This window comes from Clostridium sp. DL1XJH146, from assembly GCF_054819755.1.
In genome coordinates this window covers 1-57,671 of sequence record NZ_JBTVVN010000024.1, presented here as the reverse complement: position 1 = coordinate 57,671, position 57,671 = coordinate 1, and the positions used below count along the sequence as shown (strand labels likewise).

The 57,671-nt window shown below is 29.9% G+C and carries 45 protein-coding genes (1 of these 45 running past the window's edge); 10 read left to right on the top strand and 35 right to left on the bottom strand.

The window, feature by feature from the left end; genetic code table 11:
- The 8 genes from ACVHXK_RS12240 to ACVHXK_RS12205 form a co-directional block, all read right to left on the bottom strand.
- Positions 1-569: the beginning of an MFS transporter gene (locus ACVHXK_RS12240; RefSeq protein ID WP_461206686.1), read on the bottom strand. Its footprint begins 619 nt before the window's first position; only the first 569 of its 1,188 coding nucleotides appear in the window; it begins with the start codon at positions 567-569; its stop codon lies off the left edge, out of view.
- Between the two features lie 22 nt (positions 570-591).
- Positions 592-1,560: a permease gene (locus ACVHXK_RS12235; protein ID WP_461206685.1), complete on the bottom strand. Its 969-nt coding sequence runs from the start codon at positions 1,558-1,560 to the stop codon at positions 592-594.
- A 21-nt stretch (positions 1,561-1,581) separates the two neighbouring features.
- Complete coding sequence (locus ACVHXK_RS12230) at positions 1,582-1,950, bottom strand: ArsR/SmtB family transcription factor (RefSeq protein ID WP_461206684.1); 369 nt, start codon at positions 1,948-1,950, stop codon at positions 1,582-1,584.
- Between the two features lie 196 nt (positions 1,951-2,146).
- Positions 2,147-4,267 (bottom strand): HAMP domain-containing sensor histidine kinase, encoded by a 2,121-nt coding sequence (locus tag ACVHXK_RS12225; RefSeq protein ID WP_461206683.1) that lies wholly within the window; start codon positions 4,265-4,267, stop codon positions 2,147-2,149.
- Complete coding sequence (locus ACVHXK_RS12220; protein ID WP_461206682.1) at positions 4,242-4,928, bottom strand: response regulator transcription factor; 687 nt, start codon at positions 4,926-4,928, stop codon at positions 4,242-4,244. The genes ACVHXK_RS12225 and ACVHXK_RS12220 overlap by 26 nt, the downstream gene beginning before the upstream one ends.
- A gap of 329 nt (positions 4,929-5,257) precedes the next feature.
- Positions 5,258-7,570, bottom strand: coding sequence for an endo-1,4-beta-xylanase (locus tag ACVHXK_RS12215; RefSeq protein ID WP_461206681.1), 2,313 nt, complete (start codon positions 7,568-7,570; stop codon positions 5,258-5,260).
- A 216-nt stretch (positions 7,571-7,786) separates the two neighbouring features.
- On the bottom strand, positions 7,787-8,584 hold the full coding sequence (locus ACVHXK_RS12210; protein ID WP_461206680.1) for a Cof-type HAD-IIB family hydrolase: 798 nt from the start codon (positions 8,582-8,584) through the stop codon (positions 7,787-7,789).
- Between the two features lie 41 nt (positions 8,585-8,625).
- Positions 8,626-9,447 (bottom strand): nitroreductase family protein, encoded by an 822-nt coding sequence (locus ACVHXK_RS12205; RefSeq protein WP_461206679.1) that lies wholly within the window; start codon positions 9,445-9,447, stop codon positions 8,626-8,628.
- 316 nt (positions 9,448-9,763) lie between these two features.
- On the opposite strand from ACVHXK_RS12205, the gene ACVHXK_RS12200 reads away from it, so the two are divergent.
- Positions 9,764-9,892 (top strand): hypothetical protein, encoded by a 129-nt coding sequence (locus ACVHXK_RS12200; protein WP_461206678.1) that lies wholly within the window; start codon positions 9,764-9,766, stop codon positions 9,890-9,892.
- 398 nt (positions 9,893-10,290) lie between these two features.
- Here ACVHXK_RS12200 and ACVHXK_RS12195 read toward each other — a convergent pair whose 3' ends face one another.
- The 7 genes from ACVHXK_RS12195 to ACVHXK_RS12165 form a co-directional block, all read right to left on the bottom strand.
- The gene (locus tag ACVHXK_RS12195) at positions 10,291-10,731 is read right to left on the bottom strand and encodes a sigma-70 family RNA polymerase sigma factor (RefSeq protein ID WP_461206677.1); all 441 of its coding nucleotides are present in this window, start codon (positions 10,729-10,731) and stop codon (positions 10,291-10,293) included.
- Positions 10,732-10,896: 165 nt separating this feature from the next.
- A complete protein-coding gene (locus ACVHXK_RS12190) occupies positions 10,897-11,616 on the bottom strand; it encodes a LytR/AlgR family response regulator transcription factor (protein WP_461206676.1) in 720 nt (239 codons plus the stop codon).
- Positions 11,617-11,630: 14 nt separating this feature from the next.
- The gene (locus ACVHXK_RS12185) at positions 11,631-12,941 is read right to left on the bottom strand and encodes a sensor histidine kinase (RefSeq protein ID WP_461206675.1); all 1,311 of its coding nucleotides are present in this window, start codon (positions 12,939-12,941) and stop codon (positions 11,631-11,633) included.
- A gap of 265 nt (positions 12,942-13,206) precedes the next feature.
- On the bottom strand, positions 13,207-13,548 hold the full coding sequence (locus tag ACVHXK_RS12180) for a hydrogenase maturation nickel metallochaperone HypA/HybF (RefSeq protein ID WP_461206674.1): 342 nt from the start codon (positions 13,546-13,548) through the stop codon (positions 13,207-13,209).
- 71 nt (positions 13,549-13,619) lie between these two features.
- Complete coding sequence (locus tag ACVHXK_RS12175) at positions 13,620-16,295, bottom strand: FAD-dependent oxidoreductase (RefSeq protein ID WP_461206673.1); 2,676 nt, start codon at positions 16,293-16,295, stop codon at positions 13,620-13,622.
- 26 nt (positions 16,296-16,321) lie between these two features.
- On the bottom strand, positions 16,322-16,993 hold the full coding sequence (gene hypB, locus ACVHXK_RS12170) for a hydrogenase nickel incorporation protein HypB (RefSeq protein ID WP_461206672.1): 672 nt from the start codon (positions 16,991-16,993) through the stop codon (positions 16,322-16,324).
- Positions 16,994-17,201: 208 nt separating this feature from the next.
- Positions 17,202-18,545: an APC family permease gene (locus ACVHXK_RS12165; RefSeq protein WP_461206671.1), complete on the bottom strand. Its 1,344-nt coding sequence runs from the start codon at positions 18,543-18,545 to the stop codon at positions 17,202-17,204.
- Positions 18,546-19,068: 523 nt separating this feature from the next.
- Between ACVHXK_RS12165 and ACVHXK_RS12160 the strand changes: the two genes are divergently transcribed.
- From ACVHXK_RS12160 to ACVHXK_RS12150, 3 genes are read left to right on the top strand one after another with little or no spacing between them, the layout of a single operon-like run.
- Positions 19,069-19,815 (top strand): AzlC family ABC transporter permease, encoded by a 747-nt coding sequence (locus tag ACVHXK_RS12160; protein ID WP_461206670.1) that lies wholly within the window; start codon positions 19,069-19,071, stop codon positions 19,813-19,815.
- Positions 19,808-20,116: an AzlD domain-containing protein gene (locus tag ACVHXK_RS12155; protein WP_461206669.1), complete on the top strand. Its 309-nt coding sequence runs from the start codon at positions 19,808-19,810 to the stop codon at positions 20,114-20,116. The genes ACVHXK_RS12160 and ACVHXK_RS12155 overlap by 8 nt, the downstream gene beginning before the upstream one ends.
- A 24-nt stretch (positions 20,117-20,140) precedes the next feature.
- Positions 20,141-20,980, top strand: coding sequence for a TrmB family transcriptional regulator (locus tag ACVHXK_RS12150; protein ID WP_461206668.1), 840 nt, complete (start codon positions 20,141-20,143; stop codon positions 20,978-20,980).
- A 322-nt stretch (positions 20,981-21,302) separates the two neighbouring features.
- Here ACVHXK_RS12150 and ACVHXK_RS12145 read toward each other — a convergent pair whose 3' ends face one another.
- Positions 21,303-22,079, bottom strand: coding sequence for a J domain-containing protein (locus tag ACVHXK_RS12145; protein WP_461206667.1), 777 nt, complete (start codon positions 22,077-22,079; stop codon positions 21,303-21,305).
- Between the two features lie 259 nt (positions 22,080-22,338).
- Between ACVHXK_RS12145 and ACVHXK_RS12140 the strand changes: the two genes are divergently transcribed.
- Positions 22,339-22,590: a kinase to dihydroxyacetone kinase gene (locus tag ACVHXK_RS12140; RefSeq protein WP_461206666.1), complete on the top strand. Its 252-nt coding sequence runs from the start codon at positions 22,339-22,341 to the stop codon at positions 22,588-22,590.
- 123 nt (positions 22,591-22,713) lie between these two features.
- Here ACVHXK_RS12140 and gloA read toward each other — a convergent pair whose 3' ends face one another.
- From gloA to ACVHXK_RS12120, 4 genes are all read right to left on the bottom strand, one after another.
- Positions 22,714-23,094: a lactoylglutathione lyase gene (gloA, locus tag ACVHXK_RS12135; RefSeq protein WP_461206665.1), complete on the bottom strand. Its 381-nt coding sequence runs from the start codon at positions 23,092-23,094 to the stop codon at positions 22,714-22,716.
- Positions 23,095-23,110: 16 nt separating this feature from the next.
- Positions 23,111-23,449, bottom strand: a complete 339-nt coding sequence (locus tag ACVHXK_RS12130) for a DsrE family protein (RefSeq protein WP_461206664.1) — start codon at positions 23,447-23,449, stop codon at positions 23,111-23,113.
- A gap of 79 nt (positions 23,450-23,528) precedes the next feature.
- Positions 23,529-24,155 (bottom strand): DsbA family oxidoreductase, encoded by a 627-nt coding sequence (locus ACVHXK_RS12125; RefSeq protein WP_461206663.1) that lies wholly within the window; start codon positions 24,153-24,155, stop codon positions 23,529-23,531.
- 326 nt (positions 24,156-24,481) lie between these two features.
- Positions 24,482-25,645, bottom strand: coding sequence for a pyridoxal phosphate-dependent aminotransferase (locus ACVHXK_RS12120; protein WP_461206662.1), 1,164 nt, complete (start codon positions 25,643-25,645; stop codon positions 24,482-24,484).
- Between the two features lie 330 nt (positions 25,646-25,975).
- Here ACVHXK_RS12120 and ACVHXK_RS12115 point away from each other — a divergent pair, with 330 nt between their 5' ends.
- The 3 genes from ACVHXK_RS12115 (at position 25,976) to ACVHXK_RS12105 (ending at position 29,069) form a co-directional block, all read left to right on the top strand.
- Positions 25,976-26,968: an NAD(P)-dependent oxidoreductase gene (locus ACVHXK_RS12115; protein ID WP_461206661.1), complete on the top strand. Its 993-nt coding sequence runs from the start codon at positions 25,976-25,978 to the stop codon at positions 26,966-26,968.
- Positions 26,969-27,136: 168 nt separating this feature from the next.
- The gene (locus tag ACVHXK_RS12110) at positions 27,137-28,366 is read left to right on the top strand and encodes a carbohydrate-binding domain-containing protein (protein WP_461206660.1); all 1,230 of its coding nucleotides are present in this window, start codon (positions 27,137-27,139) and stop codon (positions 28,364-28,366) included.
- A 301-nt stretch (positions 28,367-28,667) separates the two neighbouring features.
- Positions 28,668-29,069: a hypothetical protein gene (locus ACVHXK_RS12105; RefSeq protein ID WP_461206659.1), complete on the top strand. Its 402-nt coding sequence runs from the start codon at positions 28,668-28,670 to the stop codon at positions 29,067-29,069.
- Between the two features lie 74 nt (positions 29,070-29,143).
- Here ACVHXK_RS12105 and ACVHXK_RS12100 read toward each other — a convergent pair whose 3' ends face one another.
- From ACVHXK_RS12100 to ACVHXK_RS12085, 4 genes are read right to left on the bottom strand one after another with little or no spacing between them, the layout of a single operon-like run.
- Positions 29,144-29,545 (bottom strand): cupin domain-containing protein, encoded by a 402-nt coding sequence (locus tag ACVHXK_RS12100; RefSeq protein WP_461206658.1) that lies wholly within the window; start codon positions 29,543-29,545, stop codon positions 29,144-29,146.
- 16 nt (positions 29,546-29,561) lie between these two features.
- The gene (locus ACVHXK_RS12095; RefSeq protein ID WP_461206657.1) at positions 29,562-32,285 is read right to left on the bottom strand and encodes a GH36-type glycosyl hydrolase domain-containing protein; all 2,724 of its coding nucleotides are present in this window, start codon (positions 32,283-32,285) and stop codon (positions 29,562-29,564) included.
- A 15-nt stretch (positions 32,286-32,300) separates the two neighbouring features.
- A complete protein-coding gene (locus ACVHXK_RS12090) occupies positions 32,301-33,320 on the bottom strand; it encodes a LacI family DNA-binding transcriptional regulator (protein WP_461206656.1) in 1,020 nt (339 codons plus the stop codon).
- 22 nt (positions 33,321-33,342) lie between these two features.
- A complete protein-coding gene (locus ACVHXK_RS12085; protein WP_461206655.1) occupies positions 33,343-36,480 on the bottom strand; it encodes a hypothetical protein in 3,138 nt (1,045 codons plus the stop codon).
- Positions 36,481-37,179: 699 nt separating this feature from the next.
- Here ACVHXK_RS12085 and ACVHXK_RS12080 point away from each other — a divergent pair.
- A complete protein-coding gene (locus ACVHXK_RS12080; protein WP_461206654.1) occupies positions 37,180-38,238 on the top strand; it encodes a DUF3048 domain-containing protein in 1,059 nt (352 codons plus the stop codon).
- Between the two features lie 352 nt (positions 38,239-38,590).
- Here the strand turns inward: ACVHXK_RS12080 and ACVHXK_RS12075 are convergent, their stop codons facing one another.
- From ACVHXK_RS12075 to ACVHXK_RS12045, 7 genes are all read right to left on the bottom strand, one after another.
- Complete coding sequence (locus tag ACVHXK_RS12075) at positions 38,591-39,748, bottom strand: lamin tail domain-containing protein (RefSeq protein WP_461206653.1); 1,158 nt, start codon at positions 39,746-39,748, stop codon at positions 38,591-38,593.
- 209 nt (positions 39,749-39,957) lie between these two features.
- Positions 39,958-40,365, bottom strand: coding sequence for a bacteriohemerythrin (locus ACVHXK_RS12070; protein WP_461206652.1), 408 nt, complete (start codon positions 40,363-40,365; stop codon positions 39,958-39,960).
- Positions 40,366-40,697: 332 nt separating this feature from the next.
- Positions 40,698-43,067: a glycoside hydrolase family 31 protein gene (locus ACVHXK_RS12065; protein WP_461206651.1), complete on the bottom strand. Its 2,370-nt coding sequence runs from the start codon at positions 43,065-43,067 to the stop codon at positions 40,698-40,700.
- Between the two features lie 86 nt (positions 43,068-43,153).
- Positions 43,154-45,085, bottom strand: a complete 1,932-nt coding sequence (locus ACVHXK_RS12060) for a glycoside hydrolase family 31 protein (RefSeq protein WP_461206650.1) — start codon at positions 45,083-45,085, stop codon at positions 43,154-43,156.
- Positions 45,086-45,221: 136 nt separating this feature from the next.
- Positions 45,222-46,838, bottom strand: a complete 1,617-nt coding sequence (locus tag ACVHXK_RS12055) for a type 2 periplasmic-binding domain-containing protein (RefSeq protein WP_461206649.1) — start codon at positions 46,836-46,838, stop codon at positions 45,222-45,224.
- Positions 46,839-46,902: 64 nt separating this feature from the next.
- Positions 46,903-47,790 (bottom strand): carbohydrate ABC transporter permease, encoded by an 888-nt coding sequence (locus ACVHXK_RS12050; protein WP_461206648.1) that lies wholly within the window; start codon positions 47,788-47,790, stop codon positions 46,903-46,905.
- Between the two features lie 15 nt (positions 47,791-47,805).
- Positions 47,806-48,738, bottom strand: a complete 933-nt coding sequence (locus tag ACVHXK_RS12045) for an ABC transporter permease (RefSeq protein ID WP_461206647.1) — start codon at positions 48,736-48,738, stop codon at positions 47,806-47,808.
- Positions 48,739-48,969: 231 nt separating this feature from the next.
- Here ACVHXK_RS12045 and ACVHXK_RS12040 point away from each other — a divergent pair, with 231 nt between their 5' ends.
- On the top strand, positions 48,970-49,974 hold the full coding sequence (locus ACVHXK_RS12040; RefSeq protein WP_461206646.1) for a LacI family DNA-binding transcriptional regulator: 1,005 nt from the start codon (positions 48,970-48,972) through the stop codon (positions 49,972-49,974).
- A 198-nt stretch (positions 49,975-50,172) separates the two neighbouring features.
- Here ACVHXK_RS12040 and ACVHXK_RS12035 read toward each other — a convergent pair whose 3' ends face one another.
- From ACVHXK_RS12035 to ACVHXK_RS12020, 4 genes are all read right to left on the bottom strand, one after another.
- Positions 50,173-51,843, bottom strand: coding sequence for a glycoside hydrolase family 13 protein (locus ACVHXK_RS12035; RefSeq protein WP_461206645.1), 1,671 nt, complete (start codon positions 51,841-51,843; stop codon positions 50,173-50,175).
- 1,002 nt (positions 51,844-52,845) lie between these two features.
- Entirely contained in the window at positions 52,846-55,275 is a 2,430-nt protein-coding gene (locus ACVHXK_RS12030) for a tetratricopeptide repeat protein (RefSeq protein ID WP_461206644.1), read from the bottom strand.
- A 10-nt stretch (positions 55,276-55,285) separates the two neighbouring features.
- On the bottom strand, positions 55,286-56,398 hold the full coding sequence (locus ACVHXK_RS12025) for a hypothetical protein (protein WP_461206643.1): 1,113 nt from the start codon (positions 56,396-56,398) through the stop codon (positions 55,286-55,288).
- Between the two features lie 442 nt (positions 56,399-56,840).
- A complete protein-coding gene (locus tag ACVHXK_RS12020; RefSeq protein ID WP_461206642.1) occupies positions 56,841-57,551 on the bottom strand; it encodes an exonuclease/endonuclease/phosphatase family protein in 711 nt (236 codons plus the stop codon).
- Positions 57,552-57,671: the final 120 nt, after the last annotated feature.

Sequence of the window (57,671 nt, the reverse complement as noted above, 5' to 3'; positions counted from 1 at the left end):
TTCTGTACCACAGGTTTATCTCTTTCCAATGTTTTAAACATAACTATAGCAAGTATCAATTCTCCAACTCCGTAAAACAGGTATACTAAACGCCATGATCCTAAATAAGCTAGCGCCCCTCCAATAGCAGAAGCTGTTGCACCTCCTAGAAACATTAAGCCCATTACTTTTCCAAGAGCCTTTTGTCTATTTTCATTATCAAAACTTTCACCAACCAAAGCCATTGTAACCGGGAATATACCGGCTCCAAAAGCACCATTCATGGCTCTAAAAAATATCAATGATGGCAAATTAAATGCTGTAGCACCTAACATACTAAATATAGCCGTTCCTATTGCAGCAATATTAATAACTTTGACTTTCCCAAATCTATCCGATAATGGTCCAAATAACAAAGTAAAAATACCAAAAGACAACATATATGCAGTGACTGAAATAGCCGCAGTACTTATTGTGAGATTTAACTCATTTGAGATATTAATTAGCAAAGGTGCTGCAGCATAGTTATCTCCATTAGCCAAAAAAGCCATTAATCCTAATACCAATAACATTTTATTTTTATTCTTCATTTGCCTAAAACTCCCTCTTATTCTAAATTAATAAATGCGCAATGGCATTAAATAAATAACCTACCAATATAATAGCAACACCCGTTATTGCAACGAAAACTCCTATTAATTTAGGTTTAATAACTTTTTTAAGAAGTATCATTTCAGGTAGTGATAAAGCTGTTGTCGCCATCATAAATGCAAGTGCTGTTCCAATACCAACTCCTTTATTAATCAATGCTTCTGCAATTGGTATAGTACCTAAAGCATTTGAATAAAGTGGTACTCCAAAAACAACTGCAATAATAACTGCAAATGGATTATCAGGTCCTGCATACTTGGCCAATAATGGTGCAGGTGCCCACCCGTGGATTAAAGCTCCAAGTCCAATACCAATCAATAAATATATCCAAACTCTTTTAATAATATCTTTCACATTATCAATGGCAAAACTAACTCTTTCTTTATGCGTTAATTTTTCAATCTCTATTTCACCTGATTTAATTTGGTAAACATATTCTTCAACTTGATTTTCCATTTTTAATGTATCAATAAATATTCCACCAACAACTCCAACTACTACACCTGTAACTACATATACTAATGCGATTTTCCATCCAAATGAAGCAAGTAGAATTGCAAAGGCAGCTTCATTTACTATTGGCGAAGTAATTAGGAAAGAAAATGTTACCCCTAAAGGAATACCAGCTTCAACAAATCCAATAAATATAGGTACAGATGAACAAGAACAGAAAGGTGTAACTATACCAAGTAATGATGCCATTATATTTCCTTTTACTCCACTAAACCTCTCAAGAATTTTCTTTGTCCTCTCTGGCGGAAAATAACTTCTAATATATGATATAAGAAAAATCATAATTCCTAAAAGAATAATTATTTTTATAGTATCAAAAAAGAAAAAATGAACACTTGAACCTAACCGAGTTTCCACTGATACCTTAAATACCCCTTCAACAAATACTTTTACTAAATAATCTAACCATCCAAACACTTAAAACATCCCCTTCATTATTTAATCTACATTTAATCTATATTTTTTATCAATATTGCATTTACTTGAATATATTTCTTTATCAACTAATCTTTCGCTATCTATTTTTAGTTGTGGATATTTTTCAATATTATCTACAATATTCTTAATCAAATTTACAAGTGATTCGTCTTCAATTTTAAGTGAATAAAAAACAAATTGCTCCTTCCTTTTACCAATAACAAATCCTTTATCTCTAAGTTTTGCTAAATGCTTAGAGATTTTAGGTTGCGAAAGTTCTAAAACTCCACACATTTCACATACACATAATTCTTCTTGTGCTAATAACGAAACAATTCTAAACCTCGTTTCATCAGACACTATTTTAAAGAAATCTATAAGTCTATCCATGATTTTCTCCTCCCACTCAATTAATCGCAATACTTATATACCCATATGAGTATATAAGTATTGTATTATTTTGATTTTCTATTGTCAACATAAAATTAAAAAAATACCTATATATTAGATATTTTTTATATTATCCAATATATAAGTATCTCTTTTCTTTTTCTATAACCTTAGTTTCAAGGATTTATTTATTTACTCATTTAGGCATTTCAATAATTGCCTTAAACAAGTCACCATCTATCTCTATTTTAAAGTTCCCCTTTTGAATATCTACTAAGCTTTTTGCAATAGATAATCCAAGTCCACTTCCTTCACTGCTTCTAGATTCATCTCCTCTTTTAAATCTTTCCATAAGTTCATCAGAAGAAATATTTAATTCATATGCTGACATATTTTTAATGGTTATGCAAACTTTATTCTGTAATTCCTCAATATCAATATAAACTCTGGAACCTTTTAGCGCATATTTAAATATATTGTTTAATAAATTATCTAAGGCTCTCCAAAATAAATTCCCATCGGCCATTATAAAAACTTTATTTTGAGGATGATTTATCTTAAAGATTAATCCTGCATCCAAAATTTTATCATTAATTTCTCCGAGGCCCTGAGTTATTAATGAAACTATATCTATTTTCTCTAAGTTTACTGGTATATTTCCACTAGATGCTTTAGCAGCCTGAAACAAATCATCTGTTAATACTTTTAATCTTTGAGATTTTTGTTCTAATATTTCTATATATTCTTCACGCTTTGAGCTATCCACTTCATTCTTTAATAAATCTACATAAGTAATAATTGAAGTAAGTGGAGTCCTTATATCATGAGATACATTGGTAATTAATTCAGTTTTTAATCTCTGACTTTTAACCTCATTATCCACTGCTTGCTTCAATCCATTTCCTATATCGTTTATATCCATAGCTAGCGCTCTAAGTTCCCCTTTACCATCAGTCTCTATATTATAATTTAAGTCTCCAGCCTTTATTTTTTCTACACCCTCTTTTAATGCCTTAAACTTCTTAACTTGTTTAAATGCCAACCATACACCAACACCAATAGTTACTGGAAACATAAAGAAAGTTGCAACTACTAACAAAGGATATACTATTGCAATTACAACAATCTTTACACCTATACTTCCACTATCATAGACACTTTTTATAAAACTAAAAAATTTATGAAAAATCGTAAAAATTAATGTATGTTTTAGAAAAGTTCTATTTTTAAGATGCTTAATCATGGAAATAATGCATATAAACTCCAACGCAACTGCAATTAAAGTTATTGGGATAAAAATCGTGTACATATTCCAATTCCACTGATAAACAAAAATTTCACCAATAGAATCATAAATTTCACTCATAATTGCAGCCCAAACTCCTACAATTGCAATACAGATTCCTATATTAATATCACTATATAATTTATCAAATCTATTTAAATGTACCTCTTTGTCCCTAAAACTCTTCCTGCCTATTATTAATGCTAAATAAATAAATAATAATAGAAACCCCAAAAAAAATGCACCAATTTGATATAGGTTGTTAGTAACAATTTCTTTATTTTCTTTCCATTCTTTTATATGTGAATCCAAATATTCCTCAGTAAATCCTATATATATTTTCCACTCTGATTTATCACTAATAATCCCGTCATAGTCATCAAGTAGCAACAAATTATAATTATTGTTATATCCTATTTCCTCTGGAAACAGTGTTTTCTCATTTTCATCAATAATTATATAAGAAGGAAACTCTCTAAAATAATTATCTGAGTAATATAAAGTGTTAGGACTATTTGTTATCTCATTTTTCCCATTACTAGCATAATAGATGATTCCTTCATAGGTTTTTAAGTTTTGCAGAACATTATTGTACTCTCTTAAATCCTCCTGTATTAACTCTTCTTTGATTTCTGTAAGCTTATCCTTATATACTTCCTCAAATTCTTCATAATTTTCCTCTTCAGTCAAATTAGGATTATAGAACTTAGAATTATACTGAAACTCTTCATATAAATTGTATTCTCTACTTTCAGGAGAATCTTTATCAATACTTTCTCCAGCTAAAATATTCTCTTCACTTTTATATTTTGAAATTATACTGTTCAAGTCTGATTTAATTTCTCTACTATCATTACTGTATTCATCACCACTATAATAACTATCTTCGAAAACAATATCAAATTCACCATCTTGATTTTTTGCTACTTTAAAAAACATTGCCATCGCAGTAGTTAAACAAGTAATCATAATTATAAAAACAATAATCTTTGTTATTATAGAATGACTAAAGTTTTTCAACTTTGTATCCAATTCCCCACACCACCTTTAAATATTTTGGCTCTTTCGGATTTATCTCAATCTTTTCTCTTATCTTTCTTATATGCACCGCCACTGTATTTTCTGGATTAAAGCTAGTTTCTTTCCAAACCTTTTCATAAATCTCATCTATGGAATACACCTTACCAGCATTTGCAGTCAAAAGTGTTAATATCTTGTATTGAACTGGTGTAAGTTGAACCTCTTCCCCATCTACAGTTATAATCTTACTTTCATCATCTATTACAAGACCACCTGTTTTATAAACATTCTTTTTTAGTTCTAGACTACCTAAAGTTGTATATCTTCTTAATTGAGATTTAACCCTTGCTATTAATTCTAAAGGACTAAAGGGCTTGGATACGTAATCATCGGCACCCATATTTAATCCCATTATTTTATCTGTATCTTCAATTTTTGCGGAGAGCATAATTACTGGTATATTATTTTTCTCTCTTATCTTCATGACAGTTATAAGTCCATTCATTTTTGGCATCATAACGTCCATTATTATTAAATGTATTTCATTTTTTTCAATTATATCTAAAGCTTCCATTCCATCATAGACCTTAAGTACTTTATAACCTTCATTACTCAAATAAATTCCTATAGCTTTCACAATTTCCTTATCATCATCACAAACTAGTATATTCACACGTATCCCCCCTGCATTTCCAATTATTCATATTATATCACGCCCTTTACCAATTGATTAAATTTCTAATTATAAGATTTCGTAATGGATATCCTATAAATCACTTTAAATACATAATATCAATCAACTCTTAATATCTTCTCAACTAAAATCTTAAGATTTTCTTAATGTTTTCTTCTACAACACTGCGTGTCTAAGACTCTTCCTGAAAGAATCGTGGGTATTTTTCCATTCTTCATTTCTTGTTTCATAATAAAAAAGGACTTCCTATGAAATAAAAAAGAACCTCATTATATTGAGGTTCCCTTTAATGCATTAAATAATTGATATTATTGAATCTCCATTTCGCCTCTTATATCAAAATCCAGAGAAAATTTACCGTTAAATGGCGATAAAACATGATTTATTTCAACTTCTTCATCAGCATCAATAAGCAAAATATTAAACGGATGAATACTTCCAGCTGTTAACCCTTCTTCAATAGATTTTTTACTTTCTTCATTAATATTATTTAAATCAATAAGAAATTCAAAAAACTCTCCGTCTTCGCTCCAATTAGTAGTAATTACTATACCATTTTTTTCTATCTTTTCATCTTTACCAACAGATGATATAAACTCAATATCAACACCATTAATATTAGTATTAAAAAGAATCCCATCAGAATTTAAGTTATCATCTGAAACAATAGTTACATCATCTGTTCTTTCAACTTGTCCATATATACTATTTCCAGAATGACCAATTCTAAAACTTCCAAATATATCATCTTTCTCCATAGGAGCTCCTTTTTTCAAATCTTGATTTAAATCATATGAAAAAGGATATGCCACACTTTCAGTCCATTCAAAATCACCATTTTCTCCATTTATTTCAGGAAATACTAAAGTTTCTGCTATATTTATTGGTGGAATAACCTTCTCAAAATTTACTGGTCTTGGTGTGTCTCCTTCAAAAAATAACAATCCTAAATCTTTCCCTTTATAGCTATTATTTAAACCTGTAATTGGATATAATTGGTATTTTCTTCCCGCACTTGCACTATCAGTATCAGCCATTGCTATATTAAATCCCATAGTAAGACCTGTCATATCCTCTTCTGGTAATTTAATCATAAATTCTAAAATAGTACCATCTTCATTCCATACAGCTGCCCTATCATCTGAAGATTTTCCTTCAAAATCAGTTCCCACTACAGTTCTCAATTGTTCAAAATAATCATCATACTCTACAAATACTTCCACATTATCATTTTTATAAGTTTCCCCTTTTACTGAAGTAACAGTTATGTTATCAATTCTATTTACCTTACCATATAGATTCCCATCTTTATAAAGCAAAGTAAAATCACCCCATGAATCCAAAGTATTCTTAGGTGTCCTCTGATCAATACCATCTAATTGATTATATGCAAGATTATAAGTTACCCCTGAATCCCACTCTCCATCTTTAACATTTCCATCAATTACAGGTATATTATCTGCTTTTTTTGCTATGAAAGGAGACATCCATACTCGGTCCGAAGTATCTAACATAGCTTCATATGGTAACTCTACTTTACCTGCTGTAAGTGCTTCTCCTAAAGAATAGAAAGCTTTTTTTGCATTATAATTTTCATCAAATATAAGCCCTGCTCCTCTATCTCCAAAAAATCCAGGAATCCAAGAATATTTATCAGTAAAACCCCAAAGAGTATATGATGTAATAGCATCAAAATGAATTGCCATCTCCATTAAATCTCTATATATTTTACCTTGGTTCGCTAACATTTTTTCATCAGGAGTGCCTGCCATTCGCACATCAATTTCTGTAAAATCAATATCGATTCCCAAATCTATAAATCTCTGTAAATTAGTATAGACGCTTGTCATATCTAAAGGTTGTTCCATGTCAATATGAAACTGAAATCCTGCACCATCAATAGGAACGTCTTTATCTAATAATTCTTTTATTAAATTGTAATATGCATCAGCTTTAGGGCCACCCTCTTCTACCAAATAATCATTAATAAAAAGTTTAGCATCTGGGTCAGCTTCATGAGCCCATTTAATGGCATATTCAATATATTCTGGACCAATAACCTTATACCACATAGTTTCTCTGTAATGGTTATTTTCTAATGCTTCGTTAACAACATCCCAAGCATAAACTTTACCTTTATAATGCCCAACAACAGTTTTTATGTGATCCTCTAATATTTCTAAAAGTTCTTCTCTTGTCCATTCCTCACTAGTTAACCAATCAGGATTTTCAATATGCCAAACAAGGGCATGTCCTCTTACATCCATATCATTTTCCATTGCAAAATCTACTATCTGATCTGCTTCTTCAAAAGAATATGTATCTTTATCTGGATGAATAAATCCCCATTTCATCCTATTTTCAGGCGTTACCACTGAAAATTGATCCTTAAGAACTGATGCATAGTCATCTTCTAATAGATACGAAGGTTCTATAGCCGCACCAATTTTCAAATTGTATTCTTTTGCTAACTCCCCTAATTGATAATTTTCCTCATTGCTTTCGCTTAATTCACTGTTAACCTTTTCATTTTTCTCGCTACTACCGTTCTCCTTAACCGGTTGAGAACAACCGCTAAAAAAAAACATACACACTACAACAATACATACAACACGTTTCATAAAAACACCTCCAAAAAAATTATAAGTTCACATTACACAGTCATAGATACTTTTCATTGGTCAGATCAAAACAATGTACAATTAAGGATGATTTTCTTCTCTTTAGTAGTAAATCTTTAATCGAATAAAAGATACTGCAAAGAACAAAAAAAATCATCCTCCTTTCCACTCTAGTTTTAGTTTAACACTAACACATAAAGATTTCACTCAATATTTCTATTGTTTTATAAACTTGTCCAAAATATGTGCCACTCCATCTTCATCATTGGTCATAGTAATATAATCTGCCACTGCTTTAACTTCTTTTGGAGCATTTGCCATAGCTACACCCATCCCTACATATTCAATCATTGACAAATCATTAAATCCATCACCAATAGCTATCATCTCTTCTTTCTTAATGCCTAAATGTTCCCCTAATTTTTTAACTGCAATTCCCTTTGAAACTTCCTTATGAAAAAATTCTAAGAAGAATGGTTTAGAAGTACAAAAGTTAACTTTCCCACCAAGTTCATCCCTCAAGAAACTTTGATAATTATCCATTTTTTCAACATCGTCATACCATATAATCTTAGTGATGCCTTTTTGGATTATTTCTTCTTCATTTTGGATTAAAATTGGTTTAACATTTGACAACTTTTCGTAATCATTAACTCTTTCATTTAACTTGTTTACATATAATTTATTATCAGCCCATACAATCATAGTAGTATTAAATTTTCTACCTAATTTTAATATTTCTCTTGCATCCTCTTGCAAAAGACCCTGCTCATATAATATTTCTTTTGATTTTCCCATTACAATCATTGCACCATTATAAGTTATATAAGGTAGGTCTAAACCTAATTGGGAATCATATAGTTCTACCCCCTGTATAGCTCTGCCTGTACAAATTGTAAATATAATTCCCTTTTCTACAGCTTTTTTAATTGAAGCAACATTTTTCTCTGATATTGTTCCCTTAGTATTTATTAATGTCCCATCCATATCTACTGCCACTAATTTAAATTTCATGCTACCCCTCACTTGTAATTTATTTTCACTTTACTTCTAATTTATTTCCAACTTATATCTGCTTCTTTTCTTGGTACTGTCCTTTTATAATTTACATCAGGATATCCTATTACCATGCAAGTAACTATTTCTTTACCTTCCTCAACATCAAGCAGCTCATTGATCTTTTTATTACTCTTTGCAGCCCTTACTAAAAAACCACTAAAAAAAGTTCCAAGTCCTAGAGCATTAGTCATTAACTCCATATTAGAAGAAGCTAAAGCTCCATTTACAGCTGAGCTAGCTGTAACCATTATAACCACTGGTGCATTAAAAAATAATTTATCATTTTTTTCAGGGTTTTCTCTATATTCTCTGCCCATGTTTATCCACATATTAGCATATCTTTTCACCTTCATCGTTTCAGGTGTTAGATTTACTAGCATCTGTTCTCCGATACTCTTTAAGCTATCAAATGTTAACTCTTTTAATTCCTCTAATTTTTCTTTTACCACAATATAAGATACGTCTTGCATATTACTTCCTGTCTGAGTAAATCTTCCAGCCTCTATTATTTGAGAAAGTTTTTCTTTTTCTACTTCTCTATTTTTAAATTGTCTAATAGTTCTTCTAAATTTTATAAAATTTAATAAGTTTTCTGCCCCAATTTCAAACTTTTCTTTATCATACTCTACTACATCTTCCATATTGTATTCATCTGTTGTTATTGCATCAACAGGGCACACTGCGATACAATGTCCACATTTAAAACATCTCACATTGTTGATTCTAGCTTTTCCATCTACCATTTCTATATCACTTGGAAAGCACTCTTTCACACACTGCTTGCAACCTATACATTTTTCAACATTAACCTTAAACATAAATTTTCAACCCCTCAATATATTTAATGTACAAGGTATAAAATTCCTTGTCATGACTTTATTTAGTAGTATATTTATTTTCATATCTAAATAAAGTTTATATACTAATATTCCATTATTAATAATCACCCCTATTATACATTTAGTAGACTATTCTGTCTAATATTAATGTAACTATAATAAATACACAGATAAAATTTATAACAACAATACACTCATCTCACTCTGTAATACTTAAGATTAATATTACTTGGAAATATTCTTGACAAGATAAATTTATCGAAACAAACCACAAACCATTAGGAAGGATGATTTTATGGATAATATTAAATTATTTGATGCTGAATATAAATTTATTGAAGATTATTTAAGAAATCAATATTTTGTCCCTGAACAAGACATTTCATCTCAATCAGATGCTAAACTTAAAACACTTATGAACTAATAAGTTTTGCCACTGTTGGTGCTGCATTTGGGCTTCCTTATTATTATGAATCTCTAAATTACATTCTTCAATAATATTAGAAAATCCAACACCTGCAAAACAAAAAATTCAAGAGATAATCTCAATAAAACATTTTTATAATACCAAATTCGAAAAAAGTTACAGTAAGAATAAATTATTCTTACTGTAACTTTTAAATTTACCACTATGAACAAAAATGTATATACCAAAAGTGTTCCTTCTCATTTATAAATACTAAACCTATTCAATAAAATCTGTCATAAGTTTGTCCTTATATAAACTCAATTTTTAAATATAATCGAAAGTCCTCTAACTCAATTATAAAAACATTCTATTCCAATTATTTAATTTTTAATAGTGTATTTTACCAACGACAATTACATACCCGCAGTATTTTTTAGTTCGCCAATTTCAATATTTCTAATAATTTTATTATAGTTTACATTTCTATTAATCTTTTTAGATAAATCATATGCCATACTCTGCTCTTCTACAGTAAATATATATTTCTCTTCTAAGTTTTCAAAAGGATATCTATTTTGAATTTCTCTATTGTGTTTCATTTTTCTTTTATATAAATTGAAATTATCCAATTTTATATTTTCTTCTACAAACTTTTCAAAACTTTCACCTTTTGCTTCATAAATCTTTACTGACTTAATAATGCTAAGTATATTATGCTGTACTATATCTTCAAAGTCATATCCTTTAATTTTATATTTTGATGATTCTTTAATAACCAGTGGCATATAATCACTTATAATTTGTTCAATGGCTTGATCATCATTACCTTTAGCTTTTTTTAATAATTTTTCCATTTGCCCACCACCTTATTTAATTTAAAGTAAAACTTAATTTAAATATATAATTTATTCTCACATAACTTCAATCATTTATGTAGCTAGTGTAAAAATTTGGGGCTAAAATGTAAAAAACACCATTATTATGCTCATTTTTTACCATTTGTTATACTATTTGTAGTTTTATGAATATCTTAGTAAATATCCAAAATATACTTCTTTAATTTCTTTTAAGTTTGAATCGCTAATAGGTATACTTCTATCATTAATCATAAATATGGAGTTAGATTGTATTTTAGATATATAATCCATATTTACAATAAAACTCTTATGAGGCTTAAAAAATCTTTCATCTTGGAGCTTTTCAAAAAAATCCTCAAGTTTTGAATAAAAAGTAATGACCTTATCCAATTTCAAATGGATATTCACAATTCTAGCTTTACTCTCAGCGTATAATATATCTTTATAAAAAATTCTATAACTTCCCTTTTTATTTGTAATAATAATTTGCTTACTCTCTTTATCTAAACTATCCACTGCTAATTTTATAGTGGATACCAATTTTTCTTCTTCTATGGGCTTCAAAATATAATGAAAAGCTCTTACATCGTAACTATCAATAGCATATTCTTTTGAATATGTAATAAAAATAATTTTACATTCTTTATCAAAATTCCTTATTTTCCTTGCAACATCAATTCCATTAGAAAATTGCATATAAATATCCAAAAAAATCAAATCGTATATCTCTTTGTAATAATTAATATGTTCAACTAAGTCTTCTCCATCGTTAAAACAACTTATTTTAAATTGTATGCCTAACTCTTCAACATTTTTTTGAACTAAAGAATTAATCATTTCATTTTCTTCTCTATTATCATCACAAATTGCTATATTTATCATTTAATTCACCAACTTTATCTTTCATTAGTTATATTTAATATTGTATCTATTTCAAACTCATTGTCATCATATTTAATATTAAAATAACCATTATATTTTTCTGTTATTTTTTTTACATTAGATAATCCTATCCCATGTCCTTGATCACTTTTGCTTGTTATTATACTATCCTCATCCTTTTTAATTTGTCCGTTAAAACTATTTTTAATTTTAAGTATAAAATGCGAACCTTTAATTTCAGCTTTTACATCGATATACTTTTTATTTTTATCTATAATATTGTTACAAGCTTCAATAGAATTCTCTATACAATTACCTATCACAACAGATAAATCAAGATTTTCTATATTAATATCCTGAGGTATATTTACATTTACATTAAAATCAATTGAATAACCCAAAGCAATATTCATATAGAATTTTAATATAGAATCTATAGTAAAATTCTCGCATACCGAATCCATTTCTTTAAATATTTTATTGTTATTAAACTTATCTAAGTAATTCGATGCTTCTACGTAATTTTTAGCATCAAGCATTGCTTTTAAAGCAAAAACATGATGCCTTATATCGTGTTTAAATTCATAATAATTCTCAATAGCTTTATTTAATGTTTTATAATTCTGTTTCTGCAAATTTAATTGTGTATCTATTATTTTAAATTTGTATTCTAATTCCACCCTTTTATTTACTGAATTAATAGCAATAAAAATTATTATGTAAGATAATATAACAATACTTATAAATATTAAACTATAAAAAAAACTATACGAGCTGATAACCTTGTTAGAGTCTTTTCCATAATATATAAATATACACAAGAAAATCATAACACTATAAATAGATATTATATTTATTACGCTATTAGATATTAATTTTATCATATTTTTATAAGGTTCTCTAAAATATATATATATTATAGGTATAAATAATACTTGTACAAAATCTTTGAATAAATTTGATATGATTTTATACACATTATAGTCATTGATGTCAAATAGCCCCACAATATAACTACATAATATTAAAATAATATTAGAAAAAAGCCAAATACTAAACATGCTGAATATTTTTTTTGAGAAAGATTCTTCAAAAACAAAGGATATATATATAATAAAAGAAAACCCTAAAACAGCTAATACATAATTATTTAAGACATCATCTTCAAATAAATTATTAAAAATAACTATTGCAATCAATACAATCAAGTTGTTAATTAAAAATATAAGCAAAGAATATTTAACATTCTTTTTTCTAGTAAGAAATAAATAGCTATATGCAATATTTAATAATACTGTAAGTTCAAAAACTATCAGAAAATACATATACTCACTCCTAAAATATTTATATGAACATTCACTAGTAATAATCAATTATCATAACCTTCTTCTTTACATTTTATATTATCTTCAATACTTTGTTAAGATATTTCTCTATATTTGTCTGTTTTTATCTTAAATTGTAATTAATACTGCTTATAAGCTAGTATATATTCATATAAGTAGACATGCGAAAAAAGATGCGTGATTTCTTCTTCACCCATCCTTTTTTCATACACTCTTATTAATTCCATCTCTTTTACGGTTAATTCTAACAAGCTCTAATTTCCTTAATCATAAACTCTTTTCCACTTAAGGTCTCCCATTCCTCACAACCGCATACAGGGCACTTACCTCTATTTTGAACAACATTGAAAACTTTATTACATTCTTTGCACATAGCGTTTCCTGGTAATATTTCAATTTCTAGTTTTGTGTCCTCCATAATAGTACCATCCACTGCTGCTGGGTAACAATCTTCAATATATTTGGGGATTACACTTGCTAACTCACCTATTTGAAGTACCAAAGTATCTATTTTCGTAACAGCATTCTTTTCTGCAAAAGCAGTTACAGTTTTTACTATATCAAATACTATTCCTAATTCGTGCAATTATTTCACCTCTCTTGTCAAGGTTTAAAGACAAGGTACCTAAGTACCTCCATCAAGTTTTAGATTTCATACTAGTTATCTACAGAAAATGCTTTTTGAACTGCTTTTACAGGCTTATTAACAGCAATTCTCACTTTACGTTTTAATGCATGTTTAACAACATTAGATTTCATATCTTTAAACTCTGGATTCTCTTTATCGTACTTTCTTACCAATTTAATTGCATCAAATTTACATTTTGTTGTACACTGACCACAACCTACACACATATATTCATCTACAACTGTAGCCCCACAGCCAAGACAACGCTCTGTTTCTTTTTTAATCTGCTCTTCAGTTAATGTACCACGTAGATCTTTAAATGTTTCTTTTGTTTTTTGTCCATCAACATGAGAAGCTTTTTCTCTTGGAATATTATCATATCCTTCAAGTACAAGATTATCTTTATCAAAAGCTTTATATGCTCTATTCCAACGACCAATAGTTAAACTCTGTCCTTCATTAACAAAACGATGAATTGATATAGCACCTTCTTTGCCCATTGCAATTGCGTCAATTGCAAATCTAGGACCTGTATATGCATCTCCTCCAACAAAAACATCCGGCTCTGCTGTTTGATATGTTACAGAATCAGCTTTAACTGTGTTATTGCGGTTCAATTCTACTTTACTTCCTTCTAATAATTTACCCCAATCCATTCCTTGTCCTACTGATATTAAAACATTGTCTGCTTTAACAATCTTAGTTTCATTTTCATCAAACTTAGGCGCAAATTTTCCGTTTTCATCAAATACAGAAAGACATTTTTTAAATTCTACTCCAACCACATGTCCATCTTCTACAACTATACGTTTTGGACCCCATGAATTATTGATAACAATATCTTCAGCCATAGCTTCTTCAATTTCTTCTTCAAGAGCTGGCATTTCCTCTCTATTTTCTAAACAGAACATATTAATTTTAGAAGACCCTACTCTTGTAGCTGTTCTCGCAACGTCAATAGCAACATTACCTCCACCAATTACAATTGTTTCACCTTCCATTTTCATATCTTGATTAAGAGCTACACTACGTAGAAAATCTACTCCAGTTACAACACCCTCAGCGTCTTCGCCTTCTATTCTAAGATTTCTTCCTGTTTGAGCTCCTATTGCAATATAGAAAGCTTCGTATCCTTGTCCTCTTAAATCTTTAAGAGTTACATCATTGCCAACTTCTATGCCAGTTTTAAATTCAACACCTAATTCTCTTAAAACATCTATTTCCGCATTGATTACTTCTTTTTCTAGTCTAAAAGCAGGTATTCCGAAAGTAAGCATACCGCCAAGAGCCTTTTGTTTTTCAAATACTGTAACTTTATATCCGTCGATAGCTAAATAGTAAGCACAAGAAAGTCCAGCAGGACCTGCTCCTACAACAGCAATCTTTTTGCCATAATTGTGTTTTAAAGTTGGTACGAAACGATGCTCATCTTTTAGATCTTGCTCCGCTATAAATTTCTTTATATCATCAATAGCTATTGCCTCATCTATATTACCTCTAGTACATTCTGATTCACAATACCTTGGGCAAACACGTCCACATACTGCTGGAAATGGATTTTCATGTTTTATAAGTTCAAGTGCTTCATTGTATTTACCTTGAGATGCAAGTTTAATATACCCTTGAATACCTATGTGAGCAGGACACTCTGCTTTACATGGACTAGAGCCACTATCCACAACAACTTGCATGTTTGTACGATAATTTTCATTCCATTTATCTGGACCCCACTCAGTATTATGAGGAAATTCTCTTTTTTTCTTTGGCTCAGTTGTTTTTGAACATAATTTCTGTCCTAATTTTAACGCATTAGCTGGACAATTCTCAACACATTCACCACAAGCAACACATTTATCTTTATCTATTTGTGATACATAGTTTGAACGAACCATATCTGGATTTATCCATCTATTTGAAAGTCTCATATTGAAACAACCGCATCCGCAACAGTTACAGATTGCATGAGTTTTTCCTGGACCATCTGTATTTGGAATACTATGCATCAAACCATTTTCTTCAGCTTTTTTAATAACTGCAAAAGCTTCTTCACGAGTTATTTCTTTTCCTCTACCTGTTTTTATATAATATTCAGCTGCATGTCCCATTTGAATACATATATCTTCTTTCAGGTGTCCACAACCCTCTCCTATAGCTTCTCTTGAAGTACGACAAGCACAATCAGAAAGTGAGAAAATTGTATTTTCGTTTAGAAATTTAGAAACTTCCTCATAAGATGCTCTTTTAGATTCACCATCAACTGATGACTCTATAGGAATGACACGCATAGGACCTGATCCTACTGGAACATTACCTATAGCAACAGGTCCTCTTAATCTACTATATTCCTCAAAAAAATGACCTAATTCTGGATGACCATTAACTATCATTTCCATATGTCCTGGAACCCAAAGTTCTGTCCAATATTTATTTACTCCATCTATTTCGTTTACAAAAGAAGCTCCACCCATTGCAACTTCCCATAATAATTCCTCAGTTCTTTCTACCGACTTACCACACTCAGCTGCAACTTCTGCCGCACTTTTCTTCACACGTAACTGGAGATAAAGAGCTGCCTCTGCCATTTCTTCACTCATAAAAGCTTCTAATATTTTATATTCTGGGCGATCTACTGTTATTGCATTTTTAGAACCCATTTTTGTTCTACTTATTTTATTTGCAAACTCAAGTACTTTTTGCTTTGCCATTTATATCCCCCCACTTTTAATTGGTTTTACTTTTCATTCCAATTTTTAACTTCAGTACGTAGCCATTCTGCCCACTCATCAATTCCTTCACCAGTTCTTGCTGATATTGGAATAACCTTAATGTTTGGATTTAGTTTTTTAACACGTTCTTTCACTGCTTCTATATCAAAATCAAAATAATCAATTGCATCTATTTTGTTAATTAATAAACAATCAACGATAGAAAACATTAAAGGGTATTTTAAAGGCTTGTCGTCTCCCTCTGGAACGCTTAAAATCATAGCACTTTTAGATGCTCCTGTATCAAATTCTGCTGGACAAACCAAATTACCTACATTCTCTAATATTGCAAAATCTATTCCTTCTATTCCCATTCCAGCTAAACCTTGTTTGGTCATATCTGCATCAAGATGACACATACCACCAGTGTGTAATTGTATTACTTTTGCACCTGAAGTAGAAATTGTGTGTGCGTCCACATCTGAGTCAATGTCTGCTTCCATAACCCCTATTTTCATTTCATCTTTTAAAGCTTCAATCGTTTTCATAAGTGTTGTTGTTTTACCAGATCCTGGTGATGACATTAAATTCAATAAAAAAGTTTTTTCTTTTTTCAATTCTTTTCTAAGTAAATCTGCTTGTCTATCATTATCTTCAAATACACTTTGCTTAATTTCTAAAATTTTATACTTATCCATAATATTTCCCCCCTAATTTCAATATATTTTACCTTTTAATACCACTTAGCCAACAATAAAACAATGTAGTGAAAATAATTATATCATAGATTTAATTACTATAAAACATAATAATTGCTATATTCCAAAAAAAATGACTTCTGTTCATTCCAGAAATCATTTTTTTATAAATTTGCTATTTCTTTATTTGATTAAATTTAAAATATTCTTATTTTTCTCTTGAATACATTGCACCAATTACCATAACAACTGCAAAAACAATTAAATATGCAACAACTGCCATTCCGTGAGAAAAAACAGCAGCAATAATCATAAATATACATCCTAAAAGTGCAACAATAGGCATAATATATCTGTTAAATACACTAAAGTTTTTTTCTTTCTTTATTATCATCAAGAAAATAGGAATATATAATGCATAAATAGTTACTATAGGTAGTTCTGATGAGTCAAAACAGAAAAATCCAAACCAAGGAGCTGTTAAATTAGCACCATAAAAGAATAATAACCATATACCACAAAGTAACAGTCCAAAAACAGCTGAGTTTGTTGGCATATTTGTTTCATTATCAATTTGACCAAACACTTTTGGTTTAGGTCCAAAACCTCTTGCAGAAATTGAATATAACCCACGGGTGCATCCTAGCATAAGTCCATTTAAAGTACCTAAACAAGATATTATAACAAATACAAATATTAAGGAACCACCTACACTTGAAAAAATAGTTTGAAAAGCTAATTTAGCTCCTGCCTCTCCACCTTCCATCATAACTTCATTCGTTACAGTTCCAGCTAGTCCAACATAATAAAGAATGTAAACAAGCATTATTATAAATGTTCCACCTACAAGAGCTAATGGAAGATTTTTTTTTGCATCTTTTAATTCTGCGTTGATACTTGTAGCAATAATCCAACCTTCATAAGCAAAAGCTGTAGCAACAACAGCTGTAAACAATGCATTAGCAGTACTTACTTCAGTTACTACTGTAGTAAAGTTTTGCACTGTCATACCTGTACTAATACCAAAGATTGTACCAACTATAGCCATTAAAAATAGTGGAATTAATTTTATAACAGTTGTACTAACTTGAAATTTACCTGCTAAAACTGGTGATAAAGCATTTAAAGCATAACTACTTATCAAATACAAACATGCAATAGTCATACATTCTCCACCCGTAATAGAAAATCCAAATAATACACAAGTATATCTAGCAGAAACCCACGCTAATACAGCTGTCAATGTTGGGTAATAAATCATAGCCATAAACCAGCCAACATAATATCCGTATTTAGGTCCCATTGCAGCTTCTGCATAATCTACTATACCATTTACTTTTTCATACTTAGTAGCCATTACAGCAAAGGTATAAGCACAAGCAATCATAATTATTCCACCTATAACCCAAGCTAAAATTCCAAGTGAAAGATTTCCACCTGTAGCAGTTAATACTTTTTCTGCTTTAAAAAACACCCCACTGCCTATTACAATACCAACAACCATTGCTATTGCAGTAATAAGTCCAAACTTCTTCTCCAATTTGTTTTCCATGATATACCGCCCCCATTATAATATGTTTAATAAAATCTAATTAATTTTAATACTTTTTACATAATTATGCAAGCCCTGAGTACTTTTTAGCATTCTCAAATTTCACATATATCATTTTATCGTAATAATAGGTAATTGAGGTGGATTATATATACGTGGTACTCTTGTTGATTCTCTAGCTAGTCCACGACTAACTATTAATGTTTGATTGTCAAAATTAGAAGCATCGAAACTCCAAGAGTTATTATAATCGGTATATTGTATTTTTTCTTTGTCCTCATTTCTAATTGCACACTATAACCTCCATTTTATATACTGTTATTTGTGAAAAAGAAATGTAAAACTCATATTCCATTCCTTTTTCAGCGAACAGAATTTTTTCATCATCTACTATCTAATAGTTTTACTGAATAACACAATATTAATTGACAAAAAAAATAGTAGTTATTATAATAGTCACTATAAACTTTAGTGGTTTTAGTAATTATTGTAGTAACTACTAACAAACGGATAGGAGATATAAATGAATATTACAAATGTTGAGTCTAGAAACCTTAGTTTTAAGGACGGTATTAAAAGTGGACTACCTATTTTCCTTGGTTATTTTCCAATTGCTATGGCTTTTGGTATACTCTCTAAGACAACAGGTCTTACGCTTTATGAAACCTTATCTTTTTCTTTGATAGTTTTTGCAGGTGCTAGTCAATTTATTGCTGTTAGTATGATTGCAATGGGTGCAACGGGCATAGAAATTATAATTACAACTTTATTTTTAAACTTTAGGCATTTTTTAATGAGTGCTTCAATAGCCCCTAAATTGAATATAAAATCTACTATTATGAAACCTATTATTAGCTTTTTTGTAACAGATGAATCCTTTTCAGTAGCCTCTTTTGCTGAAGGTCAAATAACCGAAATGTACATGGTATCTATGCAGTTGATATCCTATTTGGGTTGGGGTATAGGTACCGGTGTTGGCTTTATACTTGGAAGTATAATGCCTCCTTTATTACAACAAAGTATGGGAATAGGTCTATATGCTTTATTTGTTGCTTTACTAGTACCTGAAATGAAGAAAACTAACAAGGCCATTGTTTTAGCATTAATAGCTGGAGTTGTAAATACCTTATTTGCAACTGTACTAGGATTAAAACAGGGATGGGGTATTGTCCTTACTATTATTCTAGTTTCTGCATTTGGTGTATTAATTTATTATAATGAGCCTTCTCTAATTATAGAAAAAGATGTGGAGGAATTAGATTATGAATAGTGTTATGATAATTGTAATTGGTATGACGATAGTTACCTTTATTCCAAGAGTAATCCCTTTTTTCATATTATCAGATAAGGAGTTACCTAAAAAACTAAAAATGTTTTTAGAATATGTACCTTACACAGCACTTGGTGCTTTAATTATTCCAGGAGCTATTACTGCCGTACCGAGGGCTCCCGAGGCTTCTATTGTTGGACTCACATTCGCAGTTTTATATAGTTATTTTAAAGGTGGTATTATAGTTTCTGTTGTAGGTTCAATTGGAATTGTATATATGGTGTTATTTATATTCGCATAGTTTGCATAGATTGGAGAATAAAAAATGGACAAAATAATTAACCAAATGAAAAGTTTAGGTTTAACAGAATATGAAGTCAAAGCTTATCTGGCTTTATTACAAAATCATCCTTCTAATGGTTATGCTCTAAGTAAAGTTTCAGGCATACCTAGGTCAAGAGTATATGAAGTGTTAGATGGCTTAAAGAAAAAACAAATAGTTTTTGAACAAAGCGACGGCAAAAATAATACTTATACACCTTTAGAACCTTCCCTTCTAATGGGAAAAATAAAATCTGATTTTGAATCGGTTATAGAATCTATAGATAATTATACAAATAGCCTTTATAATAATGAACAATTGAACTTAGAACCTAAAATACTTAGCGGGCGAGATGAAATATTAAAAATGGTTCAAGTTTTAATAAAAGAAGCAAAAAATCGTATTGCCCTTTCTATATGGGATGAAGAATTAGTCCCTATCAATGATGAATTAGAAAAAGCTAAGCAAAAAGGCATATTACTTCGTGGGGTTTATTTTGGAAAAAACAATCCCTTTAAAGAATTGATAAGTCATAGAAGAATAGATCGCTATTTGGCTGAATGTAAAGAACGGTATATTATAGTGATCATTGATGATAAACATGTATTATCAGGAATAATATCACGAAATGAAGATGCGAAGATAACCTGGTCTACCGATCCTGGTATTTTACAAATTAGTGATGATTCTATTGCCCATGATGTAATGATTAACACCTATTACACAATTCTTAAAGGTAAAGAAAGAACTCTATACGAAAAAACTTTTGATGAAATTCGAAAAAAATACTACGGATTTAGTGATGAAGAATTTGAGCTATTTCCATTGCCCAAAGAGGAATAACAACAAAAATCTTCAAAGTCTGCTGATATCAGAATGATACTTGGAAATTTATTGTTCAACACAAAAATAAAACCACACTACAACCAGTGTGGTTTTAACGCTTAAACTTATTTCAAGGGGGGAATAAGTTAAATTTGTTTATCTATTAACTATATATTACTCCCCTTATGTGTCAATTTCGTGTTAAAAATGTTTTTTATTTAAAAATTTGTTTATCAAGAAACTGCTAGATATTTTAGTCTTCCAATATTCAAACTTCTAATAATCGCAAATAGTAATCCCGTAGTTAAACATACCGTTTTCTTTCCTTTTACCCTCAGTATTACTCAATATATCCTAACTTTTTATATTTATCTATAAGTTCTATATTATCAGTTATTTTTTTTACTTCTTGTGAACTAGAATCTAACTCATAACAAATAGATATCCAACCATTTGATAAATCATTATCGATATCATAATTATAGGTTACAAAATACAAATTTTCAGAAACTATTTCGCATTTCCAACCAATCCTTCTTTTAACTGAATTATCATTTTCTACTGCTAAGTTTACTTGTTCCTCAATATTTAAATCATCAATATACGCTGCTTTTACACTTTCAATGGCTTCTTCTTTTGGTAAAGACTCCTCTGTATCATCAAATATCCCTCTAACAAATACTGCTCCAATAATAAAAGCTATCAAAGCAAAAATTAATATTGCATAATGATAATCTATTTTATTTTTTATATTATTAAATTTATCTTTATTTATATTCTTTTTTACTTTATTTGGAGTTACTTGTTTCTTTCTTGTTTCTTTATTTGACGTTACAGGCTTGTCTTTTGTTTCTTTATTACTATACAAAGTGTTCTTTCTTTGTTTATTATTAACTTCGTTGAAATTCTTTGTTATTCCATGTTTCAAATTATATTTTTCCCTTAATTTTGGGTCGCTAAGGGTATCATATGCATTCTTAATCTTTATAAATAAACGATTTGCATCAACTTCTTTATTTATATCAGGATGATATTTTTTCACTAATTTTAGATAAGCTTTACGTATTTCTTGTTCTGTAGCTTTTTCACTAACTCCTAATAATTCATAATGGTTCATTATTACTCCTCCAAAAATTTTAAACTTTCGTTAATGCTTTAACGTAAAAACACATTTCATATTTATTCATATCAAAACACCCTGTCTACATTCTATATTATTTCTGCTTATTTATAAAGTAATTTTAGTATATTGGTAAAATTTTGGCGTATTTTGTTCAAGTCACCATTCACTAGATTCAAGAAATCCGAAATCCTTCTTTTCAAATGTGTTATAATTAATTAAACATATATTAGATTAATAAAAAAGGAGAATAATTATGCTTGAATTCAGATTTGATACACAGTTATTGATTGAAGGAAAAAATCTTTCAGAAGATGATATAAACGAGTATATTACAAAAAACATAGAAGGTGATTGCTTACTTGCCGTTGGTGATGAAGAATTGATTAAAATTCATTTCCATACAAATACTCCATGGAAAGTTCTAGAATATTGTGCTTCATTAGGTGATATTCACGATATTGTTGTAGAAAATATGGATAGACAGACTAGTGGACTTCACGGGTAAACTACTTCAATATAAATATATTATAACCTTTATTTTTGAAAAAAGGATTTTATAGCTAAGCTATAAAATCCTTTTAACATGCTGTAGCAGATGAACTTTATCTTTAAATAAAGAGTTTTCTTACTATGCACGAATTATTTCTGTTTTATATCCATCAGGATCGGTTATAAAATAAATTTTTGGAGGTGTCCCAGGCAATCCTTTTAAATCTGTTACTTTATAACCCAGTTCCTTATGAATTTTATGAGATTCTTCCAAATCATCTACTAAAACTGCAAAATGACTAAATCCATCTCCAATCTCATAAGGCGTTTGTTGATTATAGTTGTATGTAAGTTCAATTTCAAAATTTCTTTCTTCATCACTTAGAAAAACTAAAGTGAATTTATGTTCCGGGAAATCTTTTCTTCTTAATTCCTTAAAACCTAGAGCCTTATCATAAAAATCAAGTGACTTTTCTAAGTCCATTACTCTTATACACCCATGTACTAAACTATATTTCATACTATCCCTCTTTCCTTTATACTGTTAATAGTTTTGCATCATTTTTAAGCAATTCTGTTAATGGCATTCCCCATGCTTTAAGCTCAAATCCTAATTCATCTATCTGACGTACAACCCCAAGTTTCGTTGCACAAGCTATGCAGAAACTTACTTCAATACCTTTTGATTGTAAATCTAATAATTTTTCTTGTATTTCCTCATCTTCAGCAACTAGCTTTGCTGTTGCTCCCCAAACTACAATTTTAACTCTATCCCACCAGCCACGAACCTTTGCGTTTTCAGCGTACATAAACACCATCATTTCCGCAGTCACTGGATCTGCATTGGTCCAAAGAATTACTAAACTATTATCCATTTTATCATTTCTCCTTTATCAAACATTATATTTTTTCATTACTTTTTTATTGTCCTTCTTATTAATTCTTATATACTTCTTACTTTAGACTTTCAATTATATTAACAAATGAATCAACAGGTTGGGCCCCATAAGCGGCCTCTTTTCCATCAAATAGAAAATATGGCACTCCATCGATTTTACGAGTATAAGCATTAGACTCATCTTTTCTTACTTCCTCTACAAACTCTGAAGATTCTAAAACACTTAATGCCTTTTCTCTATCTAACCCTACCTCTACTGCAATAGAAGCTAGAACATCAAAATCTGATATATTCAATGATTCAATAAAATAACTTCTCATAACAGCTTCAGTATATTCCCATGATTTACCTTCAGCTTTTGCATAATGTGACAAACGATGAGCATCAAAAGTATTAGTACGCTTTAAATCATCATAGTTATAATCCAGACCTATTTGCTTTGCCGCTCTTATATTCTTATTATTAAACTGAGTTGCCTGTTCAATACTAATTCCATATTTTTTAGCCATCAGTTCATTTATATTTTCATCATACCTCTTTTTTGCATTAGGGTCTAACTCGAAAGAATTAAATACTAACTCTACTTCTTCCTTCATACCAGTCTGCTCAAGAGCTAACTCAAGTTTTCTTTCACCAATATAACAGAAAGGACATACATAATCTGACCAAATTTCTATTTTCATATTTTCTCCCTTCTTATCCTTTGCTTTTTTCAAATCCTGAAACAAATATTATCGCATCATATATTTATCAACAGAGTATTATATCTAGATAATACATCAATACTTTATAGTTGTCAGCAATTTTTCAACTTTTACTATTTAATTTTTCCTAGTGTTTTTTTAATACTGAGAATATTTGTATTTATCTCAATGAATTCTAATACACAACTCCTTTAATACACTTATACTATACATTATCTTAATATAATATAAAATAGAACTGCGTAAAAGCAAGCTTTTTCGCAGTTCTTGTCATATCTTTATAAAGTTTGCAACTCTATAGTATCCTAAAGATTTTCTACAAATATTTTTAATCTACGCATTCCCTCAATTATCTTTTCTTCAGAAGTTACATAAGATAATCTGATATATCCACTGCCTTCTTTACCAAAGCCATCACCAGGTACTACTGCAACTTTTGCTTCCTTTATTAATCTCATTGCAAATTCTTCAGAAGATAGTCCTGTTTTTGTAATATTTACAAACAAATAAAATGCACCCTTTGGTTTTAAACAAGATAAGCCATCTATTTTTGAAATTTCATCTATTAACAAATCTCTTCTACTTTTGAATGTTGATATCATAATTTTCAAGTCATCTTGTGGACCAGTGAGTGCTTCAATTGCTGCAAATTGACTAGGTGTATTAATACAAGCCGTATTTCCTTCTTGTACCTTCAACATTAAGTCAACAATTTTAGCTGGTGCTGCTGCAAAACCTATCCTCCAACCTGTCATAGCGTAAGACTTAGAAAAACTATCTATTATTATAGTTCTTTCTTTCATTCCCTCAAAAGAAGCAATACTTACAAATTCGTCCTCTTCATCATATAGATAATCTTGATAAACTTCATCAGCTATTACATACAAATCATTTTCTTTTACAATTTCAGCAAGTTCTTCTAATTGCCCTTTATTCATTACACTTCCAAGAGGATTTGATGGAGAATTTAATAAAATAGCTTTTGTTTTATCAGTTATTGCTGCTTTTACTTTATCCATATTAAAAATGAAATCATCCTCTTCACACAATTCTACAAATTTTGGAACTGCATCTGCCAAAACGACTTGTCCTAAATAGCTTGGATAATATGGTGATCCAATTATAATTTCATCTCCTGGATTCATAAGTACCATCATTGCAAAAAATAAAGCTTGAGATCCACCATTTGTTATAATTACTTCAGTTTCAGGATCATAGTCTACCTTTTTCTTCTCACTCACCATTTCTGCAATAACTTTTCTTAATGGTAATATACCTTTATTAGTAGTATATTTTGTACCACCATTTTTCATAGCCTTATAGGCAGCTTCTATAATACGATCAGGTGTATTAAAATCAGGCTCCCCAACAGTAAACTCAATTAAATCATTAACACCTATACACATATCAAATACTTTTCTTATTGCAGATTTAGGTATAGTTTGTACTTTTTTAGATAATTCTTTCATATATCCTCCTTTTACAGCTATATTTTTTTATTAATTAGCACTTTTTTTATTAATTATCATTTTTTTATTTTCCATTGTTTTATTTTATTTTCAATATTTTAATATCAGTATTATAATATCAGTACATTATTAATATGTCAAACTTATCTATTGTATTTTATTAATTAATCAATTCAACACTCATTATATTGATATATATTTAAAGGACATTAGATAATATTAGAACTATACTACTTCACATTCGATGAATTTCTTTTTTTTTTACACTTAGGAACTTTTGTGATATAACTATATAATAAAATAAAACAATATCGTTAAGAGGAGATAAAAATGAAAATATTGGTCTTAGGACACAGAGAAGAAGAAACACATATATTTAAAAAGCTCATTCAGACTTTCAAATATGAAATTTCCTACACTACGGATTTTTTAAATATATCTAATGTAGAAATCACAAAAGGTTATGATGCAATCTTTATAACAGTAAGCAGTGTAATTACAGAAGAAGTTGCAAAATCTTTATCTGAGCTTGGCGTCAAATATATTCTTAATAAGCTTGCTGGAACAGATCATTTAGATTTAGATGCAATTCATAAATATAATTTAAAAGTTGCTTATGTTCCTTATTATTCACCTAATGCTGTTTCAGAACATACTGTAATGTTAATTATATCTGCGTTAAGGAAGCTTAAATCACAATTACACAGAATAAATCATCATAATTTTAATATTAAGGGGTTACAAGGACGAGAACTTCGCAATATGACAGTTGGAGTCATTGGAACTGGAAGGATAGGATGTGCAACAGTAAAAAACCTAAGTGGATTTGGTTGCCAAATCCTTGTAAGTAGCCATTCTAAAAAAAAGGAAATAAAGTCCATTGCCACCTATGTTCCTTTAAAAGAACTTTTAGTAAAAAGTGATATCATTGTATTTCATTGCCCTTTAACAGATGATACGTACCACATTATCAATGAAGAAACAATTAAAACATTAAAGAATGGTGTATGTCTAATCAATACTTCACGCGGAGGATTATTGGATACTAAAGCAGTAATGAATGCTTTACAGACTGGAAAAATAAGTGCAGTTGCAGTAGATGTATATGAAGAAGAAAACAAAATTTTACGAAAAGACATGTCTAGAAGAGAATTAGAAGATAAGATTTTTGAAGAATTCATTGCCATGGAAAATGTAATTTACACCACACATACAGCATTTTATACAGATGAAGCAGTTTCTAACATGATAGAAACAACCTTCGAAAATTTACATGAATATGAAATAAGTGGCTGCTGTAAAAATGAAGTCCCATCTTCTTGAAATTTTTTACATTTCATTATCCAGAATATCTTTTATATATACATATGTCTTTTAAGATTGATTTAAGGTTAATGCTTTATTATTTAAACATGGCAACATCCAAATATTAAATACTGACTTATAAAAATAAATATTAAAACTTATCAATCATTAAAGGAGAGAATACTTATGAAAATGAAAAAATTAAAAGGGCTTATATTAACTATGGTACTAATCGCATCTCTTGCAGGATGCTCAACAGCACAAAATAGCAACAGTAGTAATTCAACTACTAATGAAACAACAGAAATTGTATCTACCGAAACTTCAACAAGTGCTGATAATTCAGACAACAATTCAACAACTATTATTTCATCCGTTGAAGGTTCAATTCTAGATACTTCAGAATTATTTACTAGTAGAGATTTAGAACAGACTGCTGACCTTACAGATGCAGTATACATACAATTGGAAAGTGGAGAAGATGTTGCTATCGCTGAAGAAGGTGTCTATGTTCTAAGTGGTGATGTAACTGATGTTACTGTTCTAGTTGAAGCTGCTGATGATGCAAAAGTTCAAATAGTATTAGATGGGGTAAATATAACCAATGAAGATTCGCCAGCAATTTACGTAAAAGAAGCTGATAAAGTATTTATTACTTCTACTGATAGCGATAACTATATGGAAGTTTATGGTGATTTTGTAGAAGATGGTGATAATAATCTTGATTCAGTTATTTTTTCTAAAACAGATTTAGTATTAAATGGAACTGGTTCCTTAGAAATTGTTTCTACTAAAGAAAATGGAATAACATCAAAAGATGATCTTAAAATTACTGGAGGTATATATACTATCACATCATCTTCTAATGCTATAGAAGCAAATGATTCTATTCGAATATACGATGGAGACATTACAATTGTTACAGATAACGATGGAATTCATAGCGAAAATGACGACGATGCTGATTTAGGATATATTTATATTCAAAATGTTACATTAAACATAAATGCTGGTGATGATGCAATCCATGCCAATAGCATAGTTCAAATCGATGGTGGTACTATTAATATTGAAACTAGTTCAGAGGGTATTGAAGGAACCTATATCCAAATAAATGGTGGCGAAATATACATTTATGCTACAGATGATGGAATAAATGCTACATCTACAAGTAATTATGACGTTATTATTGAAGTAAATGATGGTACAATTAATGTAGTTGTGGGCAGTGGTGATACAGATGCATTTGATGCAAACGGTGATATATATATTAATGGAGGAACAATCACTGTAGAAGCCACTTCATCCTTCGATGCAGATGGTACTGCTGTACTAAATGGTGGAGATGTTACTGTTAATGGCGAAACAATAACAGAAATCGTCCAAACTCAAATGGGTAAAGGAAAAGGCAAGTAAATTAGTTTGATGAAGAGCATAATTCTAATCTATAGAATTATGCTCTTGTTTATTATTGCACTTATTATTTAACTTATTACTATAATTCATCAGAAACTTATGTTCATAAAATAATCTAATCATTTTATTAATAAATATATCCTAAATAATTTAAATTACCTTGTAATCTGAAATGAAATCAAAATCCAATACCTCCTTAATTTATTTTTCTCAGTTAATATTTTAACCATAAAAAATTATATGTACATACTATACACTTAAAGAATATTATGGTAATGGAATAATATTTCAGGAGGAACTAGTGAACAATTTTAGAGATGAGAGTAAAGATAAGTTGGATAATATATGCATAGTTTATCCAAAAGAAGTAGAAGATTATATTAATAGAATGAAGAGTCTTAGGAAGCCTAATCCAAAAACAAAACCTAATAATGAAAAATCTGGACCACCAAAATCGCCACCACCAAATATGACACCTCAATCACCTAAAGGTCCAGATACTGGTCTCAAAGCAGTAGACCCAGGTGCTATAAGACCTTGCTTATATAGGCTTTCCTATATTTGGCCAAAGAAAGGTAAACCTTTCTGGGCATACCTTGTGTATGCTGGAAGGAAATCTGTATCTAGATGGAAATATTACAACGGCAGATGGATTTATTTTGGTATGGATTTAAAGAACATTGAGTCCTTTATTTGTTATTAACGGAAATTACTAAATGAACACGTGCCTATTATTTAGTAAATAATAGGCACGTTAAGTTTTTATAAGTTAAGTTTTTATAAGTTAACTAATTTATTTTTCTGATTTTCAGTCAATTCTATTTCTGGTGAATTTGATAAATCAGTATTTCTATTTTCTACAATTAATACGGAAGCATCTTTGCTTAATGTATGGCTATGCCACGTACTTTTTTTTACATTATACAATTTCAAAGGCTCCAAATCCACTTTAAATATATTGTCTATTTCCTCTTTACCTTCACCGATAAATAAACTAAATTTACCACTTAAAAGAACAAAAACTTCATCACTCTCATCATGTTTTTGAAATTTCGATATATTATGCGGAAGAAGTTCATCACAATAATTCAAAATAGCTACTCTCCACTTATCATAATCTATAACAGGTGAGTATCCTTCTTCTTTGTACTCTCTTATTTCAATTAGTTTTTCATTCAAAATAATATCCCCCTAACTATGATAATTCAACATAGATATTTATCGTATCTTTAGTATCTAATTTTTCTAGAATATCTTTTGAAATTACTGCTTTATCGCCTTCTTCAGTAGAAATATTTTCATCATAAATTTCTACTTTAGTGATTTTGTAATCTCCATACTCTTTTGAATTTATATTCTTGTAGCATACCTCAATATTTTTTCCTCTAAACATTGAAGAAACCTTTGCTTCTCCATTTTCGTCAAACTGATTCTTTAGAAGCTTCGGCTGTATTACTAAATCACCCATTTCACCTTTTATTCCATATACTTCATTTACCACAGTCAATAAAAGCCAACTAGCTGAACCAGTTAGATAGTTATACATTCCTCTTCCTTTTTCATTTATATACTCAGGAATTCCAGGATATATTCTTGACTTTTTAAAGTCATTACAATGAGTGTATATTGAATTTATAACTTCATAGCCTTCTTTAGCAAAACCTCTTTTATACAGAGCATTTCCGTACATTACCGCCATATGACTAAACATGGCTCCATTTTCTTTATGTCCAAAAGCAAATCCAAATAATCTTCCCATATTAAGCTTAACTTCATTAAAATTAGTATTTAATCTATAGCCTCCAACATTACTATCTTTAAGGTATTTATCAGAAGCTTCTACTATTTTTTTAACTTGCTCATCTTTTGCTATTCCACCCATTATGGTAAACACTTGACTTGTCAGTATCATTCTAGTTCCAAGGTCATTATCTCCTTCAACCTTTTCACCATCATTGTCATAGTAGCCATTAAACCATTCATAGCCTTCTTTATTTACTACTAATTCATTTTTTCTAATATGTTCAATTATAGACTTACCTTTTTCAGCTAAATCCTTGGCTAAATCTTTAATAGCTATTTTTACTTTAACTCCAGATACATCTTTTTTAGTTTCTGCATAATATTTATTTAATAAATCCTTCTTAGCTTTTACATCTGCATAATTTATCTTTCCTGATACACTATCTAACAATGTAACTATTTCCTCTGCTAGGTCTACAGATGTGATATTTTTTAATTCTTTTAATTTTAAAATTATTTTTGATAATTCTATTAAGTTACTTCCATATAGAGCTGTAAATGCAACACTTTCACCTTTAGAACTAGCCATATCAAGTCCATCATTCCAATCAGCACTTTCAAGCTTAATATTGTTATGATCTCCAACGTTAAAGAAAGAAGATAAATTTTGAAGTAATATATGCTCTAGAATAGTTCCTTTGTATATATTTCCATTAGCAGCTCTTAATCTATTGCCTAGACTTGCATCAAAGGTTTCATCAATTTCTAAACATCTAGATACTTTTCCATCTTTAAAATAATCTTGCTCTTCTAATAAGAAATCCAAATCACCACTCTGATCTAAATATAGCTTTGTAGTTAAAAATGGCCAAGCACCATGATCCATCCAAACCCTTGGAATATTATTTCTATCTGCTAAAAATTCTCCTGGTTTTGACCCTATTATTGTTGCATTTGTTCCGTCTATTCTAACACCAGAATAATTATTTAATAATAACTCTCTTACATTATTAGGTTCCATAATAAGAAGAGCTAATAAATCTTGCCAAAGGTCTCTCCATCCTCTTCCCCCTCTTCCATAATCATGATGAGGTAAAAATGAGCATCCATATATTCTTCTTAAAATAGGTTGAATTGTGACCCATTTCATCCAATTATCATAGTTACCATCCCCTGATTGGAAAGATAACGTAGATAATTTATTTGTCCAATATTCTTTATTTTTATCTAATTCTTTATTAAATTTTTCTAAGGTTAAATACTTCTCTTTTACATCAAAACCTATTTCGTTTTCGAGGCCAAAAGCAAGTAAATAACTCTTTTCTTCACCTTTTTTAATATCAATATTGTTAAATTTTATTGCACCTATAGCTTCATATCCATCTACAGTTTGACCTTTCTCCTTAAATGGTAAGTTTTTCACTATAGCTTCTGGCCATTCAAGATTACCACTCTCACCAATATACTCTTCCATATCTGCTAAAAACCCTACTGGTGCCCTTCCATTATCTTCAGCACCCAAAACATAATAGGTAACATCATTTTTTTTATGGCCTCTTTCGTCAAAAGACAAAGTAGGTTTAACTAAAACTCCATATTCTGTAGTTTCTGCTCTATTTAAAAGAGATGTTACATGCCTATGATCTCTAAGATTGTCCGCAGATCTAGCATATATAGGAATAGCAGCTATAGGGTCTAAATTAATAGTTTCATCACTTGTATTCGTTATAGAAACTCTCATAAGTTGTACTTTATCATTTTCTACTGGTACGAAATTGGTTATTTCTGCTTTAAGTCCAATTTTCTTATTTTTTCTTATTATTTTATGATATAAAAATCCAGCTTGTAGCTTAACTTCTTCTTCTCTATCTTCTTTCATTCTATCTTCTATTTGTCTTGGAGAATTACCTGCCAAAGACCATGGCGCTTTATCAGAAAAGTAAGCCCAAAAATTCATAGCTGACCTTGTATTATTTAAGTCTAAAGAACTAACTGGAGCAGTCAAATAATTATTTTGTCCAGATTTAATGTCTCCGTGAAGTGTTGGTGTTATAGCTGACATAATTCCAGCTTCATTTGCTAAAGGGAAATAGAGAAAATTTGAACAATCCGGATCGTCCATAGAAAAATCTCCATTATCATTATTAAATATCCAACCTATATCTCTCTTTGTCATTTCGTAGACCTCCATTTATTTATTTAATTCACCACAAGAATCTCTCTTAATCAATTCTACTGGTATTATTTTTTTAACTCTATGCTTTGTTTTTTCATCAATCTGTTTTACTAAAATATCCACCGCGGATTTCCCTATTTTATCTAAATTTTGTCTAATAGTCGTTAATTTCGGTGTTAAATACTTACACATTTCTATATCATCAAAACCAATAATAGAAATATCCTCTGGAACACTAAGTCCTGCTTCTTTTATAGCATCTATTGCCCCAAAAGCAATTATATCCGATGCAGCAAACACAGCCGTTGGTCTATTTTCAAGAGCTAATAATTTTTTCATTGCATTATAGCCACTGTCAATATCAAAATTCATTCCCTCTGCTAGATATCCATCTAGTATAGGCAAGTTCAATTCCTTCATTACCGTTTTGTATGTCTCTTCCCTTATGCAACTTGGCCAATTATCTATTTCTCTTGCTCCCACAATATGGGCTATTTTTCTATGGCCTAAATCATATAAATAATTAATCGCAAGCCTACAACCTTGTTCATTATCTGATGTAACAGTTGATGTATTATCGTTAAACATATCAATAACAACAATAGGGAACACGCTCTCGACCATCTCTTTTGTTTCTATACTATTAGGGTCAGTACACAATATTGCTATTGCATCCACATGCATATATCTAAAATATTCTAAGTAAGTAGTATTATTTAATCTATCATTTTTTGTTCCAAATAGTAAAGCATACCCATATTTGTCTGCTTGTTTCTTAAATCCTTCTATTACACCTGAGAAAAAAGAATGATTAAATCCAATGCCAAGACTTTCAAAAAACACAACGCCTAATGTCCATGTTTTCTTTGTTGATAAATATTGTGCTTGAGAATTTGGCAAAAATTTTTCTTCTTTGAGAATTTTTTTAATTTTCTTTCTAGTTTTATCGCTGACATCAGGATAATTGTTTATTACTTTTGAAACTGTGGTTGAAGAAACACCTGCTTTCTTTGCTATTTCATAGATAGTACCCATAAATAATATCCCCCCTCCCTGTTTAAATAATTACAGCCTCTATTTTTAATATCTCACCATTTCTAATCATCTCTGCAACTTTACCTGTAATATCGCTGTTATTAATTTGGATTTTATTATTATTTACATCCGTTAATGTAACCTCTTCTACTATTCCTTTATTAGGACCAAATGTATCCTTATTATTCTTATTTATATAAGTAACTTCTATATTACCAAGTAATGTGGTAACTAAAATACCTTCTTTGAAGAAATCTTTTGATAATATTGGGTTAAGTTTAAATCTAAGAACTCCATCGTCAAAAGTAAATATATCACTACCAAACATCATCAATTTCCATATATTAATCATTTCAACAGTGGTTCCACTTAATCTTGCAATAAATCCTCTTCCATGATTTCTTTCATCAGGATTACTACTACTTGCTATAAATGATGAATTTTCAAGTATACTTCTTCCATAGACTTTTGGTTCCATAAATGGCGGCATAGCTTCTTTTAAATCCACGTAAAACTCTTCATATAAGCCATTTTTAAGCAATTCCAATAAATACTTGAATCCCATATGCATAAAAATTGATTCTCTTTCAAGCCAACCTGGTGTAAAACTTTTTGCTCTACCAATCTCATAAGATGCTTTTTCTAAAGACTCTGACGTTTTATACATCTTTAATTTTTTATCAAATATATCACTATTTTTAACAAAATTATAATGCAGCCTTTTTTCTTCATCATCAACATTTGTCTTGAAATATCGTGCATATCCTTCTAAGAATAGTGGAAGAAAATTAACTTCAACGTCTAAAGGTTTTATCTCTTCTTCATCAATTGAATATTCTGTTATGTTATAATACATAAACGTTGGAATATTATTGTTATTCAAACTTTTTATCTCTTCTATACCTAAATCAATTTTATCAATCATTTTATTAATAAGACTTTCAAAACTATTCTTTTCGATAACTGAATTAATGCCGCTTACAGTATAATTAGTCTGCTCTCTAAAATTTTCTCTAATAGTAGATACCTTATCCCAATATTGTAATCCATTTATTTTTTCACTCAATTTCTCTGATAAAACACTTTCCACTCTATTCATCGCTATATAAAATTCTTCAGGCACTTTTACTGGATTATTTAAAACATTAATATGTTCTTTAATAAAGATAAGAAGTCTTTTTAACTCAGCAGTTTCTGCAAAACTAGAACCAATAAGTCCTGGAAGTCCATTCATAGCATCGTTCCAACCTGGTTTTCCAGCTTCCATTTCAATTCCAAAGCCCTTCATGTCTAGGCTCATAAATTTAATCCCAGCAAGCATAAATAGTTTAGTAAATAAATTAGTTTTATATATATTTCCATTGCTATCAGAAAGCCACTGATTTAAGTCATTTTCTTTTTTCTTTAAGGTTACATATTGTCTAATCTTTCCTTCATCTACTACATATTTTTCTTTTCTTGGTAGTACATATTCTGGTGAATTATAAAATTTATAGTTTTCATCTTTGATTAATAAGTCTTCTTCTTTATCCGGATAAACATTTAAAAATTCTTCAATCAAATCAAGATTGTATGTCCAATGATCTACCCAAAAACCTTCTGCGAAATCAGCTTCTGTATCTTCGCTTGCTAAAGTTACAATTGTATTTAACAATTCATTAGTTCTTTCTTTGTCCTCACCTTTTATGACCCCATAAAGTTCACCAAGAGTAAATTTATCATCCAACATTATTTCTAAAGTATCTCTTTCATCTTTATTTACTAACTTTAATATATCATTTTTTACATTTTCATCTAAATAAAACTTTTTCCCTTTAATAACTAAAGGATTGTAACCATCCATTTGAATTAATTCACTAAATAACTTTATGTTTTCCATTCCAGTAAATGGATGAATGAATATATCCATTCTTCTATTTTGATTTACATCTCTAAAGTTACCATTTCCTTGTGAATAATAATTCGGTTCTAAACTAAAGAAATTATAATCTCTTTCTAAATCTCCGTGCTTTCTTGAATATACATAGTATACCTTATCACCTACTTGCATAGGATATCCGCCTCTTAAAACATTATCAATATAACACTGTTTTATATATTTATCGAATAACGTATATGAGGTTTCAGTATTTACATCCTTACTAATATCTTCTATAATCAAGTTGCTTTCATTTATTTTAGTGTTAAAGTATTCTTCGCTACAAACTCTTTCAAGTGATTTACTAAAAACTTCATTATCTTTTACATATCCAATATAACTATATATTGAAGTACTAGCTTTAGCCCCTACTTCCTTTTCCTTTCCAGAAAAAGCACAAGGAACTTTATTATAAGATACACTGTCATTATCCGAAAGATTTTTAACATTGTTTTCTTTAAATTCAATAGGATTTCTTAGTGATGTATCATAACCAAATATATATTCAGGGTCAATTATAGGCTTCAATATATTAGTATTTTCATCAAAAGCTACATAAAAATAACTATTGTCTATCTTGTCTATTTTTGTAGTATCCCCTGTAGAAGCCCTTACTTGATATTTAACAGTTTTATCTTCTTTTATTTCAGCTTTTATCCAACTTCTTAGAGTATTTCCCACACTTTTATAGGCTTCATTTTCAACGCCATAAGGAATTATTGCAGATAATCCATCTAGTATCTCAATATTTATTTTACCTTTTGAATTATTGTAAACTTTAACTCTTCTTCCTAATGCTGAAAAGTCTTCCTTTGGAATTGTAAAATAAGTTATTTCTATTTCTAAATCTAGATCATTATTTATTTCTACTAATCTTAATTCATTATTTTTAATTTTCATTATTCTTTCTATATTTGTTTCTTCATTTACAGAAAAGGGCTCAAAAACAAATTTTTTTTTGTCCTTTATAACTTTTAAAAATGTTCTAAATCCATTAGTATGCACCATTTTGTAAGCTTCATTAGCTGGGAAAAACTCCATAATGCAATTATTTTTATTTTCTATTCCAAAACTGCTTATTCCTTGACCTCTATTTACATAGAATGACCACATAGGTATTCCTTCTACTCCTGCAATTCCTGCTAAAAAGCTAGCAAAAGGTTGTTTTTTATCATAATTTTCTATAACATAAAAGCCTTGCTCATCTATATAATCAACTTTTTCTATATTTTTATTATCCATTCTACACCTCATAAAGTATTTATAATTTTATTAGTACTTCTTAATATTTAAAATTGGTTTTAAGTTTTTAGTTTGTAGTTTTAGAAACCGGTTTCGAAGTATATTAAAAAAATATTATATACATCTACTTTGAAGTCCACTTAAATAATCTAAGTTTGAAACCGATTTCTGTACTAGGTAAAAATATTTGCTCCGAAATCGCTTTCGAAACATAGTGAAAACAAAAACATAACTCACTCTTATGCTTTTCTACCTACTATATTTTGCTTCAACCAAAATTATAATAACCATCTTTTAAATATTAAACATTCTAAATAAAACTTATGTGCTAATTATATAATTATTTTTTTTATTTGTAAAGGTTTTATTTCATTTTTATAAATGAATTATACGGAATTGGACTTACTTATTAAACATTTAACAATATCGCCAGTAACTACGGTACAATGGAATACTCAATGTTTTTTTGTGGCAGAAAATATTATACTAAAACAAAAGATTTAAGTTAATATTAGGAAGTTTTGTAAACTACATATTTTCATAAAAACAAAAATACCTGAGTGGTATATAAATTTTTCATGATTAATCTTGTCTTGTCCATATAAAAATTTTACTTTAGTCTAAAAGTTTATTATTATTGTATTATAAAAGAAATTTAAATCTCATTTATAAACTTCCCATAAGAAAGGTGCTGTTATTATGAAAAAAAGAGTTATACTTCTCACCATTTTGGTTTTTGTACTAATTACTTCAGGATGTAGTTCGAAATCCAGCAAAAATTCCGAAGAAACATCAAATGATTCAAATATTAAATCTTCCTCAGAAACAACGTCAACAATAGATACCTCCGATTCAGAAAAAGGTTCAGAAATAAAATATTTCGCCCCTTTTACTGGTGAAGAAGTTACAAAAGAAGAATCTGAAAAACCTGCCTACTTTGTCTCTGTAGAAAATTCACCAGCTGCAAGACCTCAAGCCGGACTTAATTCTGCTGATATTGTATATGAGTTTATGACAGAAGGTGGTATAACAAGATTTCTTGCTTTATTCCAAAAAGATTCAGCAAAAAAAATAGGTCCCATAAGAAGCATGAGAACATACTTTATTGACATTGCTTATGAATATAATTTACCTTTCGCTCATTGCGGTGGTAGCCATGATGCTCTAGATAGAATTAAAAATGAAGGTTCCATGACAATGGATGAAATGGCTAACGGTTCTTATTATTTTAGAGATGAAACTATAAAAGTTCAAGAGCACAGCTTATTTTCTACATCTACGGACCTCATAAATCTTTTGAATGCTAAAAATTATGTAAAAGAGACAAATGTAGAATTAAAGTTCGATAAGACATTTTGGGATCAAACAGATTTAAAAGAAGTAAACTCATTATCTATAACCTTTAATAAATATTATAGTACAAGCTATTCCTTTAATAATGGTTTATATTATAAATCTATGAATGAAGAAGAACTATTAAATCGTCATGATGATATCCCTGTATCCATTTCGAATATAGTCCTACAAAATGTTAACTATAGCACAAGGTCTGGAGAAGCTTATCTAGATGCAGATTTAGTTGGTGAAGGTACAGGTATTATTATAAGTAATGGGAAAGCTATGGACGTGACTTGGTCAAAAGCTGATCTTAATTCACAAACAATCTTTAAAGATAAAACTGGAAATATAGTACCACTTAATGTTGGAAAGACTTGGTGGCACATATTAGACCAAAATGCTGAAGTTACTATAGACTAGAATTTAAATAATAAAGATTATTTAAACATTTTTTTCTTAACAAAACAGGACTCATATTACGCTCTAGATAGATTTTCTATCGTAGCTTCATTGAGTCCTTCTATGCTTATATAATACAGTTATATCCAATAACATCTAGTCAACATGCTAATTATTCAGCTTATCCATCGCTAATAACTTCTCCATAATTTTCAAGGTCCGTTTTTATTAATTGATCAATTTTAGGGATTCCATTTGGTATACCCGATATTTTAGCAAATGTTGGTTAAATTATCACCTTTTTTAATAGTAATAAATCTTACTACTTCCTCCTGTATAAAGTCCGGCCAAGTCTGCCTACATATTTATATCATTAATCATTGTATCTGTCTACGAGTTTACCATTAGGATTATACAGTTCTGCTGGATCACTTTTTGTATTGTTCCAAGTGCCAGTACCATCAAGCCAATGAAAATCCACATCTGAATTTTTAGAAGAATCTCCTATCTTAACTGTTGAATTTGGTTCCAAAGTAAACTCTGGAAATGTAAAAGATTGCTCTCCTTTTACTGATAAGATTGTCCATCCTTTGAGATTAACCGATTCATCCTCTAAATTTTTAAGTATAATATACTCTGCTTTCTTATCAAGCGCAACAATTTTAATTTGCTCATCTGAAGTTATTACTTCATTGTCTGTATCAATTGTTTCATTATTATTTGTAGTATCCTCATCAGGATTTACATTATCAAACTCATCATTAATAGTATTCCCTTCTATTGTGTATGTATAACTATAATGACTAGGAATCTGTGTTGATGTATCTTCATAAGTAATTACAGCTACAAAATCTGTACATCCCCCTGCATCTCTTATTACTTTTTCCATATATGCTTGGTCACCCTGCCTATTAAGTGTGCTCTCTTGTGGAGTTATATTATATGCATTTGAAACACCTCCAAGAGAATCGGCAATGACATGTCCTTCATCTAGCGTTGAACTTTCAACGCCAGGTACTTTTGCTTCATCTGGATAATATCTTCCACTTGCTAAAACCTGTTCAGTTGCTTCATCCTGTAATGTAATTTTTTCTGCTGTTACTTTAACCAACTGTCCGTATCCATTAGTAAAAGCATAGTATTCTCTATCACCAAAGCCTATATCAACCACAACATTAGCTTCTCTATACCCTGATTGATCGCCTCCTTCAACTTCAATTAATCGATATCCTTCAAAAGCACCACTACCTGAAACATTATTATTTTGTACAGATTCTTCTATATTTTCTCCATCTAGCTTGTCTTCTTCTGCTTCAGTATCAACTCTTTCTTCTTGCTGCTCAACAGCCCCCTTATTTCCATTTACATTCTCTTCAGTCTTATTAGAAATTGCTTCATCACAACCTACAGCAAATAACACAACTGATAAAACTGCAGCTATAGCAATTACTCTTTTCTTATTCAGCCCCCAGTTAATCAACCTAAACGGAAATAACACTATCCATAAAAAAAACTTTAGTAATTTTTTCATTCGTATCCTCCCAACTATTTAACTAAATTTGATTTTGCATCAAAACAATATTAAAAGTTTATACTACATTACTGGTTAATGCAAATAGTTCATAAACGTCATATCTATGGGTTAAGTCTTGCTGCTGAAACATTTACAGATATTAAAACAGATGAAAATAAACAAGCAATTATACATATTGCTTGTTTTCTTTAATATTAAGAAACTATTTATATAAAACTATTTTTTTCTCTTGAAAATTTGAAATACCCTTTGTCTTCAATCATAATATGTTTCAAAATCCATTCATTACATTTTTTAAGTATACTTAGTAATAAAATAAAATTAGCGCCGTTATTATTATAATCTTCTATAGACTTATGAATATCATTTGTGAAGCTATCATGTATATCCTTATGTTCTTTAAATTTAGGATAATTAGTTTTAAGTAAAAGCGCTTCTTCATCTCTAAAATGTATTCTTGTATATTTTTCAAGGAAAACCAGGGTGTTTCTAATTTCCTGCGCACCTCTTTTCTCATTACAAGCAATCATTAATTTATCGATAATTTCAAAAAGCTTCTTGTGCTGATTATCAACACTAGTATTCCCTACAGATAAATCTTCCGTCCAATTCACAATCAATTTACTCCTAACGTAATATTTTCTTAAATTTATAGCACTTACAATACATCTATATTATAATTGATTATATACAAAAATATAAGAGCTTTTTAATTTTTCAAAACTCATTTCTTTCGTTATTCTTTGCACCTTCTGCATCATCCCATATAGCAAGTCTTAATGTAATCTGTTCTTGCTTTGAATCGTTTACTGTACCATTAGTATTAGAGTTGCCATTACCTCATCCTGTAACAAAAACCATCAAAACCAGCTCAATAACTACTTTCAATGGCTTTTATAATATTCACACCCCATAGTAAGTTTCCACCCTTTGAGGTAATATCCTTTCATTCTGAAATAAACGTATCTTTTAATACAAGAAATGTAGTAATTTTCAAATCTCCTCTAATACTTTCTACGTGACTTGGATCATCAATAAATTCATCTATCCGTTTATATATTTTCTCTTTAAGCTGCGTATTAATTGGTAAGTTCCTTAATAATTTTATGGCCCTCTCTCTCTTATAATCTCTCTCCTCAATAAGCTCTGATTGTTCTGTTTTTATTGTAAGATATATCTCGCTACCTGAAGGTATTGAAGCTGTAGAAACGGTTAAACAAGCCTTGCTATTCTCATACTTATATGATGTTTCTAACTCTTTACCATTGATTTTTAATATAACCTTATCTGGGTTAACAATACCATTAACTTGAAAAGTTACTTGTCTATTTTGAGGTATAATAGATAAATCTCCTTGTGGTTTTTCAATTACTACCAACATCTCTCTGTTATCATATTTTTGAATAATTTTAGTTATTGCATAGTGTCCGTCTTCAAAATTCGTAGACTCACCATCATCTTCATATAATTCAAAAGTATTATTGGCTCCTGCAAATATTCTAAGTAGCAGTTGTTCGGGATTATCTGCTTTTTTCCATCCTCTATCTTTATCCATAGGCACAATGGCTCCAGCTTTTGCATAAACTGGTATCTCATCTAATTCACCATAGTTATAATAAGATTTGCCACCTTTATATTGTTCACCAGTAAAGAAATTGTACCAATCTCCTTGTGGCAACCAAATATTATTTATACTTAAACCAATCTCTTCGTTTTTAGGCTCAATAAATGGTGCTGCAACAAGCTCACTACCAAAATAATATTGATTTTCATTATAATATGCCTTGTTGTCTTTAGGTGATTCGTAATACATTGGTGTCACTAAAGGTACATGTTTTTTGTGATTCCTCCATGCCATAGAATATATATATGGAATGAGTTGATGTCTTAATTGCATTGCATCTTTTGTAATACGGTAGACTTCTGCATTTTTCTCCCATGGACGTCTATCTATGAATACATTATTAGTACTATGCAATCTAAGAATCGGACTAAAGACTCCATATTGTACCCATCTTGTATAAAGTTCCTCATCTTCAATACCAAGCATATGACCACCAATATCATGACTCCACCAACTATAACCTACATTTGCTGCTTTAGCCGTAAAGCTAGGTTGAATTTGTAAAGATTCCCATGAAATTTCCGTATCGCCTGAGAAACCTATTGGATATCTATGATTACCAAGGCCACCCCAACGTGAAAAAATGAGATTACGTTTTATTTTATTTCTACCTAAATCATAAAAATGCATATGATTTAACCAATATAATGGATCTAGTCCAGGTATTTTTGTTTCCTCTCCTTGCTGCCAATCTATCCACCAAAAATCCACACCTTGATTTTCTAGTGGATGATGCAGCTCTTCAAAATATGCTTTCATAAATGTTGGACTAGCACAATCAAAGGCTATACCTTCTTTAGTAGCTGGATCAACACCCATTCGTTTTGCCATATTCTCGTAAGCATCCTCATGAGCGTGCACCCCATCAGCCGGATGTACGTTTAATGCAATTTTCAATCCTTGTTGATGTATCCATCTAGTAAAAGCTTCAGGCTCTGGAAAATACTTTTTATTCCAGGTATACCCTGTCCATCCATTAGAATATGGATTTTCAACCACATGCCAATCCATATCTACAATACAAACAGATAATGGGATATCATGCTCCTTGAAATCTGTCATTAATTCCTTAAGTTCTGTATCAGTATAGCAATGGAAACGGCTCCACCAGTTACCAAGAGCCCAACGTGGAATCATTGGAACAGAACCTGCAACTCTGCAGAAATCTGCTAAACAATCTTTGAAATCCAAACCATAGCCAAAGAAATAAAAATCTTGTCTACCGGTTTTTCTAGGTTCTAACCATCCATTATCACCAAAGACCAAACTTCTAGAATCATCAACTATAACCCAACCATCTTTTGACATAAGCCCTTGTTCCAAATCAACATGTCCATTTGTATTGTCAAGAGTTCTTGCAGTACCACCTAGATTTGCCTCTTTACTTTGGTCCCCAAACTTGTATGTTTTATCAGTAGCCTTTACATATATTGAAAGTGTCTGCTTACTAAATATATTTTCTGTACTTTCATATTTTAAATGTAAATAGCTTGTAATTATTTCTAATGATGATTCCTTTTTTAAAATCTCAAACCTTGGAACCTCTAAATCTCTATGCCAAAATGTTTGACTTGCACGATTCTCAAAGGTATTATCTTCACTATATTCAAATCTAATAAGTCTATCAGTTAATACTGTAAATCTAACCTTTGGCATGAAAACCATTAATTTCTCATTTACTTTATAACTCAATAGTTTCCTCCTGAATAAAAATTATATTTTTTGCATTAAACTTTCAAGTCTATACTTTAATTCCTTTAGTTTCAGTTTTTACGACACTAATTAATAAATTCAAAAGAAAGATTACCTGATATTCGTTTACCTTGCTTAATTCCATTCTCCCAAATAATTAAAATCTCGTTACCCATATCATCACTAAAACAATATTCTCCCTTTTGTCCTGCGCAAAGAAAGCATAAGTTTTGATAGCTATCATTTATATTACCTACATAGCTTCCTAATTTCTTATTATCATTTAAGTTTAAAGCAATGCATCCACCTGCTCGTAAAAACACTGGAATTAAATCTTTACCACAGTTAATTATAATCTTCTGATTTCCTTGTAACAATTCCCTCGTCCAAATATTCATCCATTCTCCACTTGGTAAATACAATTCTCTTTCAATTTCCCCTTCATTTAGAATTGGAGCAACTAAAAGGTCTCCTAACATAAAGCTATCTTCAATATTTATTACATTTAAATCTTGAGGATAATCAAAAATCAAATGCTTCATCATAGGAATTCCAGTTTCACATGATTTTTTTGCTTGATCATATAAATACGGAAGCAGGTTAGTTCTTAAATTATAATGATACCTCAATCTATCTATTAATCCTGCATCTTTATAACAATATGCTATATTCCATGGACTCCTATCATTCTTCTTAACTTCATTTAACATTTCAGAAAACTGACCACCTTCTGGTTCTGAATGCCATTGCATTATAGGCGTAAAAACAGCAACTTGTGTAGCTCTTTCATATAATTCAACATCTGGAAGTTCACCTGCAAACCCTGCTATATCAAATCCCCAAAACGGTACACCACTAAGACCTATGCTAATACCTGCAATCATTACATGCTTAAATTCTTCCCAGGTTGATTCTTGATCTCCAGCCCATTGCACAGGATAATTTTGTAATCCCTTATAACCCGCTCTACTAAATAGCACTCTATCTTTTCCACAAAACTCGTGATAAGCTTCAATATACGTTGAAGCGTAAGCGTTTCTCATTTCAATACCTGTCATACCATTACAAACTTTAATATCATCACTATAAACAAATTCTCCACCATCTGTTTTGAATCCATCTACACCAATATCTAACAAATGTTGTCGTTTTGAAAACCACCATTTCCTTGTTTCCATATTTGTAAAGTCTGGAATCATGGAACCAGCAAACCATCTATCTTCTGGTATAGTATAGGGACTTCCATCCGAATTAAGCACACATAAATTATTATCTTTTGCATATTTCCAGTCTTCATTAAGCAATTGATTATCTTCACCATTTTTCATCTTCTTAAAGACTGGTATTTGCCATAATATTAGTCTAATATTTTTTTTATGCAGCTGCTCAATCATTTCTTTTGGATTTGACCATTTATTATGGGTATTCCATCTATAAAAAGTAGCTTCATCACTCCAAGCTTCGATTACTATAACATTGACAGGAAATTTATGTTGTTCTAGTAAACTAACTTGTTCCTCTATATATTCTTGATTTGACCATCGATTTGCTGATATCCAAGTTCCAAAACTCCATTTTGGTATCAAAACAGGTTTTCCAGTAATAGCTGTGTATTCCACCACAATTTCTTTTGGAGTACCAACAAAGAAATAAATATCTGGCCACTTCCCAGCACTATCCTTGGCAATTACAATCTCTATTGTTTTACCAAAATAAAATTGACTAATCACAAACGAGTCTAAATACACTCCTAATCCTGTATTTGTAAAGAAGAAAGGAATCGGACTGTAGCTATTATCCCCTTGATTGCAAAACTTTTCATATACTTCAACATCAATCCTTAAATCTTTTTGGTTTACTCTATTAAATCTTTCGCCCATACCATAAACTGCTTCATATTCTATATCAATAATTATTTTGCACGATTGTTCATTTTTTTCTAATAATATACCGCTCAATTCTATTTTTTGTGTATCTATACTGTTTATTTCATTTAAATTGAACTTATACTTATTCATACAATAACTCCTTAAATAAATAGAGTCACAAGTAATTGCAACTCTATTTATTGTCCCAAATTTAGTTTATTGTTTCAAAATTCAGTAATTTAATTTCTTTCATACTATACGTACTGCTCTTAACATTGCAATCCTCTTAATTATAGTTTTCAAAAGCAGTGGTACGAATTTCAATCAAACGGTCTAATCCCATTGCTTCTAATTGCTCTACATATTCATTCCATCCTTCATCAATTCCGCCTTCTGTAATCCAAGTTGCTCTTGACACTTCAACATATTTTTTTATATCTGTTTCAAGTGTAGCAATTTCATCAAGTTCTTCTAAAGTTAAGAAAACATTTGGATATGGTTTAGTAATATAGTCTTCTCCCAATTTACTTAATTCTAACTTTAAGCCATCTCCACTTTCAGGTGATAATTCAATATTTTCCTGGAATTCTGCACTTACATACTTAGGTCCAAAATCTCTTAAACTTTGATCCCAGTACCAAGAATCTGCACTAGTTCCTTCAGGTGGATCGTTTAGAACATACTTTCCATCATCATTTTTAGAAATAACTGTTCCAATAGCACCCCAGAAGTTTTGAATACTTGCTTCACCTGTATAGAATTGGTCCAACCAACGTGCAGCGATTTCAGGATATTTGCAATTCACTGAAATAAGAGCTTCATTACGACCTACCCCTGATATACCATTAGTATCTCCAGATGCATATCTTTTTCCGTCTGGTCCAGCAATAGGTGCAATAGCAATATATTCACCTGACCACTGTCCATATACTGCATCAGGAATCCAGTTGTATGAAAATCCAACTCTTGCAACATTAGGATCTTGATTCTTTCCTAATTCCATAGTATCATCTTGAGTAAATGCTTCTTGGTCAATAATTCCTTCAGCGTATAATTTTCGTAACCATTTTAAACCTTCTTTATATTGGTCACTTGTTGGATAATAAACTAAGGAATCATCTTCATTGACAAGCATATTAGATCCATACAAATCAGTAATTCCAAAAGGATTAATCAAATCCATAGAAATACCTTTTTGTCCAGTGATAGGAATTTCATCATTAGGATCACCATTTCCATTAGCATCTTGTTCTTTGAATGCTTTTAATACAGTAAATAACTCATCGGTATTAGTTGGTTCTTTTAGTCCTAGATTGTCTAACCATACTTTATTAATGATTGGTTGACCACAAACAGTCGGACGCATTGGTAAATTTTTTCCCATTGAATACATCTCGCCATCAGTAAACGTTACCACTTTTTTCATTGCAGGCATCTCTTGTAATGCATTTTTATAGTTTGGCATATATTCATCAACCAAATCGTTTAAAGGTAAAAACATATTCAAGTTTGTTATAATATCTGAATCGCCAAATGTTTGGTTTCCTATAATAATATCTGGTAATTCTCCACTTGCTAATAAAATTCCTTTTTGCTCGCTCCAATCACTTAATGACTGAACTTGCCATTCTATTTTTACATTTGTATTTGCCTCTAAATCTTTTAAAAATTGATTTTGAGCAAAACTATCTCCCATATTTCCCCATCTGGTTGTCAAAACAGTTAACGTAACCTGATCATTTACAATAGGGAAACCCTCTTTGTTAAAATTTTCGCTCTCATTCATTGTTGCTACATTATTTTCTGTATTACTTTTATCTCCTTTACCACATCCTCCTAAGCAAAGAATGACTAGTGCTAAAACAGTCATAAAACTAAATACTCTTGTAGCCTTTTTTTTCATAACTTCCTCCCTTTAAATAATTATAGTAATCTATATTAATTTAATAGATTCAAATTTGCCTAGCTTACCCTTTGACTGCTCCTATCATTACGCCCTTGTTAAAATACTTTTGCACAAATGGGTAAATACACATTATTGGTATTGTAGATATAACGATTACAGAATACCTCATAAGATTTGCAAGTCTTAGCGCAATCTGTGCAGCCTCACCAGTACCAAGCGATGTTTGCATATTATTTGTAACTAATATATTTCTTAAAATTAATTGTAGCGGATAATAATTAGGGTTCTTTAAATATATTAATGCATTAAAATATGAGTTCCACAATCCCACAGCAATCCATAAACCTAGTACTGAAATCAATGCTTTAGATAGAGGTAATACAATTTGCACAAAATATCTTATATTCCCACATCCATCAATACGAGCCTGATCCCATAATTCCGACGGTATTGAATTTTGAAAGAATGACCTTGCTACAATAATGTTAAAAACTGATACTGAAAATGGTAACACCATAACTAAAGGGCTATCATATAATCCAAATTGTTGTATTGTCAAAAATGTTGGTATAAGACCTCCATTAAAAAACATTGTAAATACAAATAACAACATTATTAATTTTCCACCTACTAACCCTTTTTTCGATAAAGCAAATGCAACGGAAACGTTTACGAACAGACCAATTGCTGTTCCTACAATTGTATAAATAATTGTATTTCTATAACCAATCCATATATTATCGTGCTTAAATAATTCCATATACCCATCAAGTGTGAATCCTTGAGGTAGAAACCATACGTTTCCACTTGCTACTGCTGCTGGATCACTAAAAGATGCAATCACTACAAAATAAATTGGATACAATATGATAACTAAAGCTATTACTGAAAAAATATATACCGCTACATTAAATTTTGTTATTTTTGTTACTCTTTTATTTTTTTTCATAATTCGCCCCCTTCTTTACCATAAACTCGTATCAGAAATTCTTTTACTAATCTTATTTACTGTAATCAAAAGTATAAAATTAATTATTGTACTAAATAAATTTATTGCAGATGAATAACTGTATTGGGAACTGAGTAATCCTACTTTATAAACATATGTGGGTATAACTTCACTACTCAATAAATTCAAGTCATTCTGCATTAAGTACACTTTTTCAAATCCCAGTGACATTAGTCCTCCACACCTTAGAATTAATAAAATCATAGCTGTAGGCATTAGTACCGGAATATCAATATAACGAATTTTTTGTAATTGTGAAGCACCATCTATACTTGCCGCTTCATAAAAACTAGGATCAACAGCTGATAGTGCTGCTAGGTATATTATGGTATCCCATCCTGCATGTTGCCACACCTCTGACCATACATATAAATGTTTAAAAGCAGAAGCACGTCCTAACAAATTTGGAGCTTCAGTACCTAACACTGCACTCACATGTCCAATTAATCCAGACCCTGGTGAAAAAATCAAATTAATCATTCCTACTACTACTACTACCGAAATAAAATGCGGCATATATGTTATTGTTTGAAATGTTTTTCTATATATTGACATTCTCATTTGATTAATGGCAAATGCAAAAATTATAGGAATAGGAAAACCCACTAATAAACTATAACTTGTGATACCCAAAGTATTTTTAATAGTCGTGCTAAACTGGTACGAACTAAAGAATTTTAAAAAATGCTTATACCACGGGTTTGCCCATGGACTCCCCATAACACCTAGTGATCCCTTATAATCCTTAAAAGAAATTAGCACTCCATACATTGGCTTATAACTAAAACATATTAACAAAATAAAAGCTGGAAGAATTAACAAGTACAATCCTCTATTTTCATATATTCTTTTGTATAAACCCTTTTTTCTAAACGCTTTCAAATTCATTTTGACTATTCCCCCCCTTTTGACAATCACCATATTTTTTCTTTGGTTTAACGCTAACCCTTATATTCATAATAGCATCTATTTTTTTTTAAGTCAAGCTATTTTTACTATTATTTGAATTTTTTTACAATTAAAATCCATGTCCTTCTGTAAATTAAATATTAACCAATTATTGCTATTCTTTTCTATTTACTCTATAATATTTAATGAATCAATAGGAGGTGTACTGGTATGGTTACTTTAAAGGATATAGCTAAAGAAGCAAACGTAAGCGTTATGACAGTTTCCCGAGTTGTAAATGGAAATTACTCAAAAATGTCAAAAGAAACTGCCAAGCGAATCAAAAAAATAATACACGAAAGAGGATACGTGCCAAATTATTCAGCTCGAAGTCTTTCATCAAGAATTTCACATTTAATAGCAATTATCACAAGGAAAGACGGTGAATTAAACGACCCCTATACATCCAAAATGTTAGCTCTTATTATTCCTACACTTCAAAGTAATGGTTTTTATACTATGATAGCTTGTCTTGACGATTTTAATGATGTAAATCAACATCTTCGTGCTTGGAATGCACAAGGAGCGATTTTTCTAGGATTATTTGATGAAAATATTGAATTGATTAAGCAAAAAAATAATATTCCACTAATTTTTACTGATAGTTATAATAAATCTAATGAAATATCAAATGTTGGAATTGATGATTATAAGGGAGGTGCTTTGGCTGCAAATCATTTTCTTGAATATGGTCACAAAAATTTTGCATTCATTAGTTTATCTCTCGAACATAGTAGTGTTAGTAAAGCACGTTTAAAAGGTTTTACTGATACCATAAAATCAGCAAATCTATCATTACCTGAAGAAAATATCCTTGATTATGATTCTCCTTCGATTTTAGCAGGAAAAATAGTTAATTTAAAAACACCTGTCACAGCTATTTTTACTACAGCAGATATTTTAGCTTTAAATATGATGGATGCACTTCAATCCCTTGGATATAAAGTACCTGATGAATACTCATTTATAGGATTTGACAATCTTCCTATAAGTTACTACGTAACACCAAAGCTGACAACAATATCTCAAAATATTGAGCAGAAAGTCCATTATATTTGTGATATTTTATTGAAGCATATAGAAAATCCTAATTTACCCTATGAAAATATATTGTTAGATGTAGAACTTAGTAAACGGAATTCTGTAAAAAATATAATTAAATTACCACAAACATAAATACAAATCGAAGGAAATACGCTCGTTTTGAATATTTTAACAAATACCTAAGTCAAGATAAATGGATATTTTTTTAAAAGGTACCGCTATAAAAAGAAATATCTAAAGAAACAAACTAAAGGGGTTTATTTCAGAATTTTTTCTGAGATAACCCCCTTTAATGATTATTTATCTTCACAATTTATTGTTTTATTAAGTTTATTTTAGTTTATAAACCCTTGCTTCATAAGGCTTCAAGTTTATTTTATTTGACAAAGAAGCTTCTACCTCATAATTAGCTATTAGTACCTCTACTTTGCTACTATCTATCTGCTCTGGTATAGTATATTCCTCTTCTTCCTTAGAAAAATTTAAAATCACTAACAATCTTGTACCTTCATAAGATCTAATATATGAATAGATTTTTTCATCCTCTTCATAAAGAAGCTTATAATCACCATATATAATAACTGGATTTTCTTTTCTCAATTTAATTAATTCTTTATAATAATAAAATACTGAGTTCTTGTCCTCTAAAGCTTTTCCCACATTTATTTCTTTATAATTGGGATTCATTTTAATCCAAGGAGTTCCTGTAGTGAAGCCTGCATTTTCACTATCATCCCAGTGCATAGGTGTTCTTGCATTATCTCTACCCATGTAATGAATCTTTGGAAGAAGCTCTTGTAAAGTTTTGCCTGCTTTTTTCCACTCCTCGTAGTAATTCAGAATTTCTACATCTTTGTAGTCGTTTATGCTATGGAACTTAACGTTTGTCATTCCAATCTCTTCACCTTGATAAATATAAGGCGTTCCATGCAAAGTATGAAGCATCGTTGCAAGAAGCTTTGCTGACTCTACTCTATATTCTTTGTCGTTTCCAAATCTTGAAACCATTCTAGGTTGATCGTGATTATTTAAGAACAAACTATTCCAACCTTTATTGTGAAAATTTACTTGCCATTTGCTAAAGATTCTTTTTAAGTCAGTTAATTTCCACGGCTTAATATTCCATTTTTCACCTTCATTATCTATACCCATATGCTCAAATTGAAATATCATACTAAGCTCACATCTATCTTCTCCTGTAAATAAAAGCCCATCTTCAGGTGTAACCCCTGGAGTTTCTCCTACAGTCATAACATCATATTTACACAATACTTCCCTATTCATTTCCCGTAAAAACTCATGTACTCTAGGTCCATTTATATAATATTTTCCACCTGATACATAGCCTTCTTTATCAGTTTGTACACTTGGTAGCCCTGGAACCTTAGAGATAAAATTAATAACATCCATTCTAAATCCGTCTATGCCTTTATCTAGCCACCATTTCATTATCTCATATACTTCATTTCTTACCGTTTCATTTTCCCAATTAAGGTCAGGCTGTTTTTTTGAGAACAAGTGAAGAAAATATTCATCCGTTCCCTCATCATACTTCCAAGCTGAGCCTGAAAATATTGATTCCCAGTTATTTGGCTCTTTGCCATTAAGCTCTTTTTGCCAAATGTAATAATCTCTATATAAATTGTCCTTTGACTTTTTTGATTCTACAAACCATGGATGCTCATCTGAAGTGTGATTTACTACCAAATCCATTATAAGTCTTATTCCTAAGTCATGTAATTTTGAAATAAGAACTTTCCAATCATCTATATTTCCAAATTCAGTTAATATACTTCTGTAGTCTGAAATATCATATCCATTATCGTCATTAGGAGAATTGTAGACAGGATTTAACCAAACTATATCTACACCAAGTTCCTTTAAATAATCTACTTTTTCAATTACTCCTTTGATATCTCCTATTCCGTCTCCATTTGAATCCTTGAAGCTTCTTGGATAAATTTGATACACTACTCCTTCTTTCCACCACTGTTTTGCCATAATATTTCCCCCATTAATCATAAAAATTACGTTACTTAGCAGCCTGTCCCAATATAATTTTAATTTCATAGTTATATTTAGACTCTACTCTACTTATCTATATGTAGAGTATATAAATAATCATGCATAAGTATAGTCAAATTTCATAGTCAATTTACTCATTATTTTAAGACTAATTATATACCGAAACCCCAAAATATATATTGCAAATATTTGTTTATACGTCTTAGAGATCTTAGTCTATCATTAGACAGGCTTGATATTACTATCTACATATATTTAATACATAGCAACATCCTTTATATCTATTTTAACATATTTTCAATATTTTGTTATGTTATTTTGAAAAAGAGCATTTTAAATCAAAGCTAACTCTGATAATCTTCATTCTTGAGAATAGTTTGATTAAATAATCTTTTACTTCAAATCTAGGTACTGGCTTCAATTTTTCTTATTAACACATTCAATTAAACTAACCTCTTGAAAGAAAGTTTACTTCCCTTAGGTACATACTAACCTACACTTTAGTATAGTTCCTAATTTATTAATTTATAGTATTTACCATAACCTAAAAATTCATCCATTTCAACCTCTAATATTTTATTTGAACTAGTAAAATTTTGTTCCTTAATATACTCTCCTAACAATTTTGGGACAAATTTTACATATAAAAAAACTCCTTCTTATAATAATTTATTATCTAAATTATTGCCAAGAAGAAGTTATTTTTATTCAGTTTACACAAAAATTTTTACAGTAACTTATAATGCTTTATTTATTAAGCTAACAATTGCCTCCATATCGGTAGTTTATAGAAGTAATATATTTTCTAGTAGTTTATTTTAATATATCATTCTATCCCTTTGCTATCAAGGGTTTAAAAATTATATCACCATCAGTTAATAAATAATTCTTTCTATTACTGAGGATATCATATCCACTATCTTCATAACACTCTAAACAGCTTTCTGCAAATCAGCCTTGTCCTCTACATAATTAAAATTACTTTTTTAAAGTAATTTTATAATATTTTTTCAAAGCCTTAATAGCATCTTTATCCCCTTGCTTTGCAGCTTTAATATACCATTTTTTTGCTATATCAACGTTTTTTCTAACAATATCCCCCTCATAATAGCAGCCCGCTAAAACACATTGGCTAACTTCACTTCCCGCTTCAGCTCCTTTTCTATACCACCCTATTGCCTTATTATCATCTGAATTTACTCCTTTTCCCACTGAATAAGCCCATCCAAGATTTGTCATTGCAGGTGCATAACCTTGTTCTGCTGATTTTCTATACCATTCAACTGCCTTTTTATAATCAATTTTTGTTCCATTTCCATCCCTATAACAATTAGCAAGTTCTTTTTGTGCTCTTGGAAAACCTAACTCTGCTGCCTTTTTATAGAACTTAAATGCTTTCGATTTGTTTTTTAATATACTACTGTTATAGTAATCGCCTAAAACTATCATTGCATTGCCATTACCATTGTCAGCAGCTTTTTCGTACCATTCATTGGCCTTAATAATACTATTTTTAACGCCTTTACCATACTTATAGCAGTAAGCAACTTCATACTGAGCATAAGCATTTCCATTCTCTGCTGCCCTTAAATACCATTTAAACGCTTCATTGTAATTCTGTTTTACACCCTTACCATCACGGTAGCAATTCCCTAAATTAGATTGACCCCAATGAAAACCCTGTTCTGCACTTTTTTTATACCATTTAACTGCTTCAGAATAATCTTGTCCTTTAAATTCGCCATTATAATAATAATTACCCATTCTATTCTGACAGTATTGTTCTCCTATTTCCGCAGCTTTCTTATATAAAACATAAGCAGTGTAATAATCTGCATTAACACCAGTCCCATAATAATAACAATCTGCTAATTTCATTATAGCTCTAAAATAGCCTTTCTCAGAGGCCGCCTTAAGCCAATAAATATATTGTTTTATATCTTTATATGTACCATAACCATGGTAATACATATCAGCAATTTCATTTTGTGCAAAGATATCACCCTGTTTTGACAAATCTAAAACATCTTCAAATATTTCATTAAAAATAAGATTTTGTTCAACACTGTGATCTGAAATATATCCATAGTTTAAGTAAGCAAGTTCATCATTATTTTCATATCCACTTTTTCGCCAAAAAATACTTTTTTCTATATCTTTTTCAATAGCTCCATAGCCATGAGTATATAATTCCCCTAGAAAATATTTCGCTCTTCCTACCCCTTTTTCAGCTAAAACAGAAAAAATATTTAACGCATCTTCCATGCGATATTCAAGGTATGCTTTTTGACCTTCATTAATCATCGCTTCATATTGAATTGGAGATATTGGATTTAATCCATTTATTTTATCAATCTTACTTTGGACTAAGCTATTGTAAATCTCAGTAGCTGACAGTTCAATATTATTATCTAGCTTTTCCTTTGTAATAAACCCTTTAACAATATCTGTAATACTTTTTTCTTCATTTTTACTCTCTAACAGTAAATTCTGACTATCAAAAATATTTAAAATTATATTTGACATAAAATTACCCCGAGTATAACTCTGATCCATATAAATAAGACCTATATTATCCTGAGATATGCTCTTTATATTCATTAAGTAATCTTTTAACTTTACTTTATTATCGTTTATAATTCCTTTATTCCTAAGACTTATTTCAATAATATCCATCTTTCTTTTATCCATTAGTGTTCTTTTATCAATTAGTGTTAATATAATAAATACAGCTTCTAGCGATGAAAAGTTTGAATACCTCCCTTGCGTTATCTCTAGATTTAACATATTAAAATTATCAATACTATCTATTTTTTCATTAAGTTTAGTAACAAAAGCTCCTAACATTTCTTTTAACTCAATATGTTCTATATATAGTTTATTCAATTGATTTCCTAAACTTATCATTATTCTGTGATCAATACAATTTCTATTATACAATTCAGCAATGGCTTCAGACATATAAGTATTTAATTCATCATGATTTCGTCTTATTCCATTTTCAGTTGACTTATTCTTTTTATTAACCGTCTTAATCATTCTTTGATACCAAGTTTGAGACTCCAAACCTTTAATCTTATTGTTATTATCATTCATCAATCCAGTCATTTCAGCTAATATGTTATTCAAATTTGCTGTTGACTGCTGAGATAAGTAATCCATATCTGAACTACTAACTATACTATCGATTACTCCAGTAATTATATTAGCGGTATTCGAAATCTTGTTCATTGTAGTAGCTGTCTTATCTAAATTATTAGATTTCCCTAAAGCATTAGATATATTATTAACTACTGCAGTTGTATTATTTATTGCTGTAGAAACCTCATTAGCTGTTGTAGCAACTTTATCTATAGTAACAACAACTTTATTAACTTTATCCATAGTATTAATTAATGTTTTAAGCATGCCTATCCCCCTAAATGGAATCATATAAATCTTTTAATTTTTCGTTCAATTCCATGCTTCTTTCTTCTAATTTTTTATTAATAGTTTTTTGAGATTTAATACTGTTAATGTAATCTTCATATTCTTGTGCTGAACTTTCTATACTAGCTAGTAAATCACAGTATATACCTTCTAAATTTTGATAATACCTTGCATTATTTAAAATTTCTCTATATTTACCCCTTGCAAAGCATGGTGCCACAACTTTATTTACTGCTCCACCAACTAAAAAGCCAATAGGAATAGTTATCACTGTTGATGCTCCAGCTGCTGTAATTCCTGCAGATATAGGCACCATAATTCCCGAAGTAGTACCTGCAGTAATTCCTGCATCACCACCAGCTTTTGCAATTTCTTTAATATACTCTTTATCTGAAATAATACCATTTTTCCATTTCCTATAAGATGCTATGGTTTCTGTTGTTATTCCAATAATACACCCCATAGTACCTGCCTTTGCCATAGCGTTATTAACATTTTTGAAGTTATAAGACTTACTCGCTGTACCATTTTTTGCTTTATTAAATCTTTTATTTCTAGCTTTTTTTATCTTATCAGCATCCATAAATTTTTCTGTATTATACCCTTTTCTCTTTGCATATACGGTTTTTTCTTTATTAGTTACAACTATTGAATCCTTTGGTGTATTATGCAGAATAGGGTTGTTTTTATTTACATAAGCTTTATTTTGAAAATTTCCTTGTGCTGATTTATTGAAAATATTTACTTTATTAATATCTATTCCAGGCTGAGTTGGAGAATCTCCAGCTACGAATCTAGAAAATATATTCTTAATTAAAGATCTTTGTTTCGTCATAAAATCCCATTCATATCCCTTACCCTGTAGCTGTTTAAGTATCCAATCTGAATTAATGTTTGCATTGAGCTCAATCAACTCATTTGTTCCGAAATTATTATTATAATTTGCTCCCATCCATTTCCAAAATTCAACGCTATTTGTTAAGTTGTTAGTTTGCTTACACGCTCCTGCAATCGAACTAAACATTGCTATTTTTTCCTTCTTAACAATATTACTTGTATCATTAACCATATTCAATACTTCGCTCTCGGTTATATCGTTCATCTAATTCCTCGCTTTAATATTTATTCTGATATATTTCAATTGTTATATAATGTGTATATCATTTAGTCCTTTTGCTACATTATTTATACATATTTTTTACTTTTTTTAATATAATGCATGTTTTGCATTATTTAAGTATAAAAATTTCTTACCTTCTTATACAAATATTCTACAAAAAATAATAATTTCCTTCAAAATATATATTTGGAAATTAAGAACAAACTAAAAAGATGTAATTAATTGTGAAAAAAAATCAACCTTTCTGTCGGTTGACCTTTTCTAATTCTATTTAGTCTCCAATACCAGTTTCTCGCATAACCATATCAGGAAATTCTTTAGAAAAAATAGCTTTATGTACTTCAACTTTATCTAATAATTCACCTAACTTTACCTTTGCTATTAACTATGGATACCATTATTTACTTCTTAAATTATTATATAATCAATAAGATATTATTAAAGGGCTATGGTCACTAATTTCTAGCCATTTGTCTCCACTTTCTATTGATATTTCAGAATTACTTTTAATCATATTTGAAGAACAGAAACAATAATCTATATGATATGTAGTTTTCTTAGATTTTCTCCAATATAGTGTTGGCACAGTTTCTTTTCCAAAGTTTTCATTTCTAAGAGTATGATAACAACTTACAATATTATATTTTGAAAATAAAGCTTGTACATCACTAAATGAACCATATTTAAAATACTTACCATCCCAAATTTTATTGTCATTAAAGTCTCCCACTATTACTACGTCATCTTTTAAATATTTTTCATATTTAGTAAAAGTTGCAAAGGCTGGTCCAACTCTATTAATCACTTCATTTTTTCTATGATTCATCGCCCATACAGCTATTAATATAAAGGCTTCTTTATCACTTGATACTTTGAATGGTACAATCCATTTATCGTTATCTCCTGGTTCCTCAATTAATTCAATTTTTGTCTTACCAAAACTAAATATTGACATACCTTTATTGTTATCAGTTCCAAACCAAAATGCGTTGTTTGGTTTTCTTGGAAATTTCTCTATATTAACTTTCTCAAGACATTCACTTTCCTGAATAATTAGTAAATCAATGGTTTCATCAATAATTTCATTAGCCTTTTTTCTAAATGCCATATTACAGTTCCAAGACACAATTTTCATTTTATTTCCCCTTATATTTAAAATCTAATAATTATCAATTTCCTTTTTCCAATCTTGACTAATTGATTTACTTACACGATACTCACTAATTACATCACTCACTGCCTCATAATTTAATCT

Bases quoted from the DNA above. Each gene is read 5' to 3' on its own strand.
- ACVHXK_RS12020 (WP_461206642.1), bottom strand. From the start codon at position 57,551: ATGAAAATTGTGTCTTGGAACTGTAATATGGCATTTAGAAAAAAGGCT.
- ACVHXK_RS12115 (WP_461206661.1), top strand. From the start codon at position 25,976: ATGAAAATATTGGTCTTAGGACACAGAGAAGAAGAAACACATATATTT.
- ACVHXK_RS12160 (WP_461206670.1), top strand. From the start codon at position 19,069: ATGAATATTACAAATGTTGAGTCTAGAAACCTTAGTTTTAAGGACGGT.
- ACVHXK_RS12085 (WP_461206655.1), bottom strand. From the start codon at position 36,480: ATGGATAATAAAAATATAGAAAAAGTTGATTATATAGATGAGCAAGGC.
- ACVHXK_RS12230 (WP_461206684.1), bottom strand. From the start codon at position 1,950: ATGGATAGACTTATAGATTTCTTTAAAATAGTGTCTGATGAAACGAGG.
- ACVHXK_RS12165 (WP_461206671.1), bottom strand. From the start codon at position 18,545: ATGGAAAACAAATTGGAGAAGAAGTTTGGACTTATTACTGCAATAGCA.
- ACVHXK_RS12045 (WP_461206647.1), bottom strand. From the start codon at position 48,738: ATGAATTTGAAAGCGTTTAGAAAAAAGGGTTTATACAAAAGAATATAT.
- ACVHXK_RS12175 (WP_461206673.1), bottom strand. From the start codon at position 16,295: ATGGCAAAGCAAAAAGTACTTGAGTTTGCAAATAAAATAAGTAGAACA.
- ACVHXK_RS12140 (WP_461206666.1), top strand. From the start codon at position 22,339: ATGCTTGAATTCAGATTTGATACACAGTTATTGATTGAAGGAAAAAAT.
- ACVHXK_RS12195 (WP_461206677.1), bottom strand. From the start codon at position 10,731: ATGGAAAAATTATTAAAAAAAGCTAAAGGTAATGATGATCAAGCCATT.
- ACVHXK_RS12090 (WP_461206656.1), bottom strand. From the start codon at position 33,320: ATGGGTACTATCTATGAAATAGCAAAGAAAGCAGGTGTTTCTTCAACC.
- ACVHXK_RS12050 (WP_461206648.1), bottom strand. From the start codon at position 47,790: ATGAAAAAAAATAAAAGAGTAACAAAAATAACAAAATTTAATGTAGCG.
- ACVHXK_RS12075 (WP_461206653.1), bottom strand. From the start codon at position 39,748: ATGAAAAAATTACTAAAGTTTTTTTTATGGATAGTGTTATTTCCGTTT.
- ACVHXK_RS12215 (WP_461206681.1), bottom strand. From the start codon at position 7,570: ATGAAACGTGTTGTATGTATTGTTGTAGTGTGTATGTTTTTTTTTAGC.
- ACVHXK_RS12095 (WP_461206657.1), bottom strand. From the start codon at position 32,285: ATGACAAAGAGAGATATAGGTTGGATATTTAATAATGATAATGGAGAT.
- ACVHXK_RS12200 (WP_461206678.1), top strand. From the start codon at position 9,764: ATGGATAATATTAAATTATTTGATGCTGAATATAAATTTATTGAAGAT.
- ACVHXK_RS12030 (WP_461206644.1), bottom strand. From the start codon at position 55,275: ATGCTTAAAACATTAATTAATACTATGGATAAAGTTAATAAAGTTGTT.
- ACVHXK_RS12055 (WP_461206649.1), bottom strand. From the start codon at position 46,838: ATGAAAAAAAAGGCTACAAGAGTATTTAGTTTTATGACTGTTTTAGCA.
- gloA (WP_461206665.1), bottom strand. From the start codon at position 23,094: ATGAAATATAGTTTAGTACATGGGTGTATAAGAGTAATGGACTTAGAA.
- ACVHXK_RS12185 (WP_461206675.1), bottom strand. From the start codon at position 12,941: ATGTATTTTCTGATAGTTTTTGAACTTACAGTATTATTAAATATTGCA.
- ACVHXK_RS12035 (WP_461206645.1), bottom strand. From the start codon at position 51,843: ATGGCAAAACAGTGGTGGAAAGAAGGAGTAGTGTATCAAATTTATCCA.
- ACVHXK_RS12125 (WP_461206663.1), bottom strand. From the start codon at position 24,155: ATGAAAATAGAAATTTGGTCAGATTATGTATGTCCTTTCTGTTATATT.
- ACVHXK_RS12060 (WP_461206650.1), bottom strand. From the start codon at position 45,085: ATGAATAAGTATAAGTTCAATTTAAATGAAATAAACAGTATAGATACA.
- hypB (WP_461206672.1), bottom strand. From the start codon at position 16,993: ATGGATAAGTATAAAATTTTAGAAATTAAGCAAAGTGTATTTGAAGAT.
- ACVHXK_RS12145 (WP_461206667.1), bottom strand. From the start codon at position 22,079: ATGAACCATTATGAATTATTAGGAGTTAGTGAAAAAGCTACAGAACAA.
- ACVHXK_RS12110 (WP_461206660.1), top strand. From the start codon at position 27,137: ATGAAAATGAAAAAATTAAAAGGGCTTATATTAACTATGGTACTAATC.
- ACVHXK_RS12190 (WP_461206676.1), bottom strand. From the start codon at position 11,616: ATGATAAATATAGCAATTTGTGATGATAATAGAGAAGAAAATGAAATG.
- ACVHXK_RS12155 (WP_461206669.1), top strand. From the start codon at position 19,808: ATGAATAGTGTTATGATAATTGTAATTGGTATGACGATAGTTACCTTT.
- ACVHXK_RS12080 (WP_461206654.1), top strand. From the start codon at position 37,180: ATGAAAAAAAGAGTTATACTTCTCACCATTTTGGTTTTTGTACTAATT.
- ACVHXK_RS12210 (WP_461206680.1), bottom strand. From the start codon at position 8,584: ATGAAATTTAAATTAGTGGCAGTAGATATGGATGGGACATTAATAAAT.
- ACVHXK_RS12040 (WP_461206646.1), top strand. From the start codon at position 48,970: ATGGTTACTTTAAAGGATATAGCTAAAGAAGCAAACGTAAGCGTTATG.
- ACVHXK_RS12150 (WP_461206668.1), top strand. From the start codon at position 20,141: ATGGACAAAATAATTAACCAAATGAAAAGTTTAGGTTTAACAGAATAT.
- ACVHXK_RS12025 (WP_461206643.1), bottom strand. From the start codon at position 56,398: ATGAACGATATAACCGAGAGCGAAGTATTGAATATGGTTAATGATACA.
- ACVHXK_RS12130 (WP_461206664.1), bottom strand. From the start codon at position 23,449: ATGGATAATAGTTTAGTAATTCTTTGGACCAATGCAGATCCAGTGACT.
- ACVHXK_RS12205 (WP_461206679.1), bottom strand. From the start codon at position 9,447: ATGTTTAAGGTTAATGTTGAAAAATGTATAGGTTGCAAGCAGTGTGTG.
- ACVHXK_RS12120 (WP_461206662.1), bottom strand. From the start codon at position 25,645: ATGAAAGAATTATCTAAAAAAGTACAAACTATACCTAAATCTGCAATA.